Raw genomic sequence first — 46,108 nt, 5'->3', positions numbered from 1 at the left:
CGCCGAGCAGGCCCTCATCCGAGGAGGGGTAGTGCGGTCGAGGGCCTCCACGCGCTCCTTTCGTCTCACCAGAGGTCAGGCTGACGCAAGCAAACTGTGGGGGATATTGTGGGGGACGCCGCCATGGCGGAAGCTTGGAGGACGAAAAATCAGCCTCTTGAACAGAGGAAATGGTGTGGGGAATGGAACCGGGAGCGAACACTCTCTGGGGCTGATGCGGCAGCCCAAGATAGGGGCGCTTGTGGACACCGCGGTAGGTTCATACTCGCCGGCGCGCACGCTGCGGTGCCTACAGCAACCCGTTTGAAGAAGCGCTGTAGTCCGCAATCACCCCAAGCTGAAGTCACCGCATCGCATCTGTAGCAACTCCTTAATCCGGTAAATCGGCAACGGCTTGAGATGGCTGAGATCATCTCTTGCGGTCTTCAGCCGGCCCAGGCGCCCGACCGCGGGATCGCTCCTCTGAAGCTCAATAAGCTGCGCCTGGCGCGCTAGGTGCCCGACCTGCAACAGCCGCCTTTCCTCCACAGTTTCCATCCGGGCCGTCCCGGGGACCTCGTGCGTGTAGGGCGTGAAGCACCAATTCGCCGCTTCTTCGATCAGCGCGAGGCGTCGGGCATCGATCTCGGCCATCAGCACGGACTGCTGTGCTCGCCAGATCACAAGGTGAAGCGTGATCGGGTCACCGGCCGGAAGATCCCGACCTGCCGCGAAGGCGGCCAAGCGGCCGGCATCGCCGATGCAGTCCAGCGGCATTCCGAGCCAACTGTCGAGCAAGTCGATCAGGGCGTCGCAGCCCCGCTCTTCCATCATCGGCAGTGTCAGCGCGATCGCGATCTCGGCGACGATAGCGAGAAGCGCCGGGGGATCGGTCCGTTGCGCGAGCCGGTACCGCGCCATCACCTCCAGATCGAGCCGAGACAGCAGCACGATGCGCTCCCGCATCGCCTCGTGGCCTGGGGCGGCCCGGCCGTCCGGCGTGACGGGAAGCGCCAGCACGAGTTGCAGACGCTCGCGCAAGGGTCGGTCCCGCTGGCTGTCCGAGATGCGTTCGATCTCCCGCTGCCATGAGGCCGCGCGGTGGATCGCGATATTGGCCACCCAGAACAAACCATCCGGCGCACGGGCAGCGCTCCCCGTCGCCTCGGCAATGAGCGAGGCAGGCGGCGCGTCATCGTCGAAGATCACGGTGAGTGCGAACTGCTGCTGATTCAGTTCCTGCTCGACCGCGAGCCGGAACCCGCGCTCCCAGTCCGGCTCCGCCCGGAAACTGACCTGCATGCCGCGTTCGAGGTGCGCGACGATCTGCCGCGCCGCGCGGAGCGGGCCCGGCAACTGCCACAGGTCAATCACGACAGACTGGCTTTGAGCATTGGCAGGGCCGCCCGCAGCAGCGGATTGAGCTGCAACCCCTGGCTGCCGGGGACCACGGCCTCAACCGCCTGCGCCCAGGCGAGACCTGCGGGCGGGATGACAAACCCGCCCGCTTCGGCGATCAGCTTCGCATCAACCTTCTCGTCGCCAGCACGAACGATCTCGGCCTCCTCAACGGCCGCCAGCAGCCGGACCGCTTCGGGCAGCGCGCGCAGATCGGCCAGCGGATTGTCGCCGGCTGCGTCCTGAGCCAGAAGCTGCCGCGCGAGCCCTGCCGCGTCCGTCTTCGCGAAGCCCTGCCGGCCAGCCGCGCAAACCCGTCGCAGCGCCCAATCCCAGCCGCCCGTGCCACGAAGCAGCACCTCGCGGTCGTTCACGAGCCAGTCGGGCAACATCCCCGTGGGATCGTGCAGCTCGAGCCAGACATCCAGGCTCGGCCGGTTCCACAGCCCCGGGACGACCTCCACCACCTGACGCGAGCCGCTGGACATTGCCGCCAGCAGGTGCTCCCGCCTCGCGCCGTCCTGGGCCCAGTTCCAGCCTATCCGAGCATCGGCCAGGAACGCGAAGCGGAGAGACGCGCCTCCCGGCGGCCGCCGTGAGATCGTCTCCTGCGCCGCCGTCACCCATTCCGGCGTCCACCCGTGGCCAGGCGGAATCACCAGGAGCCGGCGGCTCGTTTCCTTGCGGGGCGCTGCAAGCGCCTCGATCTCCACGCGGAACGCCTCCAGCGTGCGCGCCTTAATCGACGGCGTCTCGATCCGCACGTCGCGCCGCCCCTGTGCGGACTTCGCGGCCTCGCGGATCGCCTTCTGGAGCGTGGGCGCTCCGCCGATGCCACTCCCGCCAAGGGCAAGGCCGAGGCAGACGATGATGCGATCGCCGGGCGTGGCGCCGACGATCTCTGCCTCCTGCCGAGTGGTCAGCAGGCTCGGCGCGCCGTCGATGGTGCGGCGATCCTCCAGCGGGTCAGGCTCGGGCGGCGCGGCACGGCCCAGGAAGGCGTTCAGCTGATCGGTGATGCTTTTCGGCGAGCCGATCAGATGGATCAGGTTGGCGCTGCGTAGGGCGTAGCGCTGCCCGTCGAGGCTGCGCAGCAGGCCGAGGCCGACCATTTGGTCGGCCAACGCATCGAAGGCCGCCTCACCGAGCTCGGGCGGGAAGCCGGCCGGCCAGGACATGGACGCGTAGCCGTGCAGGTCGCGGACGGGGATGCCGACCGCAAGCGCCTCCGGGTCCTTCTGGCTCAGCTCGGCGACCACCAACGCCAGCAGGAAGTAGCGTTGGTCGAGCTCCAGCGTGATGCGGAACTTCTCGAATGCCGCGCGGCGAAGGTCGGGCGCGCCGAGCAGCTGCTCGACATCCGACATCTCGACCCGCCACGGCGGCCCGCCACCGCCCTTGCTGCGCAGCGCGTGCAGTAGGTTCTGGCAGACCAGCTGGATGAGGCTCGGGTAGTAGTTCGCGAAGATTAGGATGCGGTTCACCACCTCTGGCGCGAGCGTGAAGCCGAGGGCGGTGAAGGGCCAGCGCACCAGCGCCTCCGCCTCGCGCCGCTCGGCGCCGCGCAGGAGGGGGCCGATCAACAGCGGGGTGGCGAGCTGCGCGATCGGGTTGTTCGGGTCGCGCGCCATGCGCTGGACATTCTCGAGCCCGGCGAAGACTGGTTTGAAGCGGCGCTGCGTCTCCTCCGAAAGCGCGCGGAGCTCCTCGGTGATCCGGTAGCGGTTCGTCTGGTCTTCCTTGAAGAACTTATCCGCCTCGTCGAGCAGCAGCAGAATTGAGCGCTCGGGGCGGGTTCCGAGCCAGTCGCGGATGTCTCTGCGGAAGCGCGCCGCCGCGTCTCCCTTGGTGTCCAGATTGATTGGCACCCCGGGGCGCAGCGCCTCAGCCAGCGTCGCCCAGAGGTCCTCCGTCGGCATGGTGTTGCCGAAGCGCTTGATATCCACGTAGCGGACCACGCGGTGCGGGTCGCCCGCGGCGCTACCCTCGATCTGGCGCAGCAACGCCGTCTTGCCGAGCTGCCGGCCGCCATAGACGAGATGGTTGAGTTGGCCGCTCGTCGCTTCAATGCTCAGCCGCTCGTTGTGGCGGCCAAAGAACATCTCTGGCGGGGGCGCGCCGGTCTCCGACCAGGGCTTGACGCCACTAAAGGGCAGCGCGCAGGCGAAGAAGGTGCGCAGCCTGTTCTGCTCCGTCAGGGCGAGATGCAGCGCCAGCACCTGGTCCAGCACGAGGACGGAGGTGATCTGGCCGTTACGCGCCATCTTGGCCAGCTCACGGCGGTCCTGGTTCGTCAGCACACCGAAGAAAAGGACGATAACCCTGTCGACCCGACCACCCGTTTTCTGCAGCGCGGTGCGGATCTGGTTCACCTCCGGCTGTCGCCATAGGCAGAGGACCGTGTAGTTGCCGTTCGCCACGGAGCCAAAGTCGGGCAGCAGCGCCGTCTCCCGGTCGCGCAGCGGCGCCGTGCGAAGGGTGAAGCGCGCGTTGGTGCTGGCGGCGGTTAGTTGCGGCATGCCCTCTGGCCGCGAGTCGGTGAACCCGAGCTCGCCGAACAGGGTCACAATGGCGCGCGGAAGATCGTGATCTCCGGGGCGGCCGCAGGCGGCCCACGCCTTGGCCAACGGCAGGGAGCGGTCCGGGGGGGCGATTCCGTTAGAGGCCAGGACGTCGCTTGGCAGGCTATCCGGGCGCACGATGAAGTCGCCGATGCCGGCCCGATTGGCCTTCAGCCACCGCGAGAGGGTGTCGGAGCGGGTCGGAAAGAATCGCTCGAGCTCCGCCGCCACCGGCGTCACCTCGACGACCTCATCGATCCGCTCGCCGGCCTCCGCCCGGTCCACGAGGTCCTCGGCAATCGCAAGCCAGCCTTGGGTGAGCGCCCGCTCAACGGATGCCCGGACGGTTGCTGCGCGGGCGAGATCGAGGCCGCGCAGCCGCGCGGTGATCCGCTCACGCACCAGGCGCTCGGCGTCCCCCAGGGCCTCGCGGAGGGTCAATCCCAGCAGTTCGAACGCGGCAGCGAGAGCGGGGATGTCCTCCGGCGGCGCTTGGTTCAGGCTCTCCTCCAGCGCGTCGATCTCGCGCAGGAAAGGCTGGGCCTGCTCCGATGGTAGCCGCCCCGCAGCCTCCGCCGCCTCAGCATCGCTGCGCAGCCGCGTCAGCGCCAGCATTGTCTCGGCCAACGCGGTGCCCGCAGCATTGCGGATCTCCCGGTCCAGCGCAGCCCGCCTATCGGCGTCCTCGACTAGCGTCAGCGCCAAGACAGCCCCGGCGAACTCTCGCGTGGCGACGCGCCGCGCGATTGCCTCCTCGACCGGGACGGTCTCCCGTGACGCGCTGACGAGCGCGTCGAGGGTTGCCGCGTCCCCCGGAACCTGCATTCGCCATGCCGGATCGAGGCCGATGCGCGGCACCGCGATTACATCCATTGCGAGGAACTGATCGGTACTGGCAGCGGCGCGCGGCGCATCACCCGTTTCGAGCAGCGCGGTGAAGCGCTGAAGGAGGCGCAGGGTGAGCGGTGCCGCCGGTAGGCCGGGCTGCGACGCGAGCTCCCCTTCGGCCTTCGTCAGCAGATCCAGTAAGTCCTCGCGCAGACGCTTCAGTTCCGCTGCGCCAGCGCCATTCCGCCGGTTCACTGTCCAGGCCGCCAGGCGCGCCCAGTCACGCAGCAGCGGCTGCACCTCATCCACCAGATTGTTCAGGTCACGCTCGGCGCCGAAGGAAATGGGCGTCTTTTGCACCAGCTTGAGGCCGCGGATCTCGATATCGAGGCGGCGCAGCTCGTCCTGCCCGGAGTAGGCCGCGAGCATCGCGGCGACCTCTGGCGCGCGGCGGACGTCATTGCACACCACCGCAGCGAGCATGCTGCCGAGCGGCTCATTCTCCGCCAGCATTCGGCTCCAGAGGATCTTGGCCGGTGCATAGTTGTTGAGGTGGGCATCGCGGTTTCGGTCGAGCCATACGCGGACTGTGTCGCAGTGCGCCTCGAGAGCGCGTTGGCGTCCGTCCTCTGAGGCGAGCGAAGCGAGCACGCCGGAGGAATGCCAGAGGCCGCCGAGCGCCACGCTGCTCTCCGACAAGGTACGCGCGAGCGCGTGCATTTCCGGGACGAATACCGGCGTTTCGAGAAGAAAATCCACCAGGCGGCTCGCGTTCCCACCAGGCGCCAGGATCGTGAGTAGGCCTGCGGCAGGCAGAACCAGATTCCAGACTGCCGTCGCTGCGTCACTGCTGGGCACCCGATCCAACCAGACTTGGATCAGCGCTTCGGCTTCCTCGCCGACCCGATCATCCACCTCACCCGAGCCGTCCGCGACCAGAGCCAGGGCAGCGAGATGCAGGGCGCGCCGGAGCACGGCCCGGTCCCCCGGTAGGGCGCCCGCTTCAAGCGTGGCTTTGGCAAGCCCGGGGCGGCCAGCCGACAGGGCGGCCCAGAACGCGGCGTCGGCCGGCGAGTGGCGTCCAGCCTTGCGCGAGCCCTCTTCGATCGGCACCACATTGGCGGGAGCCTCGGTGGTCACGGCCGTTGGGAAGGGCGAGGTTCCGGCAGCGACGGCCTCCGGACCCGTTGGCAGCGCTACCGCGACGGGGTTGGGAGTGGGCCGCGCCGGCATAGTCTCGACGAGAGATGGCGCAGCACCGGGTTCCTCGGCGGAGGACTCAGGGTGAGCTGGTTCCCCGACCACGAGGTGCTCGGCTGATGGCTCCTCGGCAACGGGCTCCGCGGCACAGGGCGCAAGCTCGCGATCCTTGATCTCCTCCGCAGCATCCGGCGAGGGGGGCGCCGCCTCTACCGTCTTCTCCGCCGAGGCCCGCTGGGCGTCATCGGTCCTGGCCGCCTCCAACAGGGCATTGCCGGTACAAGCCTCCGAAGCCGCGACGGGCTGGATGACCTCGCCGGCTGGCATTGTGTCCAGCAGCAGGGCGTCGAGGATAGCCTTGGCGGTCTCGGCCACTTCCTGCGCCGTCGCTGCCTCGCCGGCGAGGCTTGCCGCTGCCTTGTAGTCCCGTCGGCTTGTGGCGGCATGGAATGCCACCTCTTTTTCTGCGAACACGGCCGCGCTGGCTTCCGCCTCATCCAGAGCCTGCTCAATCTCGTCCGTCGACGCATGTTCTGGGATCGCCATGCCGCCGAGAGCGAGCGGGGACCGTTCGAGGCGTGCCAGCAGGGCCGAGCGACGAGCGGCGCCTTGCTCCTCTTCGGCCCGGAGCCACGCCGCGGCCTCTCCCGCCATGCGGCTCAAGGTCTCCAGCGTGCCTGCGTCAAGCGTCGCGGCTGCGGCAACTGCGGCACACAACTCGCGGATCTCTTGGAGCGCGTCGGCTGGTGGCGGAGCTGGCTCGATGCCAAACTGCGCCGCGAGGCTCGGCTCCTCGCGCACCAGCACGGTGACCTCCTCCGCCTCTATAGGCGAGGCCAGCCACAGGAGCCAAGCAAGGAACGCCGCATCCTCTGTCCGGCCGGCGCGCAGTAGGTCCGGAACGGCTGCACCTGGGAACCCCTCGAACTTCGGCAGACCCGCCTCATGCCGTGCGCGCATGACGCGATCTATGCCGCGGTAGAGCAGGTTCAGGCGGTGGTCATCCGCAAGGCGGCCGCGGTTGTGCCGCTCGGCGGCCTGCATAAAGAGCCTGTATCCCTCGTGCGAGGACAACAGCGCTGCGAGGGCCTCGCCCCAGGCCGGATCGGTGGCCGCCGGACTTGGCCAGCATGATCCGGCCACCTGCCCTAGGCACTTTCCGAGCTCGCGGCGGAGCTTCGCATTGGTGCCTAGCGACAGGAGATTCAGCAGGCACTCGACTGTGAAGCCCAGAGGACGGGGGAGAAATTTATCCACAGCCGCTTCAACCTTGAAGATAAACCAATTAAGAGATTGTCATCTTATATCTATCGTCTCATAGTTTTGTATCGCTGACAATCCGAAGCTCGTCGGCTGCAAGCTTCGCCCGCTGGTCTTGCCACTAACTGATGCGGCTCAGATCGTGCTGCTGCCACGCCTGCCCGCACGTGGCCCCAGTTCACCGGCCAGCGATCGTGCGGGCACACGTTCACGCGGTACAAAGCATGGAAGCAGGCGGACCGGCCCAGGCTGAAAAGGCCGGGTTTCGGCGGCGGTGTCGCCGAAACAGCCACTCTGCGTGCTCTCACTCGACCCGGCGAAGCGATTCGATATGTGGTCGATGTAGCGAGCGGCAGTGATGTTGAGGCCTTTGTTCTTGATTGGTTCGTGTCACCTCGCCATCGTCTGCCGCACCGCCGCCGCCAGATGGCAGCGGCAGGCTTGAGCTTCCCGCTCTCCTGACGACCTCCTTGGCCCCGGCGTATCCCGTAGATGCCACCTCGGCCCTTGCCTACGCGCTGCGCCTCGACGAGCGGGGCCGGCCGCGCCAGGGCGGTGGCGCCATGTGGGGCGCGCAGCCGCCGCAAGGCGTCGGATACCCGGCGGCCTCCCCCTTACCAAGCGGCGACAGGTCCCCGACCCTGCCCGGAGACTTGCAACGGCCCAGAGGATGCGCGACCGACCAATGTCCACAGCAGCGCGAACCATGTTCGAGACGCGCCAAAACGCCGAGCAGGCCGTCGGCCGCCACATCGACGGCTTTCTACAACCCTGCCCGGCGCCACTCCGCGCTCGATTTTACAACCCCGGCCCCTCTCGAGAATAGGGCCCCCAACTGATCCAACGCCTCCCTAGTAAACCGAAGCAAATCCAACCCCGGTGCAGACGCAGGTTACCGGAGGCGAGCGGAGGTATTCCGCAACTGACTAGGTCACTGAAGCCGAAGCGAGGAGGGCCCGAGAAGACGACAGACGGGCGCCCTAAGCCGGTTAATCAAACAGTCAGGGCCTACACAACACCCATGTAGGAAAGAGTGACGGGCGAGTGCGATGTCACGAAATATTGATCAAACTGTTCGTTCTTTGTTATGATCGCCTCAGCCTTCGGGCAAGTCTCAGATCGGAAACGTCGCTCACTATGCCTCTCCCCTTGCACACGCTTCTGGCGCGATGTGTTTCCGTTGACCTGGAGGTGGATCCCAAAACCGCCCGGACCTTCGCTTTCGCCGCAGTCCGACACGGCGATGCGCCCGGGATCCGCTCCCGAAAGGGGGAATTAGGAAGTGCCCTGGACCAGTTAGAACGGGCGTTGCGCGATACTGATCACCTCATCGGCCACAACATCTTGCGCCATGATCTTCCGCATCTTGCGGCAACCCGGCCCACGCTGGCGAAAATGGCTCGCGCCCCGGTCGACACGCTATGGCTCAACCCGCTCGCCTTCCCGCGCAATCCCTATCACCACCTAGTAAAACACTATCACGACGGCCGCTTACGGGCGGGGCACGTGAACGACCCCGAGTTAGATGCGCGTTTAGTTTTCCAGGTGCTGCAGAATCAGGTCGATGCTTTGTGTCACCTGAACGCAGAAGAACCCGACGCAGTGACCGCCTACCATTTCCTGACCACGCGGATGGAGGACTCTGGTGGCTTTGATGCCGTATTTCACCATATCCGTTCAACCGCAGCGCCGCCGACCGCGGAGGCATACAAGGCAATTCGAAGGCTGCTCGTGGGCCGCGCCTGCGAGTGCCGCACTGAGCAAGCCCTCGAGGAACTTTCCTCGCCCCGACAGGGCTGGCCCATGGCCTATGCACTGTCCTGGATTTCTGTTGCCGGCGGTAACTCCGTTATGCCGCCCTGGGTGCGCGCGCAGCATCGCGAAGCCGCGCTGATCGTTCAACAGCTGCGCGACACCGTCTGCGACAGCTCCAATTGTGCATGGTGCCGCGAAACAAGCAATCCAGTGCGGGCGCTTTCTCGATGGTTCGGGTTCGGAGCCTTCCGCCCGCAGCCCACCGACAGCATGGGCCGCCCGCTGCAGGAATGTATCGTCGACCAGACAATGCGGGGACAAAGCGTCCTGGGCATCTTACCCACCGGCACGGGAAAGTCAGTCTGCTATCAGGTCCCCGCACTCACCAAATTTGACAGAACCGGCGCGCTAACAGTCGTAGTCTCACCCCTCGTCGCTTTAATGGCCGATCAGGTGCAGGGCCTAGAACGGGCGGGCATTTCATCAGCTGTCACGGTTAATGGCATGCTCTCGGTGCCCGAGAGGCAGAATGCGCTTGACCAGGTGCGCCTGGGCGAAGCGGCGATCCTGCTCATCTCGCCCGAGCAGTTGCGCAGCATTTCGGTCCGCGCAACGTTGGCACAGCGACAGGTCGGAATCTGGGTGCTGGACGAGGCGCATTGCGTCTCAAAGTGGGGTCACGATTTCCGGCCCGACTATCGGTACGTCAGCCGCTTCATCAAGGAATTTTCCGGCGATCAGCCGCCCGCGCCAATCCTCTGCCTGACCGCCACCGCAAAACCAGATGTGGTCCGGGACATCCGCGACCACTTTCGTAGCCGTCTGGGCACGGATCTCATGTTGCTCGACGGCGGGTCAGTGCGCACCGACCTGACATTCGAGGTGCGCTCCACCCAGAAGAGCGCGAAGCTGACGGATATCCTCGATGTAATCCGGGCGAAGCTGCCCTCCGATGGTGGCTCAGGAGCAGTCGTCTACTGCGCGACACGACGAGAAACGGAGCGCGTCGCGGACTTCCTACAACAACAGGGGCTTGCGGCCGAGCGCTTCCACGCCGGTCTTCTCCCCGATGAAAAGCGCAGCATCCAGGAGCGGTTCCGCATCGGGGAACTGCGAGTGATTGCAGCAACCAACGCCTTCGGCATGGGAATCGACAAGCCAGACATCCGCCTAGTCGTGCACGGCGACATCCCCGGCTCCCTCGAGAATTATGTGCAGGAGGCAGGTCGCGCGGGCCGAGACCGAGCTCATGCTGACTGCGTCCTGCTCTTCGCGTCCGACGATGTAGAACGTCAGTTCTCGCTTTCCGCGCGTTCCCGGCTGGCTAGGCACGAGATCGGTGCGATCCTCAAGGCTCTCCGTAGGCTGGACGAGAAGACAAGGAAGACAGGCGAAGTAGTCGCCACTTCGGGCGAGATCGTGCGAGCCGAGCGTGATCAGGAGTTCGAGCGGGACAGTGCCACCGAAGATACGCGTGTGAAAACCGCTATCTCCTGGCTCGAAGAGGCCACACTGCTGAGCCGAGAGGAGAATCGAGTTCAAGTCTTCCCCTCGTCTCTGCGCGTTCGCAATCTGGAGGAGGCAGAGGAGATACTCTCTAGATCAAAGGGCAGTATCACCAATACAAGGCGCAAGCAGCTGCTCAATATCGTGTGCCATCTGATGAATGCACCACCCGATCAGGGCATCTCGACTGATGAGCTGGTTGGCGTCAGCGGGCTGACGAGCGGCGGGCTAAGTAAGGCCATGACTGATCTCGAGGCGCTCGGGATTGTGCGCAACGATCTAGCGGTGACCGTCTTTGTGCATGTCGGCATCGAGGGACACTCCCAGCATCGGTTGAAAATGGCCTCACGGCTGGAAGCCGGCCTGATCGCGTTGATGCGTGAGGCTTCTCCCGACGTCACCGGCGACACAGCCCTGCCACTGCATCTATCGGAAACCTGCCAGTTCTTGCGGGATGCAGGGCACGCCAGCGTCCGCCCGGATCTCATTGAGAAGCTCCTGCGCGGCATGACCCGCGACGGTCGAGACGAGGATGGTGGAAAGGGCAACATTCACCTACGCAAGAACTCCCGCAACACCTTGCTGGTGACACTGCAACGGACCTGGAACGCGCTAGAACGAACCGCAACCGTCCGACGCCAAGCTGGGGAGCTTCTGCTCGGTCATCTCATAAGCAAGTTACCGAAGGGCACGCGCGGCAAGGACCTCCAGGTCGAGACCACCCTGGGTGATCTGATTGCAGCCCTGAACGGCGACGCTCTCTTGCGTGGAGAAGTGCGCGACATGAATAAGCTCATGGAGCGCGCACTGTTGTGGTTACATGAGCAAGGAATCGTGACGTTGGGCAAGGGGCTGACGGTGTTCCGCCCTGCGATGACGGTCTATCTGCGCCGCGGCGGCGGGAGCTTCACGCAGAAGGATTTCCTCCCTCTGGAGGAACACTACAATGAACAAACGATCCAGACCCACGTGATGGCCGCCTATGCAGACAGGGGCCTTGTCTCAATGGATGAGGCGCTACGACTTTCCGAGGACTACTTCTTGTTGGATCGCGACGCTTTCCTGGAGCGGTGGCTGCCAGGGAAAGGGGCAGAGATCCGGCGCCGGACCACCGGTGCGTCCTGGAAGACGATCGTTGAGGCGCTGGACAACCCAGTCCAGCAGAAGATCGTCTCAGATGATCGCGAGCAGACCAACGTTCTGGTCCTCGCTGGTCCTGGGTCCGGCAAGACGCGGGTTCTCGTCCATCGAATTGCCTATTTGATTCGTGTGAAGCGCGAGGACCCGCGCGGTATTCTTGTCCTCAGCTATAATCGTCATGCGGCATCAGAGATCCGCGTGCGTCTAAGGCACCTGATCGGCGATGATGCTATCGGTGTCGCGGTTTCGACCTGCCATGCGCTAGCGATGCGCCTGGTCGGCGTAAGCTTCGCCGGGGGCTCTGTTGACACCCGTGACTTTGATGGGATCCTCGACGAGGCGGTTCGGCTACTGAGCGGCGACGGGCTGAGCAAGGACGAGGCTGAAGCGCAGCGCGATGTATTGATTCAGGGCTACCGCTGGATTCTGGTCGACGAGTATCAAGACATTGGCCCCAAGGAGTACGCTCTAATCTCGGCCGTTGCGGGCCGCTCTCTCGAAGATCCGGACCTGCGGCTGAGCCTCTTTGCTGTGGGCGACGATGACCAAAATATCTACGCCTTCACGGGTGCCTCCGTGCACTTCATTCGCCAGTTTGAAGCCGACTACAGAGCGAAGCCCGAGTTCCTGATCGAGAACTATCGGTCAACCCACAACATTATCGACGCAGCCAATTCGGTGATCGCCCCGGCAACTGCCCGAATGAAGCGCGATCACGACATCATCATAAATCGGAGGCGCGAGAAAGATCGGCCCGGCGGTGCACTGACGACGCTCGATCCGGTAGCACAGGGGCGAGTGCAGCTTCTACAATGCCGGCCTGGTAATACGGCGCAGGCTGTCGCGGCGGTGGACGAACTCCTGCGCCTGTCGCGCCTGGATCCCGACTGGAGCTGGTCGCGCTGCGCGATCATCTCTCGCGACTGGCGCCGGCTGGGGCCGGTGCATAGCTATGCAGAGGCGCTCGGTATCCCGGTCGAGATAGCAAATCAAAGCCTGCCGAGCATCTGGCGCCTGCGCGAGATGCAGGTCTTTGTGGCCGAACTGCGGCGTGAGCCCGCCCGACTACTTAGCACCCCCGACTTACTGGAAGTGCTGAGCCGATTTGCCCGGAATAGCTGGACCGATCTGATCTCCGAGGGCATTGCCGCGCTGGGACGCGAGCTTGCCGACAAGGCCATCTCGGTTCCGGATCTGATTGAATGGTTCGCAGACTGGTCCCGTGACGTACGAGGCGAGCAACGCGGACTGCTCCTCCTGACGGCACATCGGGCCAAAGGACTGGAGTTTGACGATGTAGTGGTCCTGAACGGCGGTTGGGAAAGGCCGTCACAGGGAGAAGATGCCGACGCCCCCCGCCGCCTTCTCTATGTAGCTATGACGCGCGCTCGCCGCAGCTTGGCCGTTATGACCAGCGGGGTGCACCCGTATCTGAAACCGTCCCAGACTTCGGTGGTCGAACGAAATGTTGCCCCGGACACAGCAAACCTGCCCAGTCGAATGCATCAGTACCAGTCGCCCGACCTGAGCCTGGTCGATCTGTCGTGGGCCGGACGCCTACGTGCAGGAGATCCATCGCTCGCTGCAATTGCTGCCGCCAAAGCAGGTGATCCAGTCACACTCGTTCGCACAGGTGATGGCTGGATGATTCGGGATGTTCTGGGGCGGCCCCTGGGCCGTATGTCGCGCGCCTATTCCACGCCGGAAGGGTGCGAGTTCCGCCGGGGTGAGGTCGGAGCGATCATCTGCTGGCGCAAGACGGACAGCAAAGAGGAATTCCGTGAAAGGATCCGTCGTGAGGAATGGGAGGTCGTGCTGCCGGAGCTAGTCTTCGGTTAGAGGGTGTTTGAGGAGGGGGCTCTGGCGCCTTCCGGAGCAGGCCAGATGAGCTTTGCCCTGCTGGACCGCCTGCAATGGTGCGCGGCCGCCATTCTTCTTGGACTAACGTGATCGGCATACAGCAGGCACCATGTACAGGCCGACCCGATCCGCCCCGACGGACCGCGGCACCCTTTGGTCGGACAGGCTTGGTCTGCGGCACTTGGCGGAGCAGGTCCAGCGCCTCAGCGTTCCACCAGGCCAGCGCCTCCGCGGCCTGCGGCGTACGACCCCAGCCCCAGATGGTCGAGAGATCGGCGACAATGAACCAGGCCATGCCTTGCTTCGCATAGCGGGAACCATGGCCGCAGCCTATCCTGCCGCATGCGCCTCTCCCGCCGGCTGCTCGCGCCGCTCCTCCTCGCCCTGTCCCTCTTCGTCCACCCCGCCCTGGCCACCGAACTGCGCGGCTTGGTGGTGGGCGTGCACGACGGTGACACCCTGACCCTGCTGACGCCCGAGAAGCAGCAGGTGAAGGTCCGCCTCGCCGAGATCGACACGCCGGAAAGCCGGCAGCCCTACGGCACTCGTGCGCGGCAGGCGCTGGCCGACCTGGCCTTCCGCCAGCAGGTGCGCGTGGTGGTGGTCGACACCGACCGCTACGGCCGCACCGTGGGCCGGGTCTTTGTCGGCGCTACCGACGTCAACGCCGCGCTGGTGCGGCAGGGCGCCGCCTGGGTCTACCGGCAGTACGCGCACGACCCGGCGCTGCGGGTGCTGGAGCAGGCCGCACGGAACGATCGGCGGGGGCTCTGGGCACTGCCCGAGGCCGAGCGGGTGCCGCCTTGGGAGTGGCGCCGGCAGCGGCGGCACCAGTGAGTTGGGACAACCACCCCGTCCATAGATTTTTTGTCGCCGTTCATCGGGCGTTTACCGCCATCGGCTACAAGGGTCGCACTGCGGCAGCGGGGAAAGCAGACCCGCCCTAAGCCGAAACAGGCCCAAATTGTTCGCGCCACCGCGCCCTCCCGGGCGGGGTCGTAGAAGGGAGAGCCGGCGTTGCGACCGGCCCGCAGGACCCGCAAACCGCCCGGCGGCAGAACGCGGCCGGGCGGGTTTGCGGCGTGGGAGGCCCGCAGCCTCGCGGCAATCAGCGGAAGTCGACGTCGCGATGGAGCGCGCCGAAGGTCGCCTGCAGCCACGCGATGTCCGCCTGCCACTCCGACAGCGCCTTGGTGAGATTGGCCGCCCGCGGTCGGGCCATCGCGATGCAGAACCTGAGATGCCGGACGATGCGCTGCAGCCGGACGGAGCTGCCGGGGGCGCCGCACTCCGCCCGCATTGCCGCCGGCATGTCCGCCGGAAGTGGTCGTTCATAGGCCCGGCGCAGGATATCCTGCCGGCGCCAGGCCGAGATGCCGGAAACGCCGACCTGGTAGCCCATCAGCTTGAGGAAGCTCTTCTCGTTCCAGTCCGCATCGGTGAAGCGGCCGCGCACGCCTTCGGAGCCGAAGGGAGGCTGGGCCGCCGCGCCGTTCGAGGCCGCTGCGGGCGGGGCGGCTTGAGGCGGCGTCATCGGCGGGTCGAATGCGCTCCGTGGCGGTGACGGCGGCTGGCGCGGGGGCGTCCAGGCGGGCGCAGATGCGGTCGCCATCCCCGGATGGTTTTGGATCGCGCTGGCGCTCACGTATTCAATCATCGGCAGCCGGCTGGTCTCTGTAGCAGGAGAAGCGCCGTAGGTCCGAGGCGTCACGGGCGGCGGCGTTGGTGACGTGGCGCCGGCTGACGGCTGTGTGGGCTGCGCCCTCGCCGACGTTGCGGTTAGAACCGGATCGGCCTGTGCCACAGAGAACAGCCCGAACAGGAGCATGGCGCACAGGGCAGCAAGAAGGAGGCCCACGGCAACGGCATCGTGGGACTTCATGCCGGAGTGGCCTGCAACAGCAGCACCAGCTCCCGCCACGCCAAGGCAGATCAGAAGCTTGACGAGCACGATCTGATGGGGGTGGTGCGTCGGAGATGCCTTCCCCGACGACCGGGGAAAGTCAGAGCCAAGGGGCATGCTAAGCCTTCCATCCGCCTGGAGCGGTGAGCAGCCGCACGAAGGAGCCCGGCAGCCAGGCGGTCGAGCCGGATCTCCCCTCCCTTCCCGGCGACGGCACAGGGACCTCGCCGGGCTTCGCACGCCACCTTCCGCCCCCTCCCGCGCCTCCGTTCCCGCAATGCACCTTCTAACCTGCAGGTTAAGTGGCTAGATTGAATAAATGGTCACACGGTCTTCTGCATGAGACAATCCAGGAATTTGGATATTCCGCTGGCCACCTCAGCTCGGCCTCGGCAGCCCCGGGTCCGCATTGCCCAGCTGCAAAGCCGTCAGGCCGTCCTCAGGGCGATGGCCGAGCACGACCGGCTTGGCCCTGCGGCCTTCCTGCGGAAGTACGGCTACGGCGCGCCGACCGGCTACTGGATCCTGCACGAAGGCAAACGCTATCCATCCAAGGCCATCCTGGGCGTGGCTTGGCACTATGAGGATCCGGCTCGTCCGGCGCTTCGCCCAACCCAGTTCAGTGGCGGCGAGGCGACCGTCCAGCGAAAGGCGGAGCAACTGGGCTTCAAGATCGTTGTCGATTCGGCGCCGCAGCCCGCAGGCCAGCTCCTCTCTGGGCAGCTGACGCCGGACGAAGTCTACACACGGGCTGATCTGGCCGAGCGACTGGGGATTAGCCCCGGCGCCATGGGGTCGGGCGTTTTCCGGCGGAAGGGCTCGTCCTCGGTGCTGCTGTTCGTTACCGAGCACAAGTCCGCCGATCGCACGCCGTACGAGGACCGCCTGGAAGGGGACGTGCTCCACTGGCAAGGGCAGGAGAAGCGCGGGACAGACTCTCTGATCATCGAGCATGCGGAGCGCGGCCTGGAACTTCTTGTCTTCTACCGCCGCCAGAAGAGTGAGTTTCCGGGCTACGGCTTCCGCTATCTCGGCCCCTTCACCTACGTCTCGCACCAGACGCCAAGCGGGCCGGGTGCCAGCAGCTTTGTCCTCCAGCGCGAGGGCACCCTTGCGCAGCCGGACCTGTCCATCAGTGCCCAAGAGGCCGACGAGCAGGCCTTCGATCCACAGAACCTGGAGGACGCGCGAACCACTGTCCTGCGCGCCATCAAGGCCCGGCGCGGCCAGGCCGAGTTCCGCCGCAGCCTAATGGCGGCGTATGGCGAGCGCTGCGCCGTCACCGGGTGTGCCGTCGCCGACGTGCTCGAAGCCGCGCACATCCTGTCGTATCGCGGTGAGGAGACCAATCACCCCTCCAACGGCCTCCTGCTGCGGACCGACCTGCACACCCTCTTCGATTGCGACCTCGTTTCAGTGGACCCGAATGGCACGGAGGGCCCGCGGCTCGTCGTCGCCTCCTCTCTCCGAGGCACAGAGTATGGTGCTCTCGACGGCCGGCTGCTCCGGGCGCGTAAATCAGGCGCGGCGCCACTCAGTACCGAGGCGCTGGCCCTGCGGTACGCCGAGTTCGTCCGCCAGCACGGGAACACGGCGCGCCGATGACAGACTTTCTAGCCAAGGCTCCGACGCTGGACGCCAACTGGCGCGCGGTGGTGCTGTTTGGACGCAACGTCGCTTCTTACAAGTTCGCCCTAGCCAAGACGCTGCTCGGGTTCTCCAATCGTGCGGACGACCGCGTGCCGCTGGAGGAGCTGGCCCTCCCCTTCGCGCGGCACCTCTGCGAGCACCTGACGCTCGTTGACAAACAGACCACCTCCCGCTCCAGCAAGTTTCTGGACGCGTGCCGCGCCTTCAACCGCGGCGAGCTGCCCCAGGACGAGCTGGTCGGCACCACGGCCCGGCTCGGCTTCACCAACGTCATCGACGCCTTCCACGTGGTCGGCAGCGGACCGGTGCCGATTTGCTTCTTCGAGGACGAGAGGAAGGGCAGTCGAGGCGCCGGTGCCATCCGCCTCACGGACCACTTCCGGCGCCTGGCGGCCTCGATGCAGGGCGGCAGCCTCGCCGATGAAGTGGAGGCGCGCTGGCGGTTGGTTGAGATGGCCTGGCAGTTAGAGCTGCCGCGTGCAGGAATTGCCGTACAGGCGGACGCCGCGCAGGATCTGCTCTTTGTTGAGCAGGATCGGCGGGTGCGGCGCACCAGCCTGACTCGGGTGCGTGGTGCGCTGAACGGCTACCAACGGGGCTGCTGCTTCTATTGCAGGGCGGACACCCCTCTGGCCGCGACCGACGTCGACCATTTCTTCCCCTGGACCCTCAAAGAGCGCGGAGCCATGCCCGACGCCGATTGCGTGTGGAACCTCGTTCTGGCCTGCCAGCACTGCAACCGCGGAGAAGGAGGCAAGTCCGCCGGCGTTCCCTCGCCGCGGCTGATCGCGCGCCTGCACGAGCGCAACAACTGGCTCGTGGACAGCCACCACCCGCTGCGGGAGACCATTCTGCTGCAGACGGGGGCGGACGCTGATGCACGCGCGTCGTTCCTGCGGGCACGCCAGCGGATCGCGCTCGATGCCCTGGTGCATGAGTGGGAGCCAGCGGGGGTTTCGGCAGGTGGTTAAGGACAGTGCGGACTCGGTCGCCTTCTATGATCGCAACGCCGAGCGCTTCGCCACCGATACAGGCGGTCTCGACCTGTCGCCGCTCTATGAGTGCTTTCTCCGGTACGTGCCACTCGGCGGGCGGATCCTCGACGCAGGCTGCGGGGTGGGGCGCGACGCGCTGGCCTTCGCGGGGCGCGGATACTCGGTGGTGGCCTTCGATGCCTCGGCCGAGATGGTACGGCTGGCAGAGGAGCGCGTTGCCGGCCGGGCCGAGGTTCTGCAGATGCGCTTCGAGGACGCGGCCTGGCGGGAGGAGTTCGACGGCATCTGGGCTTGTGCGTCGCTACTGCACGTTCCCTCGGCGGCGTTCTCCGACGCCGCAGCGCGCCTCGCCGGCGCGCTGCGCCCGGGCGGCGCCTGGCACATGTCGTTCAAGCTCGGGTGGGGGGAGCGTACGACAAAGGGGCGCCTGTTCGTCGACCATACCGAGGAGACGCTGCGCACCGCACTTGCGGGTGTACCTATCGAACTGCGGGAGGTCTGGACATCGGAGGACACGCGGCCTGGCCGACGTGGCGAGCGGTGGCTCAACGTCGTCGCGCTGAAGCAACAGCCGGGCATCCCATTATAGCCTTAGCGTCCTGGTTTGATGAGGAGAAGGGGGCGGATCCGAACCTAATCGCCTCCGTACCAGCGGCGGCGTCGGGCCGGAGTTCGAGGCGTGCAGCGCACGTAGATCGAGTCGGCACGGCTCGACATGGATGCCACACGAACGCATGAAGATCTCCTCGACCATAGCTGCGCAGATCACAAAGTGGCCTGCACCAAGCCCTAATAAGAAAATCGCCAGGTAGTAGTGATTTCTTTCTTCCATATGATACCTTAGGTGGAGGTAAGCTTTGGCTTGGCGTTGGTGGAATGAGCAAAAGTATCTTTCTGGACGGCCTCATGGTCGAAGATCCGGAGGCGGTCCGCCAGCAGGTCTGGACCTACGATCAAGCCACTGCGACCAGTGAAGCCGGTCGTCGTTTCGGGTTTGGCGCTTCAGAGCCTGCACATGCGCAGGCACACATCGAGAGATCTGCGTTTCTGCCAGACCTCACGCCCGACGAATGGCGCACGATCAAGCTCAGCCGGCTACTCTGGCACTTCGACTTGAAGCTGCCGGTTGCACCAACGCCCGCACTCCTCCACGAGGCTGCAAGTGCGATGGAGCGGAAAGCGGTTGCAGCACTGCGCGATGCGAAGAGCGTTCGCCGCATCGGTAAGAATGAGCCCGCGTTTACTGGGATGACTATCCAAGACTTGGCGGAGTATGCGCTGAAGGCATTGTTCAGGCATATGCAGGAGCGCTTCGACGCCATGGCGGATTCGGAGCGGCTCGAACTCGCCGAGCAGATCGCCGGCCAGCTCCAAGCCCTGCCGCCCGAGTTACAAGATCGCATCCGACGCGAAGCGAAGCTCGACGATCTGAGCGCGGGTGCGTTCCTGCGAGGCGGCGCAGTTGCCGCAGCAGGCAGTGCGCTCGTCGGAACCGTTAGCCTCGCTGGCTTTGCAGCTTATACCACCTTGACGAGTACCATAGCAGCAATCGCGGGGCTCTTCGGTCTCAAGCTGGGCTTCGGCTTCTATGTTGCTGCCACCAGCATGCTCGCCACAGCTACGAGTATGACGGTCCTCGGTCCTTTGGCATTGGTCGGCGGGATCTGGCTCGCGCGGAAAACGACGCGCAGCATGCGAAGCGGGCTTGTGCCATTTATGATTGCCACCTCCGTGATGGCGCAGCCCACAGAGCACGAGGCACGACATGCTCTCCATGCCGCAAGCGAGAAGCTCACTGCTCGACTGGAGGCCGCGCAGCTGGCAGCAGCGCGCAGGGACATGTCGGACTGGAGAGCTCTAGGCACGACGTTCTGGGGGCTGCCCTTTTTGCCTCCATCTCGCGGTATGCATCAGTGACGGCCGCTGACGAACTCATCGCTAGGCTGCGGCTACCGTTGCAGCCAGAGAATAGGCGTGCGCGCATTCTGCAGGCCTTCCGCTCCGAATCAGCCGTTCATGGTGCACTGACTCTGGGCGACCTGGTCTATGATGTCGCACGGCTGCAGGTGCGCGACGAGTTGGCGGTGAGGGCCTTCGACTTCGCGCGAAGCGCCGACCTACAGGATATCTACAGGCTGGCGCAGTTCGCCACAGAGATTCAAGCAAAGCCTGCCGCTGCGATGGCAGGTGATGTGAGCCAGCTACAGGGCTACGTCTTCGAGCGGATGGCCGGTCTCTTCTTCGAGCGTCAGGGCGCCGAGGTCTACTTCCCGGAGACGTCGAATCACCCCGGTGCCGACCTATGCATCAACGGCGAGTGGTTCCAAGCGAAGTGCTCGACATCTCCTGCTGTCGTTCTGCGCCATTTTGAGCGTTACCCCGAGGTGCCGGTTGTAGTGAACGAGGACCTCGCACCACACTTCGCCGACCACCCGCTGGTGATGGGTATACCAGGAATAACGAGCGAGACGGTCCGAGCTTCAACCCATCAAGCCTTGTCCGATGCAGCTGACATTCTCGACTTCGAGATATGCATCTATATGCCGGTGTCGACCGCGTCCAGAGCTGCTTTCGCGTGGTTTAGGGGTGAGACCGACTTGGTGGGGGCAGCGACGGAGCTTGCGATGGGTTCGGCAGGACGAGCCATTGGCGCGGGAGCGGGTAAGGCGGCTGCTGCAGGCGTGATACTCGCAGCGGGAGTTGCTGGTTGGCCAGCGATTATCCTTCCTCTGGCAGCCGCTGTCGGGGGAGCTGTCGGAGGGCGATCAGCGACGACGCAGTTAAAGCAACTCATCTTCGGTCGGTCTTACGTGAGCGCGCTGCGCTCGAGTACGTCCGCTTACTGTCGGCAGGCAGCTGTCTGCGTTGAGCGTATCCTGAGCATATCGGCAGACCAGCTGAGCTTCTGGCAGCACATCCAGCGTCGAGCGTCGCGCGAGTGGGCCGCCATCTTCCAGGACTGGATTGAACGTCTGCAGGACCACCGCGCACGGCAGAAGCTTGCCTTGTCAAGACTAAGAGGCGGTGCAGCGGACCCTGAGGCACTCGAGGAGGGTGAGGGGCCGATCCACGGCGCATTGCGGGCAGCTAAAGTTGCGGGGGCGGCCGGCGTCACATCCCGAGAGTTGCTCGGCGAAGCACGCGCCCTGAGTGCTGCCGCCGAGCAGTATCAAAGGGCCATGCGGCGCCATTTCCTAAATCCTCGATAACCTAGGTATCGGCCGCCACCGCCGGGTCCTTCCTGAGCACCGCCGTCGCCGTGGTGGTGACTGCCGCGTTGCAGGCATCGCAGAAATCGAAGGCCGCCTCCATGCCTCCTAGGACCTTAATCGCGATCTTGAACAGCGCCAGGTAGATCTCATGCTGGCTGGCGGTGTTGGTGCGGTTGGCCTTGGTAGTGTAGGCAAGGCGGGTGACTTGGAGAAACAAGGCCGGAGCGCGGATGGAAGCAACGGTGACTGTTTCATGTTAGCCATCAAGCTCTCAACCGTTATGATGGCCACCCTGCCAGACACCCCTTCCACCAGCGCGGACAAGATGCAGAGCAAGACAATCGGGCTTCGCGTGGGCATCACGGCCCTGCTCGCCCTCGGCGGATTCGTGTTCCCGCTATTGTTTATTCCGGCGGCCTTCTTCGGATGGACGATCTACGACAGCCTAAAGAACCCGCCGCCGCCCGAGGCGGCCGTCGCAGCGGGGCCGAAGCTGGCTGCCGGCATGATGGCCGCCACTGCAGCGCCCGGGCAGAGCCAGCCTCCCTCTCCGCCGTCACTCGGAGGCGTCCTCGCCGCAGTCGAGAAGTTCACCGCGGATGTGAACGCTAATGTCACCCGGGCAGCGGTCGTGCAGAAGGCCATGAGCGGGGTGGAGTTAAGCTTCCACGCCGAGAGGGTCGCCATCGACAGCTCTATCGAGCATGCATCCTCCGCGCTGCGGGTCCAGGCGCGCCGCGCGGAGAGCAAGCACTTCGACGAGGCTTACGCGGAGCTCAGCAAGCTGTTCGAGGAGGACGACAAAGAGCCGTTCACCATGCAGATCGCCCCCATCCAAGCGCCGCGGCGGGATCCAGATCCGCAGATTGACGAGGCAGTCCAGCGGGCGCACCGCACCTTGATGGATGAGAGGTCGAAGTATTTCGAGGCAGCCCGCCTGAAGTTGAGGGCCGATCCCCGTTTGGCGGAGTTGGTGAAAGCTCGCCTGCACGAGATTGGATGCCCCGAGTGCTGGCAAGCTATTTCCTGACCTCGCCCGGCAGCTTCCGGGCATCTTACTTTGCAAGGGGGCGCCCCTCTTAGGCAAGGTCGGACGTCGGAGCCTGGATGGCCTCAACGCGTGCGGTCGGGGCATTGCCGCAGCAGCCTTTGCGACAGACATCACGGTCTCAAGCTCCCACCGCTGGCGATATGCTGCCTGGCCCATATCGGCGCCTGGAGAGCCCAGCCTTCGGACCATCTCCTGGCGCGAGGGGTGGTAGCGGCAATGCGGGCCGAGCGGCGCTTCGGCGGGTTAGACTGTCTGCTGCCAACGCCCCGCGGCCGAGGGGGAGGTTAGTTTCGCTTTCCCACCTCGCATCTGCGAGGAACAGGCCAGAGGAAGGCGGCTACGGCAGTCGTGGCGAGCAGCCGGAGCAGCCTCGCTGCCGCCGCTGAATAGACCGCCAGCCTAGCGGTAGCGAAGCGCCAGCGACCGACGCACATTCACATGACCAACCCTTTGGAGTACCCCAGTGACCGCCCTGGGAAGGGGTGCCAGACTACAGCTTCAGAAACTCAGCTTTCCAGGAACAGAAATACTTATCGAGAATTGTTTTCCTTCTAAGGCATCTTGTAAGACTCGGGTGCCTAAAGTAAGTCTTTCTCCTGAAAGATATCGTTCCTTATCTTGCATCCTCCATGAGGGGACGACTTGTCGCGAGCGATGGACAATACCCGCTTCCTGTTCGACGTCCTGCCAGCTCGGGTCTTCAATCCCTTCAGCCTGGATGGCACCCGCAAGGCGTACGAGGTCCTACTCCGGGCGTGCATCATGGGGCCATTCTCCAAGGAGAGCGTGGACCCTGTTGAAAAGCAGGAACTCCAGGGGTTGGTTGAAAAAACACTTTCGGAGTTGGAAGCGGAGGTCCCTGCTACAGAGTGCCCTGCACCCTCAGCCGCCATCCGGATGATGTTTACGGCTGGGTGGTTCACGGAACACCGCGATGGCTGGAGAACGGTCGTAGAGATGGACCGCTCAGTAGCAATCCTAGCGGAGTTCCTGTGCCGGCAGCTCCCTGCCGAAGTTCAGGGAATCTCCTTCGGAGACGGTATCGCCAGCCTCGATGCCATGCTGCAGTCGGCCCATGCGAAGCCCGAAACCCATGCTGGGGCCATTCTGGAAGCGGCAAGGTCGGCCAGGAGCTTCGCAGCCAATGTCCGCGCCATCGCTGGCAACCTGCGCAGCATCGAGCGCTCCATCCTTTCGAAGCCGAAACTCAACGAAGTCGTCTCGGCCTTCTTCGATGAGTTCGTCGCCAAAATTCACGCAGGCGACTACGCCCAGCTGACTTCATCGAGGAACCATCCCTACCACTTCCGTTCCAAGGTGATACGGCTCGCGGAGGACCTCAGCGACATGGAGACCTTGCGGCGCTTCGCCGAAGCCATGGCTGCCAATAGCGGTCGAAAGGATGTCGACGCGAACTGCCAGGCTCTGCAGGACGCCCTCGACACCATCATCGCCTCCATGGACGCTGTGGAGCGCAGCCGACAGCGCATTGATGCCAGCAAGGCGAATGTCGAGCGCCGTTTCCTGAACACCATCCGGCAGGTTGACCTCACCGACCCAAACCGTGACCGGCGGTTCAATGCGGTGTCAGATGCATTGAACGCGCTGAGAGGCGTAGAGGATGATGGGCTTGAGCTTCCGGCACTGGGTCTGAAGTTAATCCCGCCGGTTGCCTACTTGTCACCTGGAGGATTCAGGGACCCACCTCGCCCGCGCGAGCGGGTATCACCGAAGCCCAGCCGGGTCCAGAAGCCGGACCCCCTGCTGGTGGCCTATCAGAAGGCAGCCAAGCAGTTCATGACCTCCCTTCTCTTTGACGGGCGGCAGGCAGCAAAAAAGCTGGCGCAGCTGAATGGTGGCATTTTCCGGTCGACCGACTTCACTCCCAGAACCTCCCAGGAGATTGCCCTGCTGCACAGCATCGCGACTTTGCCCCTCGGTTCACGCCAGGAACTGAATCTTGGCAACGGGTATGTCCTGCGCCGAATTGCATCCACTGCAAGGCACGGCCCTCTCGAAATTCCGGCTTTCGAGGTGGTCTCGAGTGAGGTGCGGCGGAACACCGCAGAACAGGAGCACGAGGTGGTCCATGCTGATGCTCCGTGAGTTCAGCGAGATACTCGACCAGGAAGTGGGCGAACAGGACGACGATACCGACCTGGCAAACCAACTCCGCTCGGCGGCCCGGATGCTGCTGGAGAGGCAGTTCCTTTACGCCGATGACCGTGGTGCGCAGCGCCAGGCCTATGAGACCATCATGGGGCACATCACCTACTACGAGAAGCTCTTCGATGCCCTGGGCTATCGCTTGCTGAGCCGGCCTGAAATCTGGTCCGTTGGCATCCTCCCGATGGACTATCCGGGCGCCGTGCGCAACTCAATCAACTTGCTGGAGATGTTGTTCCTGGCTGGATTGCTGGGTGTCTATGAGGAGCGCGTCAAGGGAGCTGACCTCAGTGACGGCTCCAGGGCTGAGGCACGCCTGAAGGAAGTCTGGGACTTCGTGGCGCAGCGCATGGGACGTGACATGCCGGCCAAGACGGTCTGCCAAGGACTAATGCGCGGTGCCAGCCGGATGGGGCTGCTGCATGTCGGCGAAGAGCTCCAGGACGACCAGGTGATAACCATCATGCCAGCCATCCGCCTGGTTGTCCCAGAGGATGCTGTCGCGCGCCTCCGGGCCTGGGCGGAGAACGAGGCCCCGCGCCACAGCGATGATGCTGAAAGCCCGCCAGAGCCCCACCTGGGCAGCCCGGAAGGGAGCGAGGAATGAGCGCAAAGACCCGCTGGAGCCTGGTGAACCTGGGCTTTGTGAACTGGTATCTCATCAATGCCCGGGATATCGAGGTGACGGAGGATGGCATCATACTCCTTACCGGCCCCAATGGTGCCGGCAAGAGCTCCATCCTGGACGGCATCAGCACTGTCCTTCAGGGTGCCCCGAGGGACATCGCGCTCAACGCCATTGTGCAGAAGAGCCGGGCACAGTCTAAGCGAACCCTACGCGACTATGCCCTCGGCACCATCGACGACATCCACCTGCGGGACAGTGCACTGACGGCGCTCCTCCTAGGCTGGCGACACAACAAGACAGGCCAGGAACTCACGGCCTGCATCTTCATCGAAGCCGATGAGCAGAGTTCTGACCCTGTCATTCGCCGCCTTATCGTTGGCAAGAGAATCTTGAAGGCCGAGGAGATTATCCTTCGCTCGGAAGCCGACTCGGATATCATCACGCCGATGACCTGGGAGTCCATCCTCAGCAAGCTCCGCGAGGAGAAGCTGGACTACCAAACATACGATGGCGCTACCGCCTTCTCCCAGGAGCTCTGCTCGATGCTGAGCCCTAAGGGAGGAACCATCCGCCACAAGAAGTTCCTGAAGAACCTCAAGCACATGATGGCGTACAAGGACGTGGCGAATCCCACGACCTTTGTTCGCGAGTATGTGCTGGATAAGCCGGATGTGGACTTCACCAGCCTACGGCGCAGCATCCAGACCTATCAGGAAATCCAGCGCAAGGTGGAGGAGGCGGTCAACAACCTGGCTCGCATCAAGAGCATGGATTCCGAGCTCTCGGCCGTGGTCACCCGGCGCCGACGCTTGGCTCGCCTGCGCACCGAGGAAGTCCACTATAAGCTGCATTTCGCGCATCTGGACCATCTGCGCGCTCGGGCCGAGCACGAGCAGGCCGGACAGGCGCTGACGCAAGCCGAGCAACAGGAAGTCGCGGCCCGTTTGGTGCTCACCGAGGCCCAGGCCCGCTATCATGACGCGCTGGCGGCCATCCAAAGTAGCGATGGCGCTGTCCGGCGTCAGGCTGCTGACCTCCGCTACGCGGAAGCCAGCAGGGCTTTCAATCAGGCCGACAATCCCTTGGTCGACCTGGACGCCGCCGCCCGCCAGCTGCACCCCATGAAGGTCTTCGCGGAAGGCCTGGAGTTGCCCCTGGCCATGCCGCAGCCTCCGGCATGGGAGGGGCATGGCCGTCTGGCGGCTCAGATGCGGGGAATCCAGAAGGCCCAGATGCAGGCCCTCGAGGCAGAAGTCCGTGAGCGGTTAGGATTGGCTTCCACAGCCGCCCAGAGGGCCAAGGATGAGCTGACTCTGGCCACTGAGAATGTGGCGCGCGTCCAGAGCGGAAAACTTCCCTTGTCCGAACCAACCGAGCAGCTGATGAAGCTCCTCGAGGCGAATGGCATCGAGGCCGAGCCTCTGTGCGAGACCGTCAACTGGGTGGACGAGGACTGGCGTGACGCCGTTGAGGTGGTCCTGGGCCCGGAGCGGGAAGCGCTCTTGGTGCCTCCCTCCAGGGCCCGGGAAGCCATGGAGTTGGTCCGGGTCCGAGAAATGCCCGGCCGGGTCATCGATACCACCAGGACAGCGGACGCCCCTGAGCCCACCCGTGGGAGTCTGGCGACAAAGGTCAGGTCGGCAGACCCCCGTGCCACGGGCTATCTAAACTACCGCCTGGGCCACACCCATTGTGCCTCCAGCGTCGATGAAGCGATGCGGAAGCCCACGGCTGTGACCAAGGACCTGTTCTACTACTCGGCCTGGTCCGGCCGGAGCCGCAGGAACGAACGGCGTGGTCATCTTCTGGGGCAGGCAGGACTGCTGGACCCGACCCCGCTGGAAGAAGCCCTGGCGAAGGCCTCCAGGGCTTACAAGCTGGCCAAAGGGCAACAGGATGAGGCCCAGTCCGCCCTGGTTGCCATCTGCAACGGCCTGCGGGCTTTGGAGACGCTTCAAAAGGCCGACCTTCCCTCCATGCTGGCTGAGCGGGGTGCCAAGCGAGCCGAGCTGGAGGAAGCCCGGCGCCTGAAGGCCGATGCTGAGGCCGGGAAGAACATCGAGGAAGCGCAATTGGCCGCAGAGAAGCGGGCGCTGGCGAGTCTTGATGCGCACCACCGTCAGGCGGTCTCGGTTCATGGCGGCTGCTTGGTGGCTGTGAAGAATGCCCAGAAGGCCATCCAGGACACGCTCGAGAAGGCGGCCCAGCACAGGCGGGCCCTGGCAACAGCCTTGGAGACGGATGGTCCGTGGCTCTCTGAAGACCAGATGGCCCTCCAGCAGAGCTTCGTGGCAGGCGCCGATGTGCCTGCACCTGAAACCGGCCAGATAGAGGTCCTCCTCGAAGATAATGCCGAGGGCTACCGAGCCGTTATCCAGGCGGAAGCCAACCGCCTCATCTCCAACGAGGTGAACCGCGTTGTTTCGGACTTTGGCACCGTGGACACCAAGCTGCGGAATTACAGCCAGGAGTGCGGCATCGCCATTCCGCCAGCCGATGACCCGGATTCGCGGATACGGGATGACCAGGTTCGTGACGCCCGCATGCGGACCCTGCAGGAATGGCTGGCAGCGCAACGTGATTGGCTGGAGAGCCACGAACTGGTCAAGCGCAAGGCCGAAGCCGAGGGGGCATATCGGCAGGCCATCAAGCACCTGGGGGAAGACTACATCGGCCGGATGGCCACGGCGGTCGAGGAACAGCAACGGCAGCTCCGTGAGCTGAACCGGAACCTCCGCGAGCGGCAGTTCCACGGCATGAAGTACCGGTTCATCTCACAAGCCCTACCTGACTTCGCCGGCCTCCTAGAGTTGCTAGATAACCCGCCTGAACCGGGTTCCGACCTGCCTCTGTTCGCCACCGGCGCAGAAACCCCTGCTGGCCCTCAGTCACGAGTGCTGGCCAAACTGCAGCGCGACATCTTCGACCCCACGGCCGAACTCTCCGAGCTGTCCGACCCCCGGCAGTGGTACACCTACGACATCGAGATGACCCATCCCGACGGAGTCAAGACCACGCTGAGCAAGCGCCAAGGGACAGGTTCCGGGGGCCAGGTCCAGGTCCCCTTCTATGTGGCCATGTGCAGTGCCCTGGCTGCGACCAGCTTCGTTACCCCGGGCGGCCATGACGGTGGTCTGGCCCTGGCCATCCTGGACGAGGCCTTTCAGCGGATGGATTCCGAGGCGATTGGCGAGACCGTGCGCCTGTTCCATGAGAGCGGTCTGCAGCTCATCGTCGCCGTGCCGGACAACCAGCAGACCATCTTCATGCAGTTCTCCGGGACCATGTTGAACTTCTTCCGCTCCGGAACCGCGCTAGAGCTGACCCAGACCCGACTCGATGAGGAGGGCCGCGCCATCTTCCACCGCGAAAACCCGGCGTTCCTGGGCTTTGATGGCTTCAAGGCCAAGCACGCCGGAACAGCCGCTCTGCCCGAGGCCGCAGATTGAGCAAGGTTGACGCCAGCCCTGGCCGGGCCTTCCTGCTGCGGATGCTCAAGGCAGCCGACCGCCCTACTGCGGCGGAGGAGCCCGGAACGGCGCGCTTCATGTCAGTTCCTTGGGAGCGGCTGCCTAATGGGTTTGAGCGTGCCAGGTCCGAACAGGAGATGCTCACCCTTTTGCAGGGTGCCAACAAGGCTGGCGCCTTGGAGTTGGTGGCCGGAAAGGCCGGCATGCGCCACTTGCCTGGTAAGGCGCGCCTCCAGAACGCCGATGCACTGGCGCGCTTCCTGGGCGTCCCCCGTGCTGCCGAGCTGGCCCAGCGGTGCGCATCCGCCGTCCTGGCCCTGGACCCTGACCAGGAGATAATTCATCTGCTCGCAATCTGCAGGACTTCCTGGGAGAACGGGAAAGCTGCATTCGGGCTGACACCTGGTGACGTCCTGTCTGCAGAACGACGCTTCCGGCTACTACAGGCAGTGCTGGCTCCCGACTGGTGCGGTGGCGACCCGCGCACCATCAGCGCACGCGTCTTTGCCTCCGAGGGCGCCAACGCCTCGAAGATTCTGGCTGACCATCTCGGTGGGCTGGGCTCCATGCTGGCCAGGCTGCGGGGCACCGGGACACCCCAGCAGGCCCTTGAGCACTACCGCATCTCAAAGTTCCCCATTCGGGTCATGCTGTCCGGTCCCTGCACCGTCGACATGCCGCTCGCATCAGGCGGACACAGCAGGGTCTCCTGCGATGTTGCACCGTCCATGACCATTTCGGGGGACTGGGCACGTAGCCTGCTGTGGTCAGCAACGGTGGAGGGGCGCCGAGTTCTGACTATCGAGAACCTCGCCTCGTTCGAACTGCACACGCGGAGCTGCCGCCAACCAGGCGTTGTGGTCGTCTTCACCGGCGGGATGCCGGCGGAACCGGTCCTTGATGCCCTGAAGGCTCTACTGCGACCGGACATCGATGGCCGGCGGCCAGCACTGCATCACTGGGGTGACCTCGATGCCGGGGGGCTCGATATCATGGCCTACCTGGCCGACAGTCTGGACTGCTCCATCATTCCGCATCTGATGGATGAGGTTGTCTTGCAGCGACACGGGAATGCTCGGAGCTATGGCGGCAGGCTCCACAGACACATGGCCCGCCACGGCAGCATCGGTGAGCTGGCACGGATGCTCGACCATCGGCAGTGTGGCTGCGAGCAGGAGGCACAAACGCCGCAGAAACTGGTGTTGTCTACATCCGACGGAGACAATGAATTTATGGTTACATTGTAAGCCGCGTAACATCGTTTCGAATTTGTATCGAACATTCATCACCTGCGCATGCGGCAGGTAATGAAATCTGTCGGACCTCTAGAGCGGTTTCCGATCAGTCTGCATCGTACCCGGCGGCGGCGAAGTAGTTGGCGCACTCGGCGGACGTGAAGGTCTCGGTGATGCGCCCGAAGGTGTTCCAGAGGGTGTCGAGGGTACGCGTCGCTGCCTTGCGGAGCATTGCTTTCAGCTTGGCTTCAGAGCTTGATCGGGAGAAGCAGACCTTCGCTGCCTGCCAGTCAGACCGCCCGGTCTGGATGGCGTTGGACAGATCAGGTGGTCTGCAGTCCGGGCACGGTGCTGAATATGCGGATCCTGCGAGGGTGAGGAGGTGCTTCAGCTCGTGGAGTGGGCCCAGAAACCGGACGTGCAGGCCCATTCGCTTTGATCGGGGTGCCGGGCTCCGAAGGGTGAGAAGCCATGGCCATACACCGGTTCCACAGCGTTGAGCTCAAGATCCAGGGCGCCTAGGGCCTCGTCGGTGGGGAACGCTGCACGCCCTGACGGGGCGGCATGACCACTGATCTCAATCCGCAGCTCCGCGAAGGTCTGTCGGGATGAATGCGCGTGTTTTGGCCGGGGCCGTCTCGGCTGCTCGTGGCGCCTTCGTCACACGCGAGATGGCGGACAGATCCATCGCGAGGCTCTTGGCATCCGACTCTCCCGCGCACGTTCGCTTCAGCATTTCGAGAAACGCGTCCGGATCCGGCTGGCCCAGGGCCAGCCGGTAGAGGAGCAGCTCGTGGAGCATTCGGTCCCGCCGAGCGGACCGATGGCTGAACTGCCAAGCGAAGCTGACGCTCCTCGGGCAGCGGTCCTTGGCTGGAAGCCACCACCCCTCAAGCCCGGTCCCTTCGACGGGCTGCTCCCGTACGATTTCCAGGAGGCGGGCGAAAGGGCTCCGCTCCCGGCAACTCCGGAGCGCCTCGGCCGCATGATTGTCCGCGAACGACCGCCGGACCGAGAGGCTGGCGTAGCGGGCAATCCGGCCTTCGCGCTGTTCGAAGTCCACCGGGTCCGATGGAAGGTCCCAATGGATGATCCTGCTGCACCAGAGATGGAAGTCCAGTCCCTCCTGCCCAACCGAGGTGGTGCAAAGGACGTGCGGCCAGAAGGGGGAGTTGAACGCTCGGCGAAGGGAGTCCGTTCGGAGCCTGCCGCCCCTCTCGGGGCCGCTGCGCCGCTCGGCCCCGGCAAACGGGACGATCGCTTGGACGGGTACTCTGTGATCGCGTCCGCTGCGGCGCAGCCGAACGAGGCCCGGTCTGTCCATAAGGCTGGCGTCCAGCCGGTGGACGATCTCGAGTCCAGCGGCGCCGTCGAGTGTCGCGAGGATGCTCATCTGTTCGTCGAGAACCGCCTCGAAGCCGCCCTTGAGAATGGCTTCGCAGAGCGCATCTGGATACCTCTTGCGTTGGGAACCGGTCAGGAGGAGGTCCGCGAAGGCGCGCTGGCCCAGGTAGCCGCGCAGCTTATGCCAGGCGAACGCGAAGACCACCCGCGCATCCTTGGAGGCATCCGTCGGAATGCCGTGGCGCTTGGCGCAGCGGGCAAGAACCGAACCCGGGGCCGAGAGGAGGTGGTTGGCCAGCGCGTTGAGCTCCGGCCTTGAGATTATGGAGATGGGCTTTGTGGCCGCCCAGTCAGGCCCCCTATCGCCGCGGGCGGCGGAAACAACGCCCCTAAGGCGGAGGAAAGCAAGCGGGGAGATGTGCTTCTCAAGACCGCACGCGACCTTCCAGACGGGACGCCTGCCCTTTCCTCCGACGCGTACCCCTTTGGCTTCGAGATACTTTTCCAAGCTGTCCCGCGCCGCCTTCCGGACGGCCTTGATGGACGCCCCCGCCGACTTGCGCGGCTCGATGGCGGTTGAGAGGTGGGGCCACTGAGCGAAGAGCCCGATGAGAGCGCTGCCGTCCACTCCCCCCGACCGCAGCAGCGCTGAGGGAGCCTTTGTGCCCGGTTTGCGGAGCCCCTGGGTCAGGCGGAGCGATAGAAGGGCCGAGATCGCCGTCGGGGCGGCTCTCCACTTGCTGAACAAAAGCGTCTTGCCGGGGTTCGGCCGGGCCTTGGCCCAGGCCCCCTCGAGCTTCCACCACGCCAGGGTTGGCGGCTGCCAGGGCAAGCTGAGCTGCGCGGCGTCGCCGGCGATCTCAGCCAACTTCCTGAGCTGCGGATGGGCCAGCTGTCCCTTGCGGTCTCCCCCCTCGACGGGGGCCCTGGTGGCCCGGACGAGGGCTTTCCACATTTGGTAGCCGTGCAGCGTCTGGGCCGGGTAGGGTATCGAGGACCACATTGCCGGAACCCACCCCGCGAGACGGGCCTCCGACCGGTGCACGGACCGAGCAAAGTGTCGGAACACGCGCAGGTCATCCTTCTCCACCTCCACGGAAGGCTGATCGCGCTCGAACAGGTCGCCATCATGCACCAGGGCCCGCTCGGTCCTCGCCATCAGGGGGCGTAGGAGAGACTCCAAGCGCTGCTTGGCGGCGATCACCGCCATTCCGACATCGTGCGCCGTGCCCTCTGTACGCAGTGCGTCGTGGTAGGCGCGCACCCCGTTCTCGACCTGCCGACGCGTGCCCTGGTCGCCAGACAGGAAGCTGGAGAGATCCACGAGCGCACGGTAGTGCTCGACTGGATGGACGTCCTCACCGCTGAGCCGCCGCAGCCTGTAGGGGGTGGCCGACAGAAGCAGGACAGATGGACGATGGTCCCCCTTCAGCAGCGCGTCGACGAGCAGGCCATGAACAGCAGCGCGCTCGCGCTCAAGTGGTTGAGACGCCACGGATCGGAGTGGCAGGATGAGGTCGGCGTAGCGGTGGAACTCGTCGAGAATAATAAGGTCTGGCCGCACGGACGGGGAGCGCAGCGCTGCAAGGGCGAGGGCCGAACGGAACCTCGCGATGAGCTCAGCGAGATCGACGTCCTTCTGCCTCAGCCACGAGAGGATGGCCCTCTCAAGAGAACCAACAGGGACGGAGAACACGTCTCGCAGGGCACGCTCGATGCCCGCATACCTGTGGCCCGCGAGGTGAGGGGAGCGCTCTGGGAGAAGCGGTCCACGGGCCCTCTCCTTTTCGAGCCTCAGGACTTCGGCGCGAAGCGCATCGTAGCGGTCGAGGATGGCACGGATGACGGCTCGCTCGGCCTTCCGTCCCGTGCGCGGCCCGGGCTTCCATCCTGGCAAGCTGGTCTCAGGCGTGAATGTGAACACGCGGTAACCATTACCCTCATCCGGTAGAGCGCCAGGCACGAGGGACAGCCGATCCTCCCCGGAACTGTACTCCTTCACGTCGATGCCGGTCAGCGAAACCAGCTTCGGCCGGTTCTGCCCCACGATTTCAAGGCTTGGGCAGAGGTAGAGAAGGTTGAAGCACCGTCCCTTCCGGCGCAGCCGTTCCGCCACCTTGCGTGCTATGACCGTCTTACCGAGCCCGACCTCGTCGGCAACGAGAAAGCGGCGGGCACCCGCAGAGAGATGCTCCACCGCCACGTCGACCGTCGCCTGCTGGAACGGGGCAAGCAACGTCATGAGTCGGCCTCCGACACGGCCTGCTCCAGCGCCGTCAGGAACGGCCTGACTCGGGATAAGTCTTCGAGGGCCGCGGAACGTTCGCTGCCGTCCGGGAGCGCCTCGAATGTCTCCTGGAACGAATCCAGCATGGCGATTATCCTCGAGATGCGGGCCTCGAAGGCGGACGGATCGCGCGCCCATCCCCCGAGCAGCGTCTCTAGGGCGAACAAATCCGGCGGGAGCCCTCCTGGAGGCTGCGGTTCTGGGACCGGGTCGTACCACCTGCCGCGTCCCCCGACAGGTTCGATGTCCTCGAGGAGCGAGCGCAGCCAGTCGCGGAAGCGCTGCGCCCCTATGTAGCGCGCCAGCAGAACGCGGTCCCGCCGCTCGGCATCCAGGCCAGCGAGCTCGAACCGCTGCACCCAGGACCGCACCACCTCCGGCCGGGTCCTACTCTGGGCGCGAAGCGTGAGGAATGCTGTTTGTTCGTGAGCAGGCGGGGGTGTCGGGAGCAGCCTGACAGAGGCTGAGCCGCGCACCCACTCCGCCCGGCGCTCCGGGTCGAGGAAGGGTGCCGCGGACAAACGGGCACCCTCAAGCAAGTCATCGACGCCCCCCTTGACCGTGAGCACGAGCCCGTTCTCGCCCAGGGTGAGCGTCATCGGCCGCTGAAGGAACCGGGAAACCAGCCCATCGAGCCTCCGTTCCTCCGCTGCCAACTCCTCGCGCGCCTCGTCAGGAGGCTCGGGGATCAGCTCCATACCGCCATCGACGAAGTCGAACAGTGATGAGGAAAGCGCCGGATCTGTGACGTCGAGCAGGGCCGCGGCCTCGGCATTGGGGCCGAGGAGCCCGCGCCCAGTCAGGTTGGCACTGCCGAGAAGCAGGACCGCCTTGCCACTGCGCTCGGCCGCCAACAGCTTCGCGTGGACGCCACTCGCCGGGGGGTCGGTGAAATCCCCATCGGCCTCCTCCCGCTGCCGTTCCACCGCAACCTCAATGTCCGGTTCGGGAGAGGTGGCCGTTCGAAAGCGCACACCGTCCAGTGGCGCGCAACACGACCCGGCGCGCCTCGTCGTCAGGAGCGTGAGCGGGACGCGCGCAGCGGCCCGCGCGACGGCGAGGCCGTTATTGTCGATGAACGGACTGACGGCGCAGACGCGCGTGGCCCGTGCGAGCAGCGGCCCATCGAGGAAGGGCACCGCCTGCCCAGGCCTGCGCCACAAGAGGCGCCGGACGGAGACCCCCGGCGGGGCGATCCACCTCGCCGTCCGCAACTGGCCCACCTCGGCGGGCGTCCAGTCCGCCTCGGGCAGCAGCCCGGTCGCAAGCTCGGCGACCCCCTTCAGAACCTTGGCACCTCGCCCGCTGCCAGAGACGAGCAGGAGGCCTGCCTCGAGGTCGCCAGAGCCGGTGAGATTGCGGCTGCCTATCCAGAGCCGCCACTCAGTCGTTCCGTCGAGCTCGTAACTCGCTAAGGCCACTTTGGGGTGCCAGCTCTCGCGGCGCTCGTCCGCCGGGACGGCGCGGAGCATGGTGTCGAGTAGAGGCAGGACGGAGCGGTGACGGCCGGGCGCGATGACTCGGCCGAGCTGGTGAAGGACGAGCAGGCGCCCCCTGACCTTCTCGACGGCGTTGACGAACTCCAGGGGGGAGCTCTCGAACTCCTCCTCGCCGTCGCCACCCAGGGCTAGCACGAGGCCGAGCATCGCCACCAAGTCGAGCGAGTAGGTCGCAACGACGGCGCGGGAGAGCAGCTGCCCTTTCCGCGGCCTGAGTGAACCGAAGATGGAGATCCTGTCCCTCGGGTGAAAGCTCACGCCGCCTCCGCGATGCGAGAAATCATCCCGCGCACGATTGGCCAACGGTAGTCGAGCGGGGTCGCAATGCCCTTCCGCCAGTCTGCACGTCGGCGCTCATTGGCGAGGAAGGCGCGGCCCTGCTTGAGGTCGTGCTCGCGTTGGGCGATCACGGGGTGGAGCGCCTCAAGGCCCCGGCCCGCCCGCAGCCAATTTTGGACGGCCTCGATGAACGCCGCCAGCTGCCCGTCGATTCCCGTCTCGCGCCGGAGCGCGCCGACATCCAGCTCCAGCGTCGCTTCGCGGTGCTCGGCAATAAGGGCGGGAAGCGCCTCGGCGTGGACGCTGTCATCGAGGCCAAGATCCTCGTTCCTCTGCCTTTCGATCAGCGCCGCATGGGCGGCTCTTGCCACGCAGGCCACCGAGGCCGCACGGCGCGCCAAGTCAAGGCAGACTTTCTCCCCGGGAGACGCTAAGCGCCGGACAGCTAGCGACCACAGCGACTTCGGCCTGACCCCCGCCTCTACGAGCTTGCTCATCAGAGTAGGCTCGGGACCCGTGCCCGCGGCTCGCCACCTGCCACGGATAAAATCTGCCTCCTGCCGGGTGAGGTCGAGCCGCAGGGGACCGGAACTACTCCGCCAGTCGGCTGGCGGGGCCGGGAGGTCCTGAAAGAGCGGCTTGGCGGCGGCGCGCGCACCGTCGCCATCGGGATGGTCAATGAGGTGGGGCCAACTGCGCCGCAGCGCCGACTCGGTCGGGGATTCCCGGGTTCCGTCAAGTGGAGCGACCACCCGCCACGACCTCAAGGCGGTCCAGTAAATGGTGCTCGCGCGAATGACCGGCCGCTGGTCAGCGACGTACTTCATCCAGCCGGAGATACCGGAGTTCTCAAGCTCACCGACGCTCTTGATGAGACGCAAGGAGTAACGGCGCTCGAGTCGGATAAGCGCTTCCGCGGGAAAGGCTCGCCCGGCGCTCTCTTTGAGCAGTTCGTCGTAGGACCACGCCACGAAGAACACGTAGCGGAGCTGGGCGTGCTGTACCGAAGTGCCAGGAAAGAAGCGATCCGCAAAGGCGAAGTGAACGGGCGCGAATCCGAGCTCGTCCCGGGTTCCATCCGAGGCCAGCTTAGAGAGATATCGGGTTGCCGCATTGCGGTCCGCCTCTGACAGCATGAACCAGCCGATAGCGGGTTCGGGCCTGCCGCCCGTCACGGCGCGAGATCCTCCGCCCTGTCGTCACGGCAGGTCATCGAACGTGCATGGCCATGCATGGGCCTGCGGCAAGCGGGACTAATCCAAGCGTCTGCAAGCTATTCTGCCAGTCACGGGGTGCGACTGATTCCCCCCCCCCGCTGAACCAGTGTAGCGATTTCCGGCTATCGGCCAAGTCGGTGTGGCAACTAACTAACACCCGATCGCGCCCCGCCCGACCGGGTCGGGAAGCATATCTCAGATGTACATGGGCACCGGAATGGGACCCATCCCGGCTGAATGGTAGGTGTCTGGCAGGGGTGAATGAAGTTGCTCGGCGGTTGAGGTCCTCACCAGCGCCGATCGTGACCCCGGTAGTGCACGCTGTCAGCCGCGCAGTTCAAGACATTGCGCGGCAATTCGGATGAAGTCCCGATCTGATGCTGCAACACGCCCAGATGAAGGACGGGCTCCCACCAATCTCGGTCAGCCGGAACCGAGGACGCAGCGTCTGCTTTCTGGAACTCGACGACGAAAAGCTGATGACCGACATGGGCGCGAAGCGGACCCTGATACTGGGCGCTTGCGTAGTCCCAGATCAGTCGTCGGGCCAGACTTTAAGCTACCGGCCCGGGATCCAGCCCTCCCAAGCAGCGGTGCCGTCGTGCCGCTCCGTCGCCTCCTCTCGCGTCCGTCAGCGACCTCGATCATCTTCAGCCGCCCGAACATGGCGCCGAACTGGTCCTCACCGCTGGCCGACGGCTCAAAGCCGGCTATAGCGCCGCGGCTGCGGGCGGGTGAGGACCATGCCATGGCGATCCGCCCCGGCGAGGATGGATCGGGCCTAACCCTTCTGGTCGGCCTGATGCCGTTTTGCTTACCCGACGAGAAAGCCGCCCCCCCGTCAGGCGGCATGGCGTCAGCTGAGCTGATTTCGGCGTCCGCTCAAAGAAACAGCGGCCCGGCCAGGAACCCCTCGAGCTCCACCTCGCTCCCGGCGTCGCTCATCGCCCGCCCGAGCGCCATGATCAGCGCCATCGCCGCATCGATCTTCTGCTCCGGCCGGGCCTTGCGCGGGTAGACGTTCCCTCTGGCGTCGTAGTGCCCGACCACGTTCCCGAGGCACCACTCCAGCACCGGGTTGCCGTCGTGCCGCAGCCGCCCGGCCAGCATCGCGGCCCCGAGCTCCTTCGTGGGCTCCGACAGGTTGCCCGTGCGCATGTGGAACTCCACCACCGGCAGCCCGTCCGCCGCCAGCGACTGCCGCATCTGCCGCGCCTGCCAGGGGTCAAAGGCCAGGCTGCGGACCCGGAACCGCGCGGCCAGTGAGCGGAGATCTGCCTCCACCGCCTGCATGTCGGTCTCGTTGCCCGGGGTGACGCTGAGCCAGCCCTCCGCCGCCCAGCCCGGGTAGGACGGGTTGCGCGCCTCCAGCACGGCGGCCTCGTTCAGGTAGCAGCGGGCCAGCACGTCGTAGTGCGGCTTGCCGTCCAGGCCACGCGAGGGAAACACCAGCGCCAGGGCCGTCAGGTCGGTGGTCGCCGCCAGATCGACCGCAACATGGCACTCCCGCCCTTCCAGCGCCTCCCAGGTGAGATCCGGATCGCCGCAGGCTCGCCAGGCGCGGGTCGAGAACAGCGCCTCGTCGGCGCCGACCCAGACGTTGAGGTGCCGCGTCTTGGCCGCGGCTTCCTGCGCCGGGTTGTTGCGGGCCTGCCGCATGATGGCGCGGATCGCCTCCGGCTGCACGGCTTGGCCCCAGGACGGGTTGGCCTTGATCCAGCTGGCCTCGTCCCAGGGATCATCGCCGTCGTCGACGGTGTAGATCAGCGCGAACAGCCGGTCGTCCTCTTGCAACCCGTCCAGCACCCGCACGGCGTAGTCCCACAGCTGCTTGCCGATGCCACTGGTGTTCCCCGTCGCGGTGCTGATCGACAGCAGCAGCGGGTGGCGGCGCTTGCCCATGGCGGTGAGCAGCACGTCGTAGACCAGCGCCGTGCGGTGGCTGGCCAGTTCGTCGCAGACCGCCACGGTGACGTTCAGCCCGTCGAGCGACTTGGCGTCCGAGGAGACCGGCACGAAGCGGCTGGCGGTGCGCTCCTGGAAGATGGCGTTGGCCCGTTCGGCCACCCCGAAGGCGGCGCGGAACTCGGGGCTCCGGCGCACCATCTGCTGGGCGGCGTCGAAGAGGATGCGCGCCTGGTCGCGCGTCACCGCGGCGGCATAGCCCTCGGCCCCGCCCTCCCCCTCGATGAAGGTCAGGTACAGCGCAATGGGGGCGGCAAAGGTCGTTTTGCCATTGCCGCGTGGGACGTAGACGACGGCCTGCCGGTACCGCCGCGTGGTGGTGCCGCGCTCGACAAAGCCGAACAGGTTGGCGAAGACAAAGCGCTGCCAGGGCATCAGCCGCAGCGGCTGCCCGGCCTCCGGCCCCTTGATGTTGGGCAGCTGCGCGGCAAACAGCATGGCCCCCTCGGCGAGGTCCGGACGGAAGTCCCACGGCCCCTCCCCGCGCGCCGCCGCGGCCTGGTCCGAGAGGAAGCGCGCGGCCGCCTGCTGGACAAAGCGGCAGGCCGGGACTTCGCCGTCAGCCACCGCCTGCGCATAGGCCACCGCCTCCGCCACGCCCGGGCAGGGCTCAGGCGCGGTCTTGCCGGCCATGGATCACCTGCAGGCGGGTCCAGGGGCTCTCGACCGCCGGCGCCTCGGTCTGCCCCGGCGCCAGGCGTGGGCGGGAGGCCGGCGTGAAGCCGAGCTCGCTGGCCGCCCGCAGCATGGTCTCCGCCGCGTGGCGGATGAGGCGCAGGTAGGGCGAGGCGATCGGCTGCCCATCTTTGCCGCGGGTCATCAGCGGCAGGGTGGAGTTGGCATCAAGCTTCGCCTGCTGGATCACCGCCGTGCGGTGGCGATCCTCCGCCTCCACCCAGATTGCCAGCACGCCGCGGTCGATCGCCTTGAGCAGACCCCGCGGCGCGTGCGCCATCGCGTAGGCCCAACTCTCCTTCTGTCCCGGGCTCATCCAGTCCGGTGCCACGGCCGAGAGGTCCCCCTCCGCCTGCGGCTCGCCGGTGCGGTCACGGCCATGTCGGGTGGCGTTGAAGGAGCCGCGCAGCTGGTGCAGCGCGGTCGGGATCGGCTTGGGCCCGGGACGCGGCATCAGGCGGGCTCCACGGCCGCAGGACGGCGTTCCGCGGCCACCTCGGCGAAGGACCGGCCATCGCCCTCCAGAACCGCCTGCTGGCCGACAAACGCCTGCCAGCGCAGCACGGCGACGTCGACATAGGCCGGATCGAGTTCCAGCGCGTGGCAGGCGCGCCCGGTCAGCTCGGCGGCAATCAGCGTGGTGCCCGAGCCGCAGAACGGCTCATACACCGCCTGGCCGGGGCTGCTGTTGTTCTCGATCGGGCGGCGCATGCACTCGACCGGCTTTTGCGTGCCGTGCACCGTCGCCGCGTCCTGGTCGCGCGAGGCGATCTGCCAGAGGGTCGTCTGTTTGCGGTCGCCCGACCAGTGACCCTTGGCGCCGTCGCGCACCGCATACCAACAGGGTTCGTGCTGCCAGTGGTAATCGCCGCGGCTGAGGACCAGTCGGTCCTTCGCCCAAATGACCTGCGCGCGGATCTGAAAACCCTCCGCTACCAGGCTCTCGGCCACCGTCGTCGCGTGCAGCGCGCCGTGCCAGACATAGGCCACCGCCCCCGGGAACAGCGCCCAGGCGGCGCGCCAGTCGGCCCGGTCGTCGTTCAGCACCTTGCCGGTGCGCTGGGTCCCGGAGAGCCCGGCCGCGTTGCGCCAGCTCGGGTCGTAGGCGACGCCATAGGGCGGATCGGTGACCATCAGGTGCGGCGTGACGCCGTCCAGCGCCTGCGCGACGTCCTCCGCGTGGGTGCTGTCGCCACAGACCAAGCGATGTCGCCCAAGCTGCCAGACGTCGCCCAACCGGCTCACCGGAATCGCCGGCGTCTCGGGGACATCATCTGGATCGGTCAGCCCGGCGGCTCCCTCGGCGGTCAGCCCCGCCACCTCCTCCGCGCTGAAGCCGGTCAGGGAGAGGTCGGCCCCGAGCCCGGCGAGATCGGCGAGTTCCGCGCGCAGCATCGCCGCGTCCCAGCCGCCGTTCAGGGTGAGCTTGTTGTCGGCCAGCACATAGGCGCGTCGCTTGGCCTCGGACCAGCCGCGCGCCACCATCACCGGCACCTCGGTCAGCGCCAGGCGTTGCGCCGCCAGCACGCGGCCATGCCCGGCGATGATGGTGCCGGCCTCATCGACCAGCACCGGCACCGTCCAGCCCCACTCGCGGATCGAGGCGGCGATCTGTGCGACCTGCGCGTCGGAGTGGGTGCGCGCGTTTCGGGCAAAAGGCGTCAGGCGCGCCAGCGGCCAGCGTTGCACCTGATCGGCCGGCCAAGCGCTGGTCTGCATGCCCAATGTCTCCCGCTCCGCAAAATGCCCGAATGTGCAATCGTGAAAACTGTGCGGGGGACGCGGTCAGACGTGATGCGCGGTCAGGTTTTGACCCGCCCCCTACCCTCAACATTCGGCCTATCTGCGGGAGAGAATACCTGGTCTGCGCTCGATCATCCACACGACATTCTTTCGCTGTAGTTCCTTTGTTTACGCCGACGGCGATGATCGCGCGTGGAGTCAGCGGCAGCGAGCCGCGTGCAGATGTCTGCGGCAGACGGTGCAGCGAGAAATCCCGTCGCCATTCATCGCCCTTGAGACTGGTACAGCTCGCAGGGCGCCGATGTGAGCTACGCGCCCCCGCTGGTGGGTTTGATAGGTTCTTCTCGATTCCCCCGATGAAAGTGTCATGCGCACACGGGTTCTCTGAATGATGAGAATGTTTGTTTGCCACTTCGCGCGGGGAGCTGAAAATATCCCCATCAAACTCACCAAACCCACCAGGCTCAGGCCGCGGCCTGCCTCTTCCACCTTCTCGGGCTGCCCATGCAGCAGGGGCGCGTATGCAGCGACCCACCACCCCTCCAGACGCGCCCGCGCCGCCCCTGAAGGGGGCGCGGAAGCGCGTAGGGGGTATGGGGGGTGGGGTTCCGCAAGGCTTCCGCAGGTTCCCGCACAAGAAAACAGGCACTTACCAGTAAGCTTCCGCAGGTTCCGCAGCGAGGTTCCGCACTGAGGGGAATAGGAATTTCAATAACTTACAACGCAGTTTCCGCAGGTTCCGCAGACCTCGATCGGCGAAAGGGCGTGGTCAGGCCTCTGGATGCAGGCGCTTCAAAACCCGCAGCCCACGCACTTTGCTGTGGCGATTGACCTCCTCAATGCTCAGAAAGCCCTGCATCAGCCAGTCACTCAACAGCATGGTCAGGCGCTTCTCAGGAATCTTCAGCATCCTCTGAGCCCAGACCTGCAGCATGCGGCCGTTACGGCGGGCTTCCGGCCGATGGCTCCAGGGCCGCCCCGCCTGCCAGGCGCGCTCGATTTCATCAAAGATGGCGCTGATCTGTGCCCAGTCGATGTCGTGCATTCGACTCTCGGAGGCCGGCGCCACCCGGAAAGCACCCTCATGCCATTGTAGGCGGATCTCGGCATCACGAGCCGCATAGTTCGCCTTCTTTCGGGAGAGGAGCCGTCCATTCGGATCGGCCTCCTCGCCCTCCAGCCGAGAGAGATAGATGCGGCTGCGAAACGTATTGTTCCAAGCCGTTGAGCCCGATTGACCAGAGCCGCTGTTCATGCCGCTCACCGAAGGATGGCCAAGAGCCAGAACAGCGCAGCCGTGACGCCGGGCGAGCCCGCCAAGGATGGTCTGGACGAACTGCCGCACCTTGGAGCGGTCGTTCTCGTTGGCCGGAAAGAGGTCGGCGATCGTGTCGAGCACCAGGAGGTCGGGGCGGAACTCGCCGCAGAGTTCGTCGAGCTCCGCCGTGAAGGTGGTGGGCGTCCCGACATCCGAGCCGTCGAAGGTGATCAGCGCATTCTCCTGGCCGAGACGGGGAAGGTAACGGAGGTTCTCCAGCCGGCATGCAGCAATGCCCCATGCCCGGTTGATGCTCCATTGCCGGCGCTGCAGTTCGGCCTCGTCATCCTCACAGAAAACCCCGAGCGCCCGACCCGGGGCAACCTCCAGGCCGAACCAGGACTCCGACAAAGCCACTGCCGAGAGCAGTTGCATGGCCGCCAGCGACTTGCCCACTGCGCCGTCACCGTACAAGCCGGTGACGACGCCGCGCGGCACCCAATCCGGCACGATCCAGGCGCGCGGCGGCGGCGCGGTGGTCCAGACGCAGGGCGTGCTCAGCTGCCGGGCGAGGGAAGCGGATGGACCCGTGCGCGACTGGCCGTCGCTCTCCGGACTCTCGACCCCTGCATGCGCCTTGCCCTTCCGCGCGTCGGCGCGCCAGCCCAGGCTCTCCGGCGTCACACCGATCCAGTCACACAGCTTGAAGGCCGCCTCAACCCGGTCTGAGACGCCGCCGTAGCGGACCACCAGGTCAATCGGCGTGACGCGCTCGCGGGTACCAAAGTCGCGGGCACCGAGGTTCGGGTGGACCGAGATGTCCTCCTCCAGGCTGCGGCCCAGATCGCTGGAGCGGACCCGCCAGGTCCCGGGTGGGGTGGTGTCGTTGCGCTGCCAATAGCCTCGCGGGAACAGCTGGGTGAACCAGCGGCCGACGTCGGCCAGGGCTCGAGTGTTGGTGTTGCGAAAGAAGTCGGACTCGCGCGCGGCGCCTGCTGGGCCGGAGGGCGCCGCCGGCGGTTCCCGGGCAGGCTTCTCCTCCACCTTGATGGGCGCGCCGCCGGCGTCACGGATCAGCGCCTCGGCCGCGGCCAGGAAGGCGCGAAGGGTGGCGATCCCAACCTGCGGCAGCTCGGCCAAGGCGACCACGTCCGGCCCCAGGTCGGGCCACGCATACTCCGCCCGGGTGTCGGGATGCACCCCGTAGGCCACGAACTGCTGCCCCTGGCCCAGGATCTCCACCTGCGCCTTGCTCCCGTCGGGCAGGCGGAACTCGGGCGTTTCGCGCTTGGGCGCTGGCTCGATGGCCTGGTAGCAGAGCAGCAGCTTCGGCGCCTTGCCGATACGCTGCAGCGGCGTCGGACCGAGCAGGCGAAGCGCCATGTCCTGCAGCGCCTTCGCGAGCGTTTCGTCCAGGACGTCAATGTCCACCCCGACCAGCCGACCCGTCCGCAGGCCCGTGTTGGTGCAGTCCCGCAGAGCGCCTTGCGCCCAGGCTCGGATGACCTCCTGGTCCAACGGGGCAACCTGCCAGCCCCGGATGCCGGGGCGCTTGCCGGGCGAGGAGCCCGGTGCCTGCGGCCCGACCACCGGGATCGGCTCGTAGCCCTGCCCGAGCAGGGTGAGGCGGAGCGTGGTCAGGGGACCGTCCATCGTGGGAAAGGACCCGTCCATCGCGCGGCGCTATCGGGCGCCCGGGGCGCGCCGCTGCGCCCCCTCGAAGGTCTCCACATCCTGCAGGCGGTAGGCCACCCGCCCACCGATCTTGAGGTAAGGCGGTCCCTGCCGCAGCCACCGCCAACGCTCTAGGGTGCGCGGGCTGATGCCCCAGCGGTGGGCCAGATCGGTCTGACTGAAGTGGCGGACGGAATATTCGAAGAGCGACGCAGTCATGCAATGCACCTCGCAGGCAATCGAGATGCAGCGATGATAGTGAATCCAAATGAGCAGAAATCACCTGCGCAGAATTAAGTTGGACGATCTATTTTTGCGCAGGTTTATCGCTCAACAGCCGTCGATAGATCTTGGGTAGATGCTTACGGATGGTCTGCTCATGAGGCACCTTACTTCCGTCACGCCGCGAGTGTTGCCTGACGAGATGCTTGTGTACGGTCCGGGCCAGCTCAGACCAAAGCGGCTCGCCGGTAGAGGCGCGGTTCGTCTTTGCCTGGATCTCGTCCCAATGAGCTTTGAGGTCAGCTTCGATGAGAGGCGCAAAGTTCTCGCGACCGCGGCGTCGGGGAACCGCTTCCGTCTCGGCTGCACCATCTTGAGAGGGCAGCGAACTCAAAGACGGTTGCACTACCTTTGCAATGCGGCGCCGGACCGTGACCCCAACGAACTCAGCGCGGCGGATGAAAACAGCGTTCCGCTCCCATTCAAACTGGAGGAGGGGCTCCCATGCGGTTGGAAACTGCGACCGCGTGTGCAACAGGACTGGACGAACCTGAAAGCCTTCCAACACGATCTCGCTTGCGGCGATGCGCCGGCGGAAGTCGGCAATCAGCCGCTTCCACGCTTCGTCCCGGGGCGCTGTGAGTTCCCGCAGCCGCTCAAAATCCGCTTCGGTTCGCGGGATCGAGCTCGGCACAGGTATCTGGCAAGCATCCACCCATTCTCTGAACAGAGTCGCATCACAGAAGGTGTGGACTGCCTTCCTCAACTCCACAGGCTCTTCGTCAGACGCCACAATGGACCTCCTGACCTCCCGGCCTGCCCGGGGCGACTTGGCCAGGAGGATTGGGCATGAATGCGCCAACTGCCCCGGATTCGTACTTTGTTCTAAGCGCTGGCGGCTGGGCGGTCGAGTCTCGGCGCCAACCTCTGCTTCAGCCCCAAGCTGGGAGGCAGCGGCTCGGCCAGGCCAACCCCCACCTCCCCCCGCACCTCCGCGAGGTCTGCGCCCTGCTCGCCACCGGCCTGCTGCGGCTCCGCAGCCGCACCGCCGAGGATCTGGCGCGCGACGCCGCGATAGCCCGGGCGTCAGGAGAGGTTTCGCTACACTTCTGCGCCGACCCGAGCGGTGCTGGAGCTCCACCGACTCGGAGCCCCGCATGACACGACGCGCTGCCCTAACCCGGCCTCAGATGGCGCCTCACAGCGCCAGTGAACGGCCCCCGCCGCCCCTCCCCGCCATCCCGCCGGCGGACGTGCTGGGCCGCCTGGCCGCCCTGCCGGGGACGGACATCCAGGACCTGAAGCAGCAGTGGCAGGCGCTCTTCGGCACTGCGCCACCGCCCTACAACCGCAAGTTCCTGGAGAGCCGGCTCGCCTACCGCATCCAGGAGCTCGCCTATGGCGGGCTGAAGCCGGAGACCGTCGCCCGGCTGGAGGCCCTGGGCGAGCAGCTCGACGGCGGCAACGTCGTCCTGCGCCGGATCCGGGCGGGGAACGGGCCGGTCGCCGGCACCCGGCTGGTCCGCAGCTACCAGGGCGTCGAGCACACCGTCACCGTGCTGGCGGACGGCTTCGAGTACGAGGGCCGACCCTACCGCTCGCTCTCCGCCATCGCCCGCCACATTACCGGCACCCGCTGGAACGGATGGGCATTCTTTGGCCTGAAGAACCAACGAGGCGCCGCATGAAGCGCAAGGGAGCCGCCGCGGTAGAGGCCGCCCTGCCCGCCACGGTGAAGAAGCGCCGTTGCGCCGTCTACACGCGCAAGAGCACCGAGGAGGGGCTGGAGCAGGCCTTCAACAGCCTCGATGCCCAGCGCGACGCCTGCGAGGCCTTCATCGCCAGCCAGCGGGCCGAAGGCTGGGTGCTGGTGCCGGACCACTACGACGATGGTGGGGTCTCCGGTGGCACCCTGGAGCGGCCCGCCCTGCAGCGGCTGCTGTGCGACATCCAGGCCGGCCTAGTGGACGTCGTGGTGGTCTACAAGATCGACCGCCTGAGCCGCTCGCTGATGCACTTCGCCCGGCTGGTCGAGGTGTTCGACGCGCACGACGTGACCTTCGTCTCGGTGACGCAGAGCTTCAACACCACGACCAGCATGGGCCGGCTGACGCTGAACATCCTGCTCTCCTTCGCGCAGTTCGAGCG

The 46,108-nt window shown here is 65.6% G+C and carries 27 protein-coding genes and 1 pseudogene; 14 read left to right on the top strand and 14 right to left on the bottom strand.

The features are described from left to right. Positions 1-327 precede the first annotated feature (327 nt). Together VNS22_RS13845 and VNS22_RS13840 are read right to left on the bottom strand one after the other, a co-directional pair. A complete protein-coding gene (locus tag VNS22_RS13845) occupies positions 328-1,353 on the bottom strand; it encodes a hypothetical protein (RefSeq protein ID WP_325733349.1) in 1,026 nt (341 codons plus the stop codon). Next, positions 1,350-7,010, bottom strand: a complete 5,661-nt coding sequence (locus VNS22_RS13840) for a hypothetical protein (RefSeq protein ID WP_325733348.1) — start codon at positions 7,008-7,010, stop codon at positions 1,350-1,352. Before VNS22_RS13840 ends, VNS22_RS13845 begins: the two co-directional genes overlap by 4 nt. 1,353 nt (positions 7,011-8,363) lie before the next feature. Between VNS22_RS13840 and VNS22_RS13835 the strand changes: the two genes are divergently transcribed. Both VNS22_RS13835 and VNS22_RS13830 read left to right on the top strand, forming a co-directional pair. Further along, positions 8,364-13,466, top strand: coding sequence for a RecQ family ATP-dependent DNA helicase (locus VNS22_RS13835; protein WP_349261785.1), 5,103 nt, complete (start codon positions 8,364-8,366; stop codon positions 13,464-13,466). A 363-nt stretch (positions 13,467-13,829) separates the two neighbouring features. Beyond that, on the top strand, positions 13,830-14,324 hold the full coding sequence (locus tag VNS22_RS13830) for a thermonuclease family protein (RefSeq protein ID WP_325733345.1): 495 nt from the start codon (positions 13,830-13,832) through the stop codon (positions 14,322-14,324). 271 nt (positions 14,325-14,595) lie between these two features. Here the strand turns inward: VNS22_RS13830 and VNS22_RS13825 are convergent, their stop codons facing one another. Further along, on the bottom strand, positions 14,596-15,369 hold the full coding sequence (locus VNS22_RS13825) for a hypothetical protein (RefSeq protein WP_325733343.1): 774 nt from the start codon (positions 15,367-15,369) through the stop codon (positions 14,596-14,598). 468 nt (positions 15,370-15,837) lie between these two features. Between VNS22_RS13825 and VNS22_RS13820 the strand changes: the two genes are divergently transcribed. The 5 genes from VNS22_RS13820 to VNS22_RS13800 all read left to right on the top strand — a co-directional run bounded on the left by VNS22_RS13820 (position 15,838) and on the right by VNS22_RS13800 (position 21,244). Continuing rightward, positions 15,838-16,995 carry a DUF3427 domain-containing protein gene (locus VNS22_RS13820; protein WP_325733341.1) on the top strand — a complete coding sequence of 386 codons (1,158 nt, stop codon included), beginning with the start codon at positions 15,838-15,840 and terminating at the stop codon, positions 16,993-16,995. Then, positions 16,992-18,011 (top strand): HNH endonuclease signature motif containing protein, encoded by a 1,020-nt coding sequence (locus VNS22_RS13815; RefSeq protein ID WP_325733339.1) that lies wholly within the window; start codon positions 16,992-16,994, stop codon positions 18,009-18,011. The genes VNS22_RS13820 and VNS22_RS13815 overlap by 4 nt, the downstream gene beginning before the upstream one ends. Then, a complete protein-coding gene (locus tag VNS22_RS13810; protein ID WP_325733337.1) occupies positions 18,004-18,624 on the top strand; it encodes a class I SAM-dependent methyltransferase in 621 nt (206 codons plus the stop codon). Before VNS22_RS13815 ends, VNS22_RS13810 begins: the two co-directional genes overlap by 8 nt. Before the next feature lie 287 nt (positions 18,625-18,911). Beyond that, positions 18,912-19,952: a hypothetical protein gene (locus VNS22_RS13805; protein WP_325733335.1), complete on the top strand. Its 1,041-nt coding sequence runs from the start codon at positions 18,912-18,914 to the stop codon at positions 19,950-19,952. Positions 19,953-20,101: 149 nt separating this feature from the next. After that, positions 20,102-21,244 carry a hypothetical protein gene (locus VNS22_RS13800; RefSeq protein WP_325733334.1) on the top strand — a complete coding sequence of 381 codons (1,143 nt, stop codon included), beginning with the start codon at positions 20,102-20,104 and terminating at the stop codon, positions 21,242-21,244. A 1-nt stretch (position 21,245) separates the two neighbouring features. On the opposite strand, the gene VNS22_RS13795 is transcribed toward VNS22_RS13800, so the two are convergent. Further along, a complete protein-coding gene (locus VNS22_RS13795) occupies positions 21,246-21,464 on the bottom strand; it encodes a hypothetical protein (protein ID WP_325733332.1) in 219 nt (72 codons plus the stop codon). Positions 21,465-21,500: 36 nt separating this feature from the next. Between VNS22_RS13795 and VNS22_RS13790 the strand changes: the two genes are divergently transcribed. From VNS22_RS13790 to VNS22_RS13770, 5 genes are all read left to right on the top strand, one after another. Next, the gene (locus VNS22_RS13790) at positions 21,501-22,277 is read left to right on the top strand and encodes a hypothetical protein (protein ID WP_325733330.1); all 777 of its coding nucleotides are present in this window, start codon (positions 21,501-21,503) and stop codon (positions 22,275-22,277) included. A gap of 675 nt (positions 22,278-22,952) precedes the next feature. Then, positions 22,953-24,404: a Wadjet anti-phage system protein JetA family protein gene (locus VNS22_RS13785; protein WP_325733328.1), complete on the top strand. Its 1,452-nt coding sequence runs from the start codon at positions 22,953-22,955 to the stop codon at positions 24,402-24,404. Continuing rightward, complete coding sequence (locus VNS22_RS13780) at positions 24,388-25,071, top strand: DUF4194 domain-containing protein (protein ID WP_325733326.1); 684 nt, start codon at positions 24,388-24,390, stop codon at positions 25,069-25,071. The genes VNS22_RS13785 and VNS22_RS13780 overlap by 17 nt, the downstream gene beginning before the upstream one ends. Continuing rightward, on the top strand, positions 25,068-28,541 hold the full coding sequence (locus VNS22_RS13775; protein WP_325733324.1) for an SbcC/MukB-like Walker B domain-containing protein: 3,474 nt from the start codon (positions 25,068-25,070) through the stop codon (positions 28,539-28,541). The genes VNS22_RS13780 and VNS22_RS13775 overlap by 4 nt, the downstream gene beginning before the upstream one ends. Further along, positions 28,538-29,809 carry a Wadjet anti-phage system protein JetD domain-containing protein gene (locus VNS22_RS13770; RefSeq protein WP_325733322.1) on the top strand — a complete coding sequence of 424 codons (1,272 nt, stop codon included), beginning with the start codon at positions 28,538-28,540 and terminating at the stop codon, positions 29,807-29,809. The genes VNS22_RS13775 and VNS22_RS13770 overlap by 4 nt, the downstream gene beginning before the upstream one ends. 94 nt (positions 29,810-29,903) lie before the next feature. On the opposite strand, the pseudogene VNS22_RS13765 reads toward VNS22_RS13770, so the two are convergent. The 10 genes and pseudogenes from VNS22_RS13765 to VNS22_RS13720 all read right to left on the bottom strand — a co-directional run. Further along, a pseudogene (locus VNS22_RS13765) lies at positions 29,904-30,044 on the bottom strand (IS630 family transposase); the annotation flags it as partial. A 330-nt stretch (positions 30,045-30,374) separates the two neighbouring features. After that, positions 30,375-33,383 carry a DEAD/DEAH box helicase gene (locus tag VNS22_RS13760; RefSeq protein ID WP_325733320.1) on the bottom strand — a complete coding sequence of 1,003 codons (3,009 nt, stop codon included), beginning with the start codon at positions 33,381-33,383 and terminating at the stop codon, positions 30,375-30,377. Beyond that, positions 33,380-35,185: a phospholipase D family protein gene (locus VNS22_RS13755; protein WP_325733318.1), complete on the bottom strand. Its 1,806-nt coding sequence runs from the start codon at positions 35,183-35,185 to the stop codon at positions 33,380-33,382. Before VNS22_RS13755 ends, VNS22_RS13760 begins: the two co-directional genes overlap by 4 nt. Further along, positions 35,182-36,381: a DUF6361 family protein gene (locus VNS22_RS13750; protein WP_325733316.1), complete on the bottom strand. Its 1,200-nt coding sequence runs from the start codon at positions 36,379-36,381 to the stop codon at positions 35,182-35,184. Before VNS22_RS13750 ends, VNS22_RS13755 begins: the two co-directional genes overlap by 4 nt. Positions 36,382-37,305: 924 nt before the next feature. Then, a complete protein-coding gene (locus VNS22_RS13745; RefSeq protein WP_325733314.1) occupies positions 37,306-39,021 on the bottom strand; it encodes a terminase large subunit in 1,716 nt (571 codons plus the stop codon). Next, a complete protein-coding gene (locus tag VNS22_RS13740; protein WP_325733312.1) occupies positions 38,999-39,517 on the bottom strand; it encodes a P27 family phage terminase small subunit in 519 nt (172 codons plus the stop codon). Before VNS22_RS13740 ends, VNS22_RS13745 begins: the two co-directional genes overlap by 23 nt. Beyond that, a complete protein-coding gene (locus VNS22_RS13735; RefSeq protein WP_325733351.1) occupies positions 39,517-40,782 on the bottom strand; it encodes a site-specific DNA-methyltransferase in 1,266 nt (421 codons plus the stop codon). Before VNS22_RS13735 ends, VNS22_RS13740 begins: the two co-directional genes overlap by 1 nt. Positions 40,783-41,575: 793 nt before the next feature. Further along, on the bottom strand, positions 41,576-43,717 hold the full coding sequence (locus VNS22_RS13730; RefSeq protein ID WP_325733310.1) for an AAA family ATPase: 2,142 nt from the start codon (positions 43,715-43,717) through the stop codon (positions 41,576-41,578). 30 nt (positions 43,718-43,747) lie between these two features. Further along, positions 43,748-43,957 carry a helix-turn-helix transcriptional regulator gene (locus VNS22_RS13725; RefSeq protein WP_325733307.1) on the bottom strand — a complete coding sequence of 70 codons (210 nt, stop codon included), beginning with the start codon at positions 43,955-43,957 and terminating at the stop codon, positions 43,748-43,750. Positions 43,958-44,045: 88 nt separating this feature from the next. Further along, the gene (locus VNS22_RS13720; protein ID WP_325733305.1) at positions 44,046-44,753 is read right to left on the bottom strand and encodes a hypothetical protein; all 708 of its coding nucleotides are present in this window, start codon (positions 44,751-44,753) and stop codon (positions 44,046-44,048) included. A 397-nt stretch (positions 44,754-45,150) separates the two neighbouring features. Here VNS22_RS13720 and VNS22_RS13715 point away from each other — a divergent pair, with 397 nt between their 5' ends. Together VNS22_RS13715 and VNS22_RS13710 are read left to right on the top strand one after the other, a co-directional pair. After that, positions 45,151-45,648, top strand: a complete 498-nt coding sequence (locus VNS22_RS13715; RefSeq protein ID WP_325733303.1) for a DUF2924 domain-containing protein — start codon at positions 45,151-45,153, stop codon at positions 45,646-45,648. After that, positions 45,645-46,108 (top strand): recombinase family protein (locus tag VNS22_RS13710; RefSeq protein ID WP_325733301.1); only part of this gene is annotated, 464 nt, incomplete at its 3' end. The genes VNS22_RS13715 and VNS22_RS13710, both read left to right, overlap by 4 nt.

This window comes from Geminicoccus sp., assembly GCF_035556675.1.
GTDB lineage: Bacteria > Pseudomonadota > Alphaproteobacteria > Geminicoccales > Geminicoccaceae > Geminicoccus.
This window is presented reverse-complemented; position numbering and strand designations above follow the sequence as displayed.

What these genes read in the sequence shown, in the direction of transcription:
- VNS22_RS13840 (WP_325733348.1), bottom strand. Translation starts at nt 7,010, where the DNA reads ATGCAGGCCGCCGAGCGGCACAACCGCGGCCGCCTTGCGGATGACCAC.
- VNS22_RS13835 (WP_349261785.1), top strand. Translation starts at nt 8,364, where the DNA reads ATGCCTCTCCCCTTGCACACGCTTCTGGCGCGATGTGTTTCCGTTGAC.
- VNS22_RS13830 (WP_325733345.1), top strand. Translation starts at nt 13,830, where the DNA reads ATGCGCCTCTCCCGCCGGCTGCTCGCGCCGCTCCTCCTCGCCCTGTCC.
- VNS22_RS13825 (WP_325733343.1), bottom strand. Translation starts at nt 15,369, where the DNA reads ATGAAGTCCCACGATGCCGTTGCCGTGGGCCTCCTTCTTGCTGCCCTG.
- VNS22_RS13820 (WP_325733341.1), top strand. Translation starts at nt 15,838, where the DNA reads ATGGCCGAGCACGACCGGCTTGGCCCTGCGGCCTTCCTGCGGAAGTAC.
- VNS22_RS13815 (WP_325733339.1), top strand. Translation starts at nt 16,992, where the DNA reads ATGACAGACTTTCTAGCCAAGGCTCCGACGCTGGACGCCAACTGGCGC.
- VNS22_RS13805 (WP_325733335.1), top strand. Translation starts at nt 18,912, where the DNA reads ATGAGCAAAAGTATCTTTCTGGACGGCCTCATGGTCGAAGATCCGGAG.
- VNS22_RS13790 (WP_325733330.1), top strand. Translation starts at nt 21,501, where the DNA reads ATGTTAGCCATCAAGCTCTCAACCGTTATGATGGCCACCCTGCCAGAC.
- VNS22_RS13785 (WP_325733328.1), top strand. Translation starts at nt 22,953, where the DNA reads ATGGACAATACCCGCTTCCTGTTCGACGTCCTGCCAGCTCGGGTCTTC.
- VNS22_RS13780 (WP_325733326.1), top strand. Translation starts at nt 24,388, where the DNA reads ATGCTGATGCTCCGTGAGTTCAGCGAGATACTCGACCAGGAAGTGGGC.
- VNS22_RS13775 (WP_325733324.1), top strand. Translation starts at nt 25,068, where the DNA reads ATGAGCGCAAAGACCCGCTGGAGCCTGGTGAACCTGGGCTTTGTGAAC.
- VNS22_RS13760 (WP_325733320.1), bottom strand. Translation starts at nt 33,383, where the DNA reads ATGACGTTGCTTGCCCCGTTCCAGCAGGCGACGGTCGACGTGGCGGTG.
- VNS22_RS13745 (WP_325733314.1), bottom strand. Translation starts at nt 39,021, where the DNA reads ATGGCCGGCAAGACCGCGCCTGAGCCCTGCCCGGGCGTGGCGGAGGCG.
- VNS22_RS13740 (WP_325733312.1), bottom strand. Translation starts at nt 39,517, where the DNA reads ATGCCGCGTCCCGGGCCCAAGCCGATCCCGACCGCGCTGCACCAGCTG.
- VNS22_RS13735 (WP_325733351.1), bottom strand. Translation starts at nt 40,782, where the DNA reads ATGCAGACCAGCGCTTGGCCGGCCGATCAGGTGCAACGCTGGCCGCTG.
- VNS22_RS13730 (WP_325733310.1), bottom strand. Translation starts at nt 43,717, where the DNA reads ATGGACGGTCCCCTGACCACGCTCCGCCTCACCCTGCTCGGGCAGGGC.
- VNS22_RS13725 (WP_325733307.1), bottom strand. Translation starts at nt 43,957, where the DNA reads ATGACTGCGTCGCTCTTCGAATATTCCGTCCGCCACTTCAGTCAGACC.
- VNS22_RS13715 (WP_325733303.1), top strand. Translation starts at nt 45,151, where the DNA reads ATGGCGCCTCACAGCGCCAGTGAACGGCCCCCGCCGCCCCTCCCCGCC.